This window comes from Streptomyces sp. NPDC036764 (assembly GCF_055609385.1).
Genome location: NZ_JBVJPT010000001.1, coordinates 286181 through 343851 on the forward strand (window position 1 = coordinate 286181; position 57671 = coordinate 343851).

Here is a 57671-nt window from a genome sequence, read left to right on the forward strand (position 1 = left end):
GGTCGGCGTACGACCAGATCGGGAAGATCATCGCCAGCAGCGTCGCCATCAGGCCCGTGATGATGATCCCGGTGCCGCTGAAGATGCCCCGGCCGTTGACCGGGGGTCGCTGTCGCTGTCGCGATCGCATGGTGCCTCCTGTTGCGGCACCGCACGTTAGTGCGCTTCGGGGGTGAGGTTGGCATATTACTTCGGCGTCCACCCCAACTGCCGTACAGGAGCGAATGGTTGCAAGCTGGTCGGTTACGGGCGAAAAGGTAGCGGTGGCGAGGGGCCTACGGTGCCAAACGCGGACCAAGCGGGCGGGTGAGGGGTCGCGCGGGCCGGGGTGTTAACCCCGGCACACTCGCGGGCCGCGGCCGCGTCCACCGGCGAGCGGGATTCGGCGTGGTCCGCTCCGGTTCACCGGCGCAGCAGCACTCGGCGCGTGGCCCGGGCCAGCCGAACTCCCGGCCGCCTCGACCGCGGCGCGGGCCCCGACCGCTCCAGCCACCACTCCCGCAACTCCGCCCGCACCCGCGCGTCCTCGCAGCGGCCGTCGGCCAGCAGATACCCGGCGAAGTCCAGCGCGTCGCGCCGGTAGCCGCCGGTCATCGGGTGCCCGTGCGTGTACCCGAGGAAGGCCCGCCGGTACCGGTCGCCGAGGATCACCGGCAACTCGGGCGCGACCTTCGCCACGACGTCCGCCCGCTTCCCGGCGAGCGCCCGCGCCTGCACACCGAGCCGCACCCGGTCGAACCCCTCCGGCACGGGCGTCCCCGCGACCAGGGCGGAGAGCAGGGCGGCCTGCGCGAGCCCAAGCCGCTGCCGGGCAGGCTCGACGACCTCCTGGGCCGACGGCGTCTCCTGGGCGGGCCTCGACTCCTGGGCCGACGCCGCCTCCCGAGCGGACGTAGTCCCCTGAGCGGACGCCGTCTCCTGGGTGGACGTCGTCTCCTGAGCGGACGCCGTCTCCCGAGCGGACGTAGTCCCCTGAGCCGACGTCGCCTTCTCGGCCCGCACCGCCACCCGTGCGGTCTCCTTCGCCGGTGTCCCGCTCGCTGCGGTCCGCTCGGCGGCGCCCTTCTCCAAAGCCCCCCGGATCGCCCCCAACTCCCGCTCCAGCTCAGCCGGTTCGGGGAAGTTCTCGTCGCGCTCCAGCAGCACCCCCGGTGGGGACACACGAGCGGCGAGGTCGGTCAGGACGTCGAGGACCGGCTGGGGGACGGGGTGGGCGTGGCTGTCGTGCCACACGCCGTCGCGTTCAAAACCGCCCGCGACATGGACGTACGCGATGGCCTCCAGCGGCAGCTCGGCGAGCGCCTTGGCCGGGTCCTCGCCCCGGTTGACGTGGTTGGTGTGCAGGTTGGCCACGTCGATGAGCAGCCGTACGCCGGTCCGGTCGGCGAGTTCGTACAGGAACTGCCCTTCGGTCATCTCCTCGCCCGGCCAGGAGATCAGCGCGGCGATGTTCTCGACGGCGAGCGGAACCGGCAGCGCGTCCTGCGCGATGCGGACGTTCTCGCAGAGCACGTCGAGGGCGTCCCGGGTGCGCGGCACCGGCAACAGGTGCCCGGCCTCCAGGACCGGCGAGGCGGTCAGCGCACCGCCCGCCCGTACGAACGCGATGTGTTCGGTGACCAGCGGCGCCCCCAGCGCCTCCACCCGCTCGGCGAGCGCGGTCAGCCGCCCGGCGTCGGGCCGCTCGGCGCCGCCGAGGCCCAGCGAGACGCCGTGCGGGACCACGGTGACGCCGCGCTCCCGCAGTCGTACCAGGGACTCCGGCAGATGCCCGGGGCAGACGTTCTCGGCGACGGCCTCGACCCAGTCGATGCCCGGCATGCGCTCCACGGCGTCCGCGATCTCCGGACGCCATCCGATTCCCGTGCCCAGTCGCTCCATCGTCCCCTCCTCGGCCTGCTCCGTGTCGGATGTGACGGGGGTATGGCCCCTGAGCAGGGAGCCGAACCCCTCGGGGGCCACCTTCAGAGCAACATTTGAGGTTGGGACCGCGCCCCGCCACAGGCTCGTACGGGCGGGACGCCCGGGATGTTCAACCGCGGGGCGTCTCCCGCAGCGCCGGATGGTCGGCGACGACCGTGCACGAGCCGGGCGCGATCTCCGTGAACCCCGCGTCCCGCACCAGCGGCAGCGCGCCGCTCGTCAGCTCACCCCAGCGCGCCGGGTCCGCGGTCCGTACGGCCAGGGGGAACCCCGCGTCACGCCAGGCTGCCCGCTCCTCGTCCGACAGCTCCCACCAGGCGAGCTGGGCCGCGTGCCCGGTCTGCGCCATCGTCTTGCCGGCCGACATGTCGAGCTCGGGGTTCAGCCAGAGCACCGGCGCCGAGGGGTCGGCGTCCACCGGCGGCTCCGGATCGTCGAGGTCGGTTCCGGACACCTGGAGCTTCGCCAGCTCCTTGGGCCAGCCGTCCAGCGGCACGGGCGGGAAGACACGCACCTCGGCCGACTTGCCGGTGACGGTGATCCCGGGCAGGCCTTCCGCCCGCCGCCACTCGGCCCCGCGGGCCCGTCGCACGACCTTGCGGATGCGGGCGTCCTGCCAGCCGCGCATGGCCTCGGCCCATTCGCCCTCGCCGAGCGAGCGCTCGTCGCTCAGGATCGTCAGCACGGCACGGGCGGAGGTCTCCAGCGCGTCGGTGCGGGCCGGGGGATCGGTCCGCTCGATACGGACGACGAGCGGGAGCACGAACTGCGGCGCCGCGTCGCGTGCGTGGGGCTCGGTCCGAAAGGGACTGTCGCCGCTGGACCTCGAATCATGGCTCACGACAGCACCTTAAGGGGCGCGGGGATCTGCGCGACCAGCCCCCACTGACCCGCAGCCGCCGTACGACAAGATGTCCCCCATGCAACGCGATCTTCGTCTGGACAACGTGGGCCGCCGCTACGGCCTGCGCGGCCCATGGGTCTTACGCGGCATCGATCTCACCGTGCGGCCCGGCACCCTCATCCGCATAGAAGGGCCCAACGGCACCGGCAAATCGACCCTCCTGCGCCTCCTGGCCCGCATAGACGCCCCCTCCGAAGGCCGCGTCACCGGCCGCCCCCGTACCGCGTACGTCCCCGAACGCTTCCCCACCGCGCTCCCCTTCACCGCCCTCGGCTATCTGACCCACCTCGGCACGGTCCACGGCCTGTCCCGGGCGGCGGCCACCCGCGCCGCCCTGGAGTGGCTGGACCGCTTCGGCGCCGCCCCCTACGCCCGTACCCCCATGGCCCAGTTGTCGAAGGGCAGCAGCCAGAAGGTCGCCGTCGTGCAGGCCTTGCTCGCCGAACCGGAGCTGCTCGTACTGGACGAGGCATGGACCGGCCTCGACACCGACGCCCGCGCGGAGCTGGAGCGGGCCGTCGCCGAACGGACCGCGGGCGGCACCGCCGTGGTGTTCGTGGACCACGACCCGCGCCGCCTGTCGGGGGCGCCCGACGCCACGTACACCGTGCGCGAGGCGGGACTGGAGCTTCGCGGTGAGCGACCACCCGCGGAGTCGGACGGTCCGCGCGTGACCGTCGTCGTCCAGGGCCCGAAGGGCGGGCAGCTCCCTGCCGAAGCGGCCCGCACGGGCGTCTCGGCCGAGGAAGCCACGCCCGGCACCCACCGTCTCACCGTGCCCGCGTCCCACTCGGACATCCTCCTGCGCGCCCTGCTCACCGCCCGGCCGCCCTGGCACGTGGTGAGCGTGAGCCCGCAGCCGACCCCTGATCACGAGAGCCACCGATGACCGCCCTGCTCAGATACCAGGCCGCCCTGCTCGCCCGCTCACAGCGCTGGCTGCCGCCGTTCATCCTGTACGTCGCGTTCCTCGGCATCGGCGTGCAGAGCGGCCAGCCGATCCTCGACTCGCTCGGCTACGCGGCCGCGGCCCTGCTGCCCGTCGCCGCCTGGCTGGTGCGGATCTGCGTCACCAACGAACCGCCCGCCGCCCGCAGTTGCGTCTCCGCGGCGGTCGGTCCCGGGCGGGCGCACCTCGCCGCGCTTCTGGTGGCACTGGCCACCGCCGTCGCCCTGGGAGCGGTCGCGGTCGTCGCCGTGACCCTGATCAGCGCCCCGGCGAGCGCGGATCACCAGATGCGCGTGCCCCGGCTTCCGGCGGGCGCGGCCGGGCTGCTCGCCGCGCTGGCCTGCGCCCTGCTCGGCACGGGCGTCGGCGCCCTCACCACCTGGCCGGTGCTGCGCTCGACCGGCCGCGCGGTGCCGACGATGCTGCTCGCGGCCCTGCTGTCCGTGGTGGTGACGGGTTCCCCGGCACAGGCGGCGGTCAGCGGCCTGGTCACGGGCTCGCGCTCGGGCACGGTCCCGATGCCGGTACTGCCCCTGGCGGCCGCGGCGCTGCTCACCGCGGCGGCGACCGCGGCGGCCTGCGCGCTCACGTCCCGCAGGTCACCCTGAGCAGGCCGTGCGCTGCGCCTCCTGCCATTCGCAGACCGGGCACAGCGTGATCCCCTTGTACGACTCCGGGTACTCCGTCGGCTCCCGGCACAACACGCAGTCCGCATACGGCGGCCCCTCCGCCTTCGGCGGCTTCGCCGCGTCGGCGATCGTGCAGTAGTCCTCGCTCATGACTCCAGCGTAGGACGCTCAGCCCCGCCCGCTCGCGGCCCCGATCAGCTCGGACACCTTCACCAGCCGGAAACCCCGCGCGCGCAGCTCCGGGACGACGCTGCGGACCACCCGCTCGGTCGTCGGGGCGGCACTGCGCGTGCAGTGCAGGACGACCACGGACCCGGGCCGTACCCCGCGCCGCACCTCCCGGGCGACCGCGGCGGCGTCCGTCGCGAACGCGTCCCCGCTCACCACGTCCCACTGCACGGCCGTGACACCGAGGGGGGTCAGCGCTTTGAGGACCCGCCGGTCGTAGCACCCGCCCGGAAACCGGAAGTACGGCATCGCATCGCGGATCCCCACCTTCCGGAACACCGAGTACGCCCGCTCCACGTCCGCGCGCATCCGCTCCTCGCCGATGGTCGGCAGCCCGTAGCAGTGATCGGTGAAGGCGTAGTGGCTGTAGGAGTGGTTGGCGACCTCGAAGAGGGGGTCCCGGCCGATGGACCGGGCCTGCCGCGGGTACTCCTGCGCCCACCGCCCCGTCATGAACACGGTCGCCGGCACCTTCAACTCCCGCAGCGCCGCGATCAGTCCGGGATTGTCGAACCGCTCGCCCTGCGCCGCCCGCGGCCCCTGGTCGGCGGTCATGTCGGCGTCGAAGGTGAGCGCGACCCTCCGGCCCCCGTCGCGTGGTCCGTGCTCGAAGACGGGGGTCGTGCCGGCCGGGCCGGGCGCGAGCGTCGGCGGCTTGACCACGGGGGAGGCGGCGGTGGCGCTGGGTGCCGGGAGGGGAGCACGGGTCGTCTCGTGCGCCCCGCACGCGGCGAGCGTGCTGAGGGCCGCGACCAGGGCGCAGACCGCGGTGACGCGTCGTACAGGAGTGATCACCGAATGAAGATATGGTGATCAAATGGCCATTTCGCCATACCGGCAGGTGTGCCGGGCCCGTGTCACCCGCCCGGCGGGCCGGCCCTCCCGGCCCTTTCAGTCCTTGCGGGTGCAGGTGCCCGTCGGTGCGGAGGCCGGTGGGCGGCACTGGAGGCCGAACTCCGCCGGGTTCTTGCTCAGGTAGCGGCCGATGCAGGTGTTCACCGTGGTGCGGTCATGCTCGGCGCAGAAGCTCAGGGCCGCACGGCCGTCGGGAAAGGGGCCCGGGGCGTAGAACACCCAGAAGCCGCCGCGCAGGGAGGCGTAGTCGTCGCTGCGCAGGACCTTGGCCTGGGGGACGGAGCGACGGATCGTGGCGAGCCTGCTGTCGCGGTTGGCGATGCCCGCGGAGACGGGTTCGGAGTGGAGCTGGGCGATCCAGCGGCCGGACGGGTTGCCGACGGGTGTGCGAGTGGGGGTCTTGCGGATGGGCGACGGCGACGGGGACGGCTGCTGGTTCGGCCGGCCGGGTGTGGATGCCGCGGTCGACGGCTTCGTGTTGGCGCCCGCCTTGTCGCCGCCGGTGCCGCCGTCGGTGTCGCCGGTGCGCAGCGTGAGGACCAGTGCCGTGGCCGTGGCGAGCGCCAGCGCCACGGCCGCGGCCGCCACGAGGGGCGTGCGGCGCCGGGTGCCGCCCGCTCGCTGCGGGACCGTGGGGCGCGGGGTGTCCAACTGGGTGGGGGTGGGCGCCGGCATCGGGTGCGGCGCGGTCGCGGTCATCGTCGGCTGGGCGGTCCAGTACGGCGTCGCCCCCGACTCCACCTGCGCCAGCATCGCGTCCAGTTGCGCGGCGTCCGGGCGGGCCGCCGGATCCCGGACCAGCAGCGCTTCGAGCACCGGCGTCAGCGGGCCCGAGCGGGACGGCGGAGGCAGCGGGTCGTCGAGCACGGCGGCCAGGGTGGCGAGGGTGGTCGGGCGGCGCAGCGGGCTGATGCCTTCGGCGCAGACGTACAGCACGACGCCCAGCGACCAGAGGTCGGCGGCGGGGTCGTCGCCATGGCCCCGGATCCGCTCCGGTGCCATGTACTCGGGCGAGCCGACGAGTTCACCGGTGGCCGTGAGGCCCGTCGTGCCCTGGAGGACGGCGATGCCGAAGTCGGTGAGGACGGCGCTGCCGTCGGGCCGCAGCAGGATGTTGGCGGGCTTGACGTCCCGGTGGTGGATGCCCGCGGCGTGCGCGGCCCGCAGGGCGGCGAGTACCTGCCGGCCGAGCCTGGCCGCCCCGGCGGGCGTCAACGGACCCTCGTCCAGCCGCTGTTGCAGCGAGACGCCCGGCACCAGCTCCATGACGATCCACGGATGCGGTTCCGCGGCGACGATCTGATGGACCGTCACCACGTTGGGGTGGCTGAGCCGGGCAAGCGCCCGCGCCTCCCGCATCACGCGCTCGCGCACCACGCCGACCGTGTCCGCGTCGGACCGCACCGCCTTGAGCGCGACCTCGCGGTCGAGCACCGTGTCGCGAGCCCGCCACACGGTGCCCATGCCTCCACTGCCGAGCCGTTCCACCAGCTCGAAGCGGCCGTCGACGACATCCCCCGGTGCGTTCATGCCGCACAGGTTAGAGGACGCCGCGGAGGGGAGGCTTCCGCGGGGAGTCCCGTGATCCGGCCGTCACTTGCGCCAGGGTCCGGTCACCGCGAACGTCGTGCCCGGTGTGTAGCAGTTGACGTACATCGTCCGGCCGTCCGGCGAGAACGTGACCCCGGCGAACTCGCCCCACTCCGGCTCCTCGGGGGTGCCGAGGTTCTGGGCGTTGCGTGCCATCGCGTACACCTCGCCGTGCCGTGTCACGCCGAAGACGTGCTGGGCGCCGTTGCCGTCCTCGCAGACCATGAGGCCGCCGCTGGGAGCGAGACAGATGTTGTCCGGGGACTCGCCGGGCAGCCGCACGTCCGTGTCGGGGCCGAAGACGATCACCAGGGTGAGCCGGCGGGCGGTGGGGTCGTAGCGCCAGATCTGGCCGTAGTGGTCGGCCGCCGAGCCCTCGGCGCTGTGGGCGAAGGAGGAGACGAAGTAGACGCTGCGACCGCCCCAGTAACAACCCTCCAGCTTCTGCGCGTGCGTGATGCCCTTCGGGCCGAAGTCCTGGAGGCGGATGGGGGTCCGGGTGGCCAGCGGGTCCGGTACGTCGACCCACTCGATGTTCTCGAAGCTCGCGCCCGGCTCCTGGATCGACGACAGGTCGGGCACACCCGGCACCCGCATCGCCTGGAGCCGGCCGCCCGCACGCAGGGTGCCCAGGCCGCCGTGCGGCTGGTGCGGCAGGAAGCGGTAGAAGAGGCCGAAGGGCTTGAGGAAGGCGTCCTCGGTCTCGTAGACGACGCCACGCCCCGGGTCCACCGCGATCGCCTCGTGCTGGAAGCGGCCCATCGCGGTCAGCGGGACCGCGCCTGAGGCGTACGGGTTCGCCGGGTCGACCTCGAAGATGAAGCCGTGGTCCTTGGTGTAGCCGTTGGTGCCGGCCCGGTCCTCGGTCTCCTCGCAGGTCAGCCAGGTGCCCCAAGGGGTGGGCCCGCCCGCGCAGTTGACGGCCGTACCGGCGATGGCGACCCGCTCCGACAGGACGTTGCCGTGCCGGTCGAGCGTCAGGGCCGTACAGCCGCCCTTGCCGGCCGGGTCGTACGTGAGGCCCGCGACCGTGGGGACGGGGACCCTGCCGTCGGCGCGGTTCTCGTGGTTGCGGACCAGATGGACGCGACCGCCCCTGCCGGGCAGGGCCGTCATGCCGTCGTGGTTGGACGGGACCGGGCCCTCGCCCGAGCGGAGCCGGTCGCCCTCGCGGGAGAGGACCCGGTAGCGGAAACCTTCCGGCAGATCGAGCAGACCGTCGGGGTCGGGGACGAGCGGGCCGTAACCGGTGTGGCCCAGGTTCTGTGCGGCGGCGGTGCCCGCGAAGAGTTCGGAGACATTTCCCGCGAAGGCGATCGAGACGCCCAACGCTCCGGTGCGGGCGAGAAGCTGACGACGTGTCGTGGAGTCGGACGCGGCTACGGGCGCGTTTTCGGACATGGGGCAGCCTTCCTGCTGGCGGACAGGAACTGTGACCCCGCTGTGTCTATCATCTGCCTCGGGCCTCTGGAACCACGCGCGTAGCACGTGTCACTTGTCGGAGGCGTCCTCGATGATGTCGTCGATCGTCCGCTCGACCTCCCGCTCGGGCGGAGGCTCGATCGCCGGCTCGGCCGGGGGCTCGACGGCCAACTGGTCGCCGTTGTCGGCGGAGCTCTCCACGGCGGGAGCGGCATAGCGCCGCGGGGTCGGCTTGTCTTCGTGCTCCTCGCCGCCCCTCTCCAGGAAGCGCAGCAGCTCCACCGGGATGGGCAGGACCAGCGTGGAGTTCTTCTCCGCGGCCACCGCCATCACCGTCTGCAGGAGGCGCAACTGGAGCGCGGAGGGGGTGTCCTCCATCTGATGGGCGGCCTCGGCCAGCTTCCTGGACGCCTGCAGTTCGGCGTCCGCGTTGATGATGCGGGCCCGCCGCTCACGGTCGGCCTCGGCCTGCCTCGCCATGGAGCGCTTCATCGACTCCGGCAGTGACACGTCCTTGATCTCGACGCGGTCCACCTGCACGCCCCAGCCGATGGCCGGGCTGTCGATCATCAGCTCCAGGCCCTGGTTGAGCTTCTCGCGGTTGGAGAGCAGGTCGTCCAGGTCGCTCTTGCCGATGATCGAGCGCAGGGACGTCTGCGCCATCTGCGAGACCGCGTACTTGTAGTCCTCGACCTTGATCAGCGCGCTCGCGGGCTCGATCACCTTGAAGTACACGACCGCGTCCACGCGCACGGTCACGTTGTCGCGGGTGATGCCCTCCTGGGCCGGCACCGGCATCGTGACGATCTGCATGTTGACCTTGTGCAGCCGGTCCACGATCGGAACGATCAACGTGAACCCGGGAGCCCGTACCTCTCCCGCGAGCCGCCCGAGCCGCAGGACCACCCCGCGCTCGTACTGTTTGACGACCCGCGCCGCGGCCGCCACGTACACGGCTCCCGCGGCAGCCACTCCCGCGACGATGCCCAGTACTTCCTCGACCATGACGACCTCCTCATCGAGAGGTCCGTTCCGTACGCTCCTGTAACGGTATGCCCTGTAAAGATAAGCCCGCTGTCTGGTCCGGGGCCACGGTCGGCCCCGGACCAGGGGTCATGCCTCACCGGGGGTCATGCCTCGCGGTGGGGGTACGCCGGTCAGGGCGCCGTGACCCGCACCGGTTCCGTGCCCGCCGCACTGTGCCGCTCGGCCCAGTTCTCCAGGGCCGTACGGCAGGCGTGGTCGAGGTGGTGCAGCCCGGAGAGGTTCAGCTCCACCGGGCGGTCCTGCGGCAGGGCCTCCAGGCTGTCGAGGATCTTCGGCAGCCTGAGGAAGGTCGCGTTGCCCGACAGGTACGCCTGGATGGGTCCCGCGCCCTTGTCGATGACCTCCAGCTTCACGTGCGAGGCCTCCCAGGCGGTCTTGGCGACCGACAGGGCCAGACCGATCAGCACGCCCTCGAACATGTTCACCGCGACGATCGACAGGGCGGTGACGACGAGGATCAGCGCCTCGCCCCGGTGGCCCCGCCACAGGGAGACGATCCCGCGGAAGGGGATCAGCTTGAAGCCGGCGTGGACCAGGATGCCGGCCAGCGCGGGGATCGGGATCAGGGCCAGCGTGGCGGGCAGCAGCGCCGCGAACAGCAGCAGCCACACGCCGTGCATGACCCGGGACGCCTTGGTCCTCGCGCCCGCCTGGACGTTGGCGGAGCTGCGCACGATGACCGCGGTCATCGGCAGCGCGCCGAGCGCACCGCAGACCGTGTTGCCGGCGCCCTGCGCCATCAGCTCCTTGTCGTACTCGGTGCGCGGCCCGTCGTGCAGCCGGTCCACGGCCGCCGCGCTGAACAGCGACTCGGCGGACGCGATGAGGGTGAAGGCGACGATCGTGGCGAGCACGCCGACGTTCGCGAGCTCGCCGAACGCGCTCAGGGACGGCGGCTGGACGGAGCCCAGCAGGCCCTTGACCTCGACGGTGGCGACCGGCAGCGCGAACACCGCGGTGACCAGTGTGGCCAGACCCACGGCCGCCAGCGGGCCGGGAACGGCGCGCACCGGGCGCGGCAGGCGCTTCCACAGCACCAGTACGGCTATGGTGCCGGCGCCCAGTGCGATGGAGGCCAGCGCCTCGGTGTCCCCGGCTGCCCGGGCGAGCGCGCCGGGCAGCCCGGCTATCTTCTCCAGACCCGAGGCGGGCGCCTTGGTGTCCGCGACGGCGTAGAGCTGGCCGGCGATGAGCACCAGGCCGATACCGGCCAGCATGCCCTCGACCACGGAGACCGAGATGGCCCGGAACCAGCGCCCCAGCTTCAGGGCGCCCATGAGGAGCTGGAGCAGGCCCGTGGCGAGCACCAGCACACCGAGGACCGGCAGCCCGAACTCCTGGACGGCCTCGTAGACCAGCACCGTCAGACCTGCGGCGGGCCCGGAGACCTGGAGGCTGCTGCCGCGCATCAGCCCGGTGACGATGCCGCCGACTATGCCGGTGACGAGCCCGAGCTCGGCCGGGACTCCGGAGGCGACGGCCACGCCGACGCACAGCGGCAGCGCGACCAGGAAGACGACCAGCGAGGCGGCGAAGTCCTGCCGTATGTGAGGGAACTTGGTCAGCATGGCCATCACAGCGCCTCGAACGCGTCGGTCTCGGCGCTGTGGGCGCGCACGGCGCCCTTGTGCACCTCGTAGTACCAGGCGTGCAGGGCCAGTTGACGCTCCTTCAGCTTCTTCTCGATGAACGGGTACGAGCGCAGCCGCAGCAACTGCGTCAGCACATGGGCCTGGACGCCCTCGGCGACCTCCGGGTCCTCGGCGGCACCGGTGGGGCGCGGGGTGGCGTTCGCGAGCCAGTCGCGCACGGCCGGCACGGCGTCCAGGTCGTCGCCGCGCACCAGCGCGCCGACGGCCCCGCAGTGGGAGTGGCCGCAGACCACGATGTCGCGCACGCCGAGGACCTCCACGGCGTACTCGATGGTGGCCGCCTCGCTGGTCGGGTGCTCGGAGGCGTACGGCGGGACGATGTTGCCCGCGGTGCGCAGCTCGAAGAGCTCGCCGGGGCGGGCGCCCGTGATCAGGGCCGGGACGACCCGGGAATCGGAGCAGGTGATGAACAGGACCTGCGGAGACTGCCCTTCGGCGAGCCTGGCGAACTCCTCAGGGCGCTGTCCGAACATGCGGGCGTTGTCGATGAGGGGCTGCATGTGTGGTGACTCCTCCTGGCGCGCCGCTGTTGGCGCGTCGGGGTTTGCATGACAGAGGTGGGGGGACTGCTCTGCTTCTCAGCAGCGGAAGACCTGAAGCGCGGCCGGGGTGTGCGACGTCGACGATCTCGACGTGCGGTCATGCGCCGAGCCGGGTATGGCGGGCGCGTACGCGGCGGCGGGGTCCCGGCTGAGCAGGGGCCGGTCGGGCGTCGTGGGCCCGCAGTCGGCGAGGCGTGAACGGTCCCGGGTGCGCAGTGGACCGGTCGGGTCCCCATCACCCGACGGTGTGCACTCGCGGGACATGAGGGTTTCGTCGCGCAGCGCCTTCCCGGAGGGTTTGATTCCGGGAAGGGCCTTGGCCTCGGCCTGACTGACCGTATGCGCGTGTGCGAAGGAAGCGGTGGGTGCGAAGAACTGGAGGGCGATCAGGACAGCGGCGAGGATCGAAACCACGGTCCGGGCCGTCGTACCTCGGAACATACGCCTCCCTCCAGACGCTCCACACCTCATATGCATGCCAACGCTTGGTCAACCGTTGGTCAAGAAACACATTAGCCCGGCAAAGTTGTTTGCAGGGTTAACTTAACGTTTCAACCTGAAGAGAGCCTGAAATGGCAGGGTGGCATGGCTTGAACTCCCCCTTGACCAGGGGGAGTTCAGGGATGGCGGGGCGTCAGGCGGCGACGAGGCCCTTGGCGTCGCGCGCCAGGGCGGTGAGTCGCGAGATGGCGCGGAAGTACTTCTTGCGGTAGCCGCCCTTCAGCATCTCCTCGCTGAAGAGCCGATCGAAGGGCAACCCCGAGGCCAGGACCGGGACTTCACGGTCGTAGAGCCGGTCGGCGAGCACGACGAGCCGCAGCGCGGTGGACTGGTCCGGAATCGGCTGCACGTCGGTGAGGCACACGGCCTTCAGGCCATCGGTCAACGCACCGTAACGACTGGGGTGGACGCGGGCGAGGTGCTCCAGCAGATGCGGGAAGTCGTCGAGCGAGGCGCCTTCGGTGGCGTACGCCGCCTTCGTCACCTGTTCGTCGGAGTACGGCGCCGGCGCCTCGGGCAGACCGCGGTGGCGGTAGTCCTCGCCGTCGATGCGCAGGGCGCGGAAGTGGGCCGCGAGGCCCTGGATCTCACGCAGGAAGTCGGCCGACGCGAAGCGGCCCTCGCCGAGCTTGCCGGGCAGCGTGTTGGAGGTGGCGGCCAGCGCCACGCCCGCGTCGACGAGCTTGCCGAGCAGGGTGGAGACGAGGACGGTGTCGCCCGGGTCGTCGAGCTCGAACTCGTCGATGCACAGCAGCCGGTGACCGGAGAGGGTCTGCACCGTCTGCTGGAAACCGAGGGCGCCCACGAGGTTGGTCAGCTCGACGAACGTGCCGAACGCCTTCAGGGCCGGCTCGGCCGGGGTGGCGTGCCAGAGGGAGGCGAGCAGGTGGGTCTTGCCGACGCCGTAGCCGCCGTCGAGGTAGACGCCGCGAGGCCCGGCCGGGGTCTTGGGGGCCTTGGACCGGCCGAATCCGAGGAAGCCGCGCTTGGCCTTGCCCGCGCCGCTCGCGTGCGCCCCGCCGAGCCCGCCCGCGAAGGACTCCAGGACCCCGACCGCCTCGGTCTGGCTGGGCTGGTTCGGGTCCGGGATGTAGGTGCTGAAGCGGACCGAGTCGAAGCGGGGCGGCGGCACCATCTCGGCGACCAGGCGGTCCGCCGGCACGTGCGGCTCACGGGCGCACAGGGACAGCGGGCTCGCTTCGGCTATCGCGCTCGGCTTGGACGCGGCTGTGGAGGACGACACGGGTCACCATGGTAAGCGCCGTGCCACACTCCTTGACATGCGACGCCTGTTCCCTGTGACCGATGAAACAGCAGCGAGGGCCTCCGGCGGTTCGGCCGGGGAAGGCGGGGGTGGAGCGGCCGGAGGTGGGCCTGCGGCCGGTGGTCCCGGAGGGGCGCCCGGCGGCGGGTCGGGCGGCATGACCGGTGGCGGTGCCCGTGCGGGTGCGGGGTCCGGTGGCGGGTCTGCCGGGTCCGGTGGCGCGGCGGGTGCCGGCGCCCAGGAGGCCGGCGTTCCCCGGGGCGGGGCTCGTGGCGGTGCCGTCGGCCTTCCCGGTGGCGACCTCGTCGACCGTGAGTGGAGCCTCGCCGAGCTCGCTGTCGCCTACGCCTATCCGGAGCCCGGCCCCGGCGATCCGCAGCCCTGGCTGCGGGCCAACATGGTGTCCACGCTGGACGGGGCCGCTCAGCACGACGGCCGGTCGCAGCCCATCTCCACCGCGGCCGACATGCGGATCTTCGGCACGCTGCGGGCGCTGGCGGACGTCGTGATCGTCGGTGCCGAAACGGTACGGCAGGAGGGGTACCGCCCCGCACGCGCGCGTGCGGAGTTCGCCGAGGCGCGTGAAGCGGCCGGGCAGGGGCCGGCGCCCGCCATCGCGGTGATCAGCGCGAGCCTCGACCTGGACTTCGGCCTGCCGCTGTTCACCTCGCCCTCGGTACCCACGCTGATCCTGACCGGCGCCGCCGCGGCCCCCGACCGGATGGCGGCGGCGGAGAAATCGGGCGCCCGGGTGGTGATCGCCGGTGACGGCGTCGGCGTGGACCCCGTCCGTGCCGTCCGGGCCCTGGCCGAACTCGGGTACACCCGTCTGCTGACCGAGGGAGGGCCGCGGCTGCTCGGCCAGCTCGTGGCGTCGGGCGTGCTCGACGAGCTCTGTCTGACGATCTCCCCGATGCTCACCGCGGGCGACGCCCAGCGCATCGCCGGCGGGCCATCGGTGGCGGTCCCGAAACGGTTCGAGCTGGTGTCCCTGCTGGAGGAGGAGGGTTTCCTGTTCAGCCGGTACCGGCGGAGTTGAGGTTAGGCCGACCCGGAAATGGGTTCTATGGATGCGATGCCGTGATCCTGAAAACGGCGGAATTGGCCGTTCCGTTTAGCTTCCGCCGGGCACACTAAAACTCGCAGTCCCCGTGCGAGCGCGGGGCAGGATGGTTTCCGCAGAAGGGGCGCCCCGGTGTTCACAAGCGTTTTGATGATCGAGAAGGCCCTGACGTCCGCCGACGTGGAGTTCGTCACCACTTTGCACGGTGACGAGGAGGTCGCCTTTCATCTGCTGCTCCAGCCGCGCGGCGAGCAGGCCGACAGATTGCTGCGCGCCATCGACGACATCGCCCTCGGCGAGCTGGACGAGGCGGTCCGGGAGGGAGAGACCCCCGAGGGGAAAGAAGCGCTGAGCATGGGGGAGCGGGCGCTGGAGGTGTCGCTCACGGCGCTGCGCACGGCCGGGGCACAGGCGGACGGGCGACTCCTCGAGGACCATCCGCTGGACGCGCTCAGGGCCGTGGTGGACGAGGTCGGCGCGGACGAGGTGATCGTGCTGACCGATCCCCACTACGTGGAGGAGTTCTTCCACCGGGACTGGGCGTCGAGGGCCCGGCACAAGGTGGGGGTGCCGGTGCTGAAGCTGTTCTCGCACAGCGAGGCGTAGCGGCTCGCCGGGAGCGCCGTGCGGGACCGGGGGAATTGCCGGGTGCCGGTTGTCGGTGGCTGGTCGCGCGGTTCCCCGCGCCGCTTGGGTGGGCACCGGTCCCGGTGTCCCATGCGCGGGGAGAGCCTCCTCACCCAATAGGCTGGGGCCTCACCGTCGTATCGCAATCCTGGGAGAACACGCATGGCACCCGGCATTCCCACCGCCATGGACCGACCGCACTTCATCGGCATCGGCGGGGCCGGGATGTCCGGGATCGCGAAGATCCTCGCGCAGCGCGGGGCCGCGGTGGCCGGCAGCGACGCCAGGGAGTCGGCGACCGCCGAGGCGCTGCGGGCGCTCGGCGCGACCGTGCACATCGGGCACGCGGCGGAGCACCTCGCCGACGACGCCAGTTGTGTCGTGGTGTCGTCGGCGATCCGGCAGGACAACCCGGAGCTGGCCCGCGCCGCCGAGCTGGGCATCCCGGTGGTGCACCGCTCCGATGCGCTCGCCGCGCTGATGGGCGGCCTGCGCCCGATCGCCGTCGCCGGCACGCACGGCAAGACGACCACCACGTCGATGCTGGCGGTCTCCCTGACCGAGCTGGGCCTGAAGCCGTCGTACGCCATCGGCGGCGACCTGGACGCCCCCGGCTCGAACGCCCTGCACGGCGACGGCGACATCTTCGTCGCCGAGGCGGACGAGTCGGACCGCAGCTTCCACAAGTACGCGCCCGAGGTCGCGATCGTGCTGAACGTGGAGCTCGACCACCACGCCAACTACGCGTCGATGGACGAGATCTACGAGTCCTTCGTGACGTTCGCCGACCGCATCGTCGAGGGTGGGACGCTGGTGATCTCGGCGGACCAGGACGGGGCGCGCGAGCTGGCCCGGCGGGTGTCCGGGACCGTGCGGACGGTGACGTACGGCGAGGCCGAGGACGCCGACGTACGAGTGCTGTCCATCGTGGCGCAGGGGCTGAAGAGCCAGGTCACCGTCCTGCTGGACGGCCAGGAACTCACCTTCGCGGTCTCCGTCCCGGGCCGCCACTACGCCCTGAACGCGGTCGCCGCCCTCGCGGCGGGCGCGGCGCTGGGCGTCCCGGCCGCCGAGCTGGCCCCGGCGATCGCGGCCTACACCGGTGTGAAGCGGCGCCTCCAGCTCAAGGGCGAGGCCGCGGGCGTCCAGGTCATCGACTCCTACGCCCACCACCCGACCGAGATGACCGCCGACCTGGAGGCGATGCGGGCCGCCGCAGGGGACGCCCGGATCGTGGTCGTCTACCAGCCCCACCTGTTCTCCCGCACCCAGGAGCTCGGCAAGGAGATGGGCGACGCCCTCGCCCTGGCCGACGCCTCGCTGGTCCTGGACATCTACCCGGCCCGCGAGGACCCGATCCCCGGCATCACCAGCGAGCTGATCATCGAGGCGGCCCGGGCGGCGGGCGCCGAGGTGACGGCCGTGTCCGACAAGAGCGAGGTGCCCTCGCTCGTCGCGGGAATGGCGAAGCCCGGTGATCTCGTTCTCACCATGGGCGCGGGCGATGTCACCGACCTCGGCCCGCTCATCCTGGACCGCATGTCGAAGTGAGGGGCACACACCCATGTCGTACGACGTCGAGAAGCCGGACGAGCAGTGGCGCACGGAGCTGACCCCGGCCGAGTACGCCGTCCTGCGCGAGGCCGCCACGGAGCCCGCCTTCACCGGTGAGTACACCAACACCAAGGCCAAGGGCGTCTACTCCTGTCGCGCCTGCGGCGCCGAACTCTTCACGTCCACCACCAAGTTCGAGTCGCACTGCGGCTGGCCGTCCTTCTACGACCCGAAGGACACCGACGCGGTCGAGCTCATCGAGGACCGCTCGCACGGGATGGTGCGGACCGAGGTGCGGTGCGCCCGCTGCGGGTCCCACCTCGGGCACGTCTTCGAGGGCGAGGGGTACGCGACGCCGACCGACCAGCGCTACTGCATCAACAGCATCTCGCTGCGGCTGACAGCGGACGAGGACTGACCGCCGACGAGGACTGACCGCCGGTCCGCGGCCGGTGGCACGTCCGGGTGCGCTGGCACGGGTGATGCGGGTGTTCCTAGACTCGTAATCCGGAAGGCGGGTCGGAGGTCCGGCCCGGCGTCGCGATCCGTGCGGGAAGGCGGTGGCGGCTCGTGCCGTACGTCGCTGTGAGTGCGATCAGCCATCCGGGACTGCTGCGCGAGCGGAACGAGGACAGCCTCGTCGTCGGGCCGTGGACCCTGTGCGGCACTGTGACCGAGAATCCGCAGACCCTGGTCTTCCCGCTCGGGACTCCCCTCGTCGTGGCCGTCGCCGACGGGCTCGGGGGGCATCCCGGCGGGGATGTGGCCAGTTCCCTGGTCGCCCGGCAGCTCTCGGCGCTGGGGCCGGCCCTGAGCAGCGAGGTCGCCGTCCGCGAGGCCGTGAACGCCTGCAATCGCGCCGTCTACCAGGCGGCCGGCGGCGACCAGGAGACCGAGCTCACCGCCATGGGTACGACGGTCGCCGGTGTCGTCGTGCAGTCCGACTCGGTGCTGGTGTTCAACGTGGGCGACAGCCAGGTCTTCGCGGCCGGGGGCGACGGGCTGCGCCAGGTCAGCGTCGACGACAATCCGCCGCACCCGCCCGGCCGGACCGTCTCCCTGGTCACCCAGTGCCTGGGCGGCTCGCCCGCCTACCGTGCCGTCCAGCCCCACGTCACGTCCGAGACCCCGGCACCGGACGAGCGCTATCTCATCTGCTCGGACGGCCTCACGGACCCGGTGACCACGGACGTCGTGGAGGAGATCCTGGGCGAGCACGACGACGGCCGTGCGGCCTTCGAGCTGTGGAAGGCCGCGATCGAGGCCGGCGGGCCCGACAACATCACGGTGGCCGTGGTGCGGATCGGGCGGGAGTAGCGGCGCGTCCTTGGTCCCTTCCCGGTCAGAGGATCTTGCGCTGGACCATGATCGAGAGCACCAGCGCACCGGGCAGCAGCGGGACCCAGACCGTCAGGACGCGGAAGCCGATGACGGTCGCCGCGGCCAGGCCCATCGGGGCGCCGAAGGTGACCATCGTGAACACCAGGGCCGCGTCCACGGGGCCGATTCCGCCGGGTGCGGGTACGGCTCCGACGGCCGTGCTCGCCAGGAGGAGGGCCAGGGTCACCTGCGTCCAGGACAGCGGCAGACCGAGCGCGAAGCCGACCGAGGCGATCACGCTCGCCTGCAGCAGCGGGGTGGCCGCCGCGCCGCCCCAGAGCGCGAGGACGCGGCTGGGCCGGGTGTGCAGGATGCGGGCGTCGGTCAGGGCGGTGCGTACGAAGCCGAGGAGGGGGCGGCGCAGCGCTCGTACCGTCGTCATGAGTACGGCCGTCGTGACGAGGGCCGCCACCACGCCCGCGGCCACCAGGGCCAGGGTCCGCCGGTCCGGGATGAGCTCGCCCAGGTGCAGCAGCTCGGGGAAGGCTATGAGGAAGCCGAGCAGCACGACCGTCTTCGCGACCGGCTTGGCCAGCGAGTACAGGGCGAGTGACGCGGTTCCCCGGGCCAGGGGTATGCCCTGGCTCTGGAGGAAACGCAGGGTGACGGCGTGGGCGCCGATGGACGCCGGCAGGACGTGGTTGGCGGCGCCGGCCGCGAACTGCGACGCCAGCAGCAGGCCCGGCGGCAGCCGGTCCGGTATCGCCCCTTGGCGCACCAGCGCGGCGACCACCCACCCCATGCAGGTGAAGAAGAGGCCGGCCAGCAGCCACCAGGGGTCGGCGGAGGCGAGCCGGGCGACGCCGTCACGAACGGTGCGCCAGTCGGCCGCCGCCCACGCCCCGATCAACAGGAGCGGAAGCAGCGTCAGCACGTGGCGGGCGAGGCGCGCGGGGGTGAGGAGGGAGCGGGCGGGGGCTGCGGGGGCGGTGGGGAGGGCCGGGGCCGCGGAGACGGTCGGGAGAGTTGGGGCCGCGGAGACGGTGGGGAGGGCTGGGGCGGAGGGTACGGCGGCAGCGGGGACTGCGGGGAGGGCCGGGGCCGCGGGGACGGCGGGGAGAGCTGGGGCCGCGAGTACGGCCGGGAAAGTCGGGACCGTGGGGACGGTCGGGAAAGTCGGGGCCGCGGAGATGGCGGGGGCGGGGCAGGCGGGCAGCGGTCCGGGGAGATCGCTGAGCGGGAGCGAGGAGGACACGGCGCGGTCGTCCTTCCGCGTCGCACCCGCGCGGACGCGAGCGGACGGCTAGAGGGCGAGGGCAGGAGGGCTAGAGGGCAAGGGCAGGAGGGGACGACGGCAACGTGCCCGCCCGGCGTGAAGTGACGGTGTCCGGGAACCGACGGGGCGTCGGCGGATGAGCGACGACGCGCTGCGGAGCGGAGTGCCGGCGCACGAGCGGGTCGGAGAGGCGGCCGGGGTGTGCGGCTCCGGGGCGCCGGGTTTACACGCGCGCGTGCCGGGGCGAAGTCGTGCCAGGAGTGAACCAGCCGTGGCGGGGTGTGTGGTTGACGCCGAAGCGGAGGGAATGGATGGGATCCTCCTCGGGCCGGGCCCGCCCGCGGTCCGGGGCTTTGCTCCTGTGCGGGGCTTGGCCTTGTTCGTCCGTTCGTCCGTTCGTCGTGAACGTACTCGAATGTAACAACCACCATGGGCGTCAATGAATAGTGATTTGGACCAGAGCTCGCCAGACCGGGCACCGGCCTACGTCGTCGGCCTGGACGCCGGCGGCACCCGCACGCGCGCCGTCCTGGCGCCCGCGGGCGACGGTGATCCCGAAGGCGAGGGCGTCTCCGGGCCCGGCAACGCCCTGACCGTTCCCGGGCACCAGCTCACCGAGCACCTCGCCGAGGCCATCGGCCTAGCCGTGCCCAGGGAGCTGCGCGGCCAAGTGGTGGCCGTGGCGGGCGGGTTCGCCGGCGCCTCGCGCACCGCGCCGGACGAGGCGGGACGGGTCCGGGCGTACGCCGCGCTCACCGTGGCGCTGAGCCATCTGGGCATCGGCGCCGGCGTGGTCGAGATCCACAGTGACATGGAGGCCGTGTTCGCCTCGGCGCCCGGCCATCCCGCCGACGGACTCGCACTGGTGGCCGGCACCGGCGCGGTGGCGGTGCGCATCGACGGGCGCGCCTGCATCGAGACCGCCGGCGGCGACGGCTGGCTGCTCGGCGACGACGGTGGCGGCTTCTGGATCGGGCGCGAGGCGGTACGAGTGGCGCTGCGCATGGCGGACGGGCGGGGCGGGCCCACTGCGCTCGGCGCGTCCGTCGGGCGGGCGTTGGGCGTCCCGGAGGACGTCCTGCCGCCGGACGCCCCGGGCCCGTACGACGTGGCGTCCTGGACCCGGGCCCGGCGCGAGGCCTACCGCGAGCACGTGCTCCCCACCGTCATGGACCGCCCGCCGATGCGACTGGCCGAACTCGCACCGCTGGCAGCCGAAGCGGCCCGGCACCAGGACACGGTCGCCGACGGGATCCTCGCCACGGCCGCCGACCACCTCACCGACACCGTCCGCGCACTCGCCCCGCGCCCCGGCGAACGGATCGTCGTGACCGGCGGCCTCCTCGGCCCGGACGGCCCACTGACCGCCCCCCTCACGGCCCGGCTCCGGCCCCTGGGGCTCACGCTCGACCGGGTGACGGACGGCTGCCGGGGCGCGGTGGCTCTCGCCCGGCTCGCCATCTGAACGCACTGCCGCGCACGGGGAACGCGCACGCGCCACCGACAGGACAGGAGTCACGGCGTCCGAGTTGCTCGTCAGAGGGGGCCGACCGCACGGGGCAGCGCGCACGCGCCGCCCGTCGGAAGGGTGCGCTCAGCGCGTGCGCCGGGACTTCACCGAGTGCTGCGAGGCGATGTGGTCCGTCAGCGCCAGCGAGGCGCTCGCGCGCTGGTAGGAGAGCTGGGCGACCCGGACATAGAAACAGTCGATCAGCACCAGGACAGAGTGCCGGCCGCCGGTGCCGGTGAGGAAGTTGGTCTCCGAGGCGGTCGAGATCAGCCGGATGTCGGCGGCCCTGGCGAGCGCCGAGCGTGGGTCCGAGGTGATCGCCACGGTCGTGGCGCCGCGCTCCTTGGCCAGCTCCAGCGGCTCGACGGTCTCCCGGGTGGCCCCGGAGTGCGAGATACCGACGGCCACGTCCGCCGGGGTGAGCAGGGCGGCCGAGGTGGCGGCCGCGTGCACCTCGGTCCAGCCGCGCACCGCGCAGCCGATCCGGAACAGGCGGGTCTCGGTCTCCTGCGCCACGGGCCCGCTGCCGCCGACCCCGTACACATCGATCCGGCGGGCCCGCGCCGCCGCCAGCGCGGCCCGCTCGATCGCGTCGAGGTCGATGCGGTCGATGGTCTGCTGCACCGCACGCAGATCCGTGCCGACAGGCGCACACTGGAAAGGTGCTGTCGGTGCTCAAGGGGGTGTCGGCATGGCTGTGTCGGAGTGCACGAAGGTGCGGCTGTGGCGGTGGCGGCGCAATCCGCTGCGGCGGCGAAGCGACGTCATCGAGGCCTGGGTCGTTCTGTGCGGATGGCTGCTCGCGCTGGTCGGCGCCGTCTTCGGGGGCCTGGCGGCGGCGGACGCGGTCGTGCGCTCGGCGGAGCACCAGCGGGCCCAGAGCCACAAGGTGACGGCAGTCCTGGTGAAGGACGCGGAGGATCCGGGGCCGGCGCGGGTGACGAGCGACCATCTGGTGTGGGCCCCCGTCCGCTGGACCGACCCGAACGGCTCGACGCGCACGGACGAGGCGCGGGTGCCGCCGCACACGAAGGCGGGCGGCAAGGTCGACGTATGGACGGACCGCAGCGGGGTCCTGCCCAAGGAGCCGCTGTCGCAGACCGAGATGCTGCTGCACGCGGTCGCCGGAGGTTTCCTGGCCGGGGCGGGCACCGCGGGCCTCGTGCTGGGGTCCGCCTGGGTGGTTCGGCTCGGGATCGAGCGGCGCCGCCTGGACCAGTGGGCCGCCGAGTGGGAGCGGCTGGACACGCCGTGGGGGTGGAAGACGGGTTGAAGCGGACGCGATGAGCTGCGTTCAGGGCCCCGGAGCGACTCCGGGGCCCTGCTCAGTCCACCGTCACCCGACGGTCACTTGACATCCGCGCTCGGCAGCGCCGACGGGGACGCGGTGTTCAGGTCTTCCAGGCCCTTGGGGATGGCGAGCGTGAGGACCGGCGCGCCCGGCTGGGGCGCGGGCGGGGTCATCTGGTCCTTGGGGAGCTTCGGCGGGGTGGTCTGCTGGAAGTTGTTCGCGTCGAAGTTCACCATGCCCGTCTTCTCCAGGATGGTCATGTGGTCGAGCACGGTGTCGTTCGCCAGGTCCGCAAGCTGACGGACCATCGAGTTCTGCGTGGTGCCCCGGATCTTCGCGATCACCGGGAAGATCTGCCCGTGCGTCACCCGCATGATCGCGACACCCGTGGCGTCGAACTCCTTGCCCGTCTTGGAGTCCACCGTCGCCACGAACTGCTGCTGCTGCGGGCTGGCCTGGTTGGGCAGCGTGATGTTCAGCTCGGATGCGAGCTTGCGGCAGGCGAGATCGAGCCGGGCATGTCCGACGACCAGGTGCTGGCCCGCCTCCTTCATCTCCGGGGTGGTCCCGCGCTGCATCGCCATCATGCCCAGCGGGTGCTCCCACAGCCCGGCGGCGCGGACCTTGACGACGAAGTCCCGGTCGGCCTCGGTCAGCGGCCCGTACTGCGTGTTGGCGATGACGCGGTCCTGGCTGGCGGAGGTGGTCTCCACGCCCAGCATGGCCGGGTAGGCGAGCGCGGAGAGGGTGAGGACGAGCGCGCCTCCCACGAAGACGGTTCCTACCATGCGGCGCGAGATGGGCATCGTGCCTCCTGACGTGAGCGGCTTGGTCTCCAGGAGGTACGGATGGAACGCGCGAAACAATCACCGCCGCGGGAAAAAATTCGGCGCCCGCTGTGCGTCGTCCGTCACAGTCGCCCGCGAACAGCGCGCAGGGCCCCTGCCGTTCGGCCGTCACGGAGCCCGGCGGCCCAGGGCGACCAGGGCGCCCACCTGACGTGCGTACTCGGTCGGATGGGTGACGTGCGGGATATGGCCGGCGCCTTCGAAGGTGTACGTCGCCGCCCGCGGGAGCGCGCCGGAGAGCCGGCCGACGATCGTGGCGAACCACGGCGGGCTCTCGCTGCCCTTCGTCAGCAGGGCCGGCCCGGTGTAGCCGGAGAGGCCGCCGAGGTCGAGGTCGGCCCACTCCGGGTCGCCCTGCTCGTCCGCGAACGTGGGCGCGTTGACGCGGAAGGTCTCCCGCACCCGGTCCGGCATCCGCTCCCACTCCCCGGGGCCGAACGCGACCTCCTCCACGAACTGCCGCGCTCCCGCGAGCGTTTCGCCCGCCCGCAGTCGGTCGACGACGGATGCCATGTGCCGCTCGGCCTCGGCCAGCAACGGCCCCGACTCGGGATCGTCGGTCACGACGCCCAGCAGCGGCGGCTCGTGCGCGAGGACGCCCCTGAAGAGCTCGGGGCACCGGCCGGCCAGCCCCAACGCGGTCGACGCGCCGAAGGAGTTGCCCGCGACGAAGGCGGGGGCGAAGCCGAGGGTCTCCATCAGCGCGGCCAGATCGTTCTCGTCCTCACGCCGTGACCCCTGCCCCGGCGGGCACTGGCTCCGGCTGTGTCCGCGACGGTCGTAGATCAGCACCCGGTGGTCCCGGGTGAGGTCCTTCAGCACCGGCACCCAGTTGTAGTGGTCGCCCCAGGACCCGTGGACCAGGACCAGCGGATCGCCCTCGCCGGCGATCTCGTAGTAGAGCTCGACGCCGTTCACCGCGGCATGTGGCATGTCCGTTCTCTCCCCGTTCTCCTGTGGTCGATCAGCGCAGGTGCCGGTCGAAGAAGTTCATCGTGACGTCCATCGACTCCGCCCACCGCGGCCCGAAGGTGTGCCCCTCGCCCCGGTACGTCCGCAGCTCCACATCCTTGCCCGCTCCCTCGAACGCGGCGACCGTCGCCCTCGTCCAGGCCAGGGGGCAGGTGTCGTCGGCGGTGCCGTGGTGGATCAGCAGGGGCTCGGTGACCCGGTCGGCATAGGTGACCGGCGAGACCTGCCGCCAGAACTCGGGGTTCTCCTCGGGCGTGCCGTGCGCGGACTCGATCTCCTCGACCAGCGGGTCGCCCTCGGGCCGCTGGAACCGGTCGATGTTCTCCTCCGGGTGGGAGCTGACCGGCGCGTATACGACGGCGGCGTCGACCAGCCCGGGTGCCACGACCAGCGTGTTGTACACGACCCCGCCGCCCATCGACCGCCCGAGCAGCCCGATCCGCCGGTCGTCGACGCTCGGCCGGGCGGCGGAGCGCAGTGCGTGTACGGCGTTGATGACGTCCTCGGTGTAGCCGAGCCGCAGGCTGACGTCGTTGTCGGGGTCGTCGTCGGAGCCCGCGTGGTTGCGGTAGTCGGTGTGCAGGACGACGTAGCCGTTGCGGGCGAGGACGTCCTGCTCCCGGGGCATGCCGCGGCCGGTGGTGTAGACGGCCGGGTCGATGTAGCCGTGCGCCAGGACCAGGGCCGGGAACGGACCCTCGCCCCGGGGGACGTTCATGACGCCCGAGATCGTCAGACCGTTGGACCGGTAGGTGACGGCGTACTGCGTGTAGGCGTCGGTACGGACCCGCACCGCACCGAGGCGCAGGTCCGAGCCGTGGTGCTCGCGCCGCATCAGCGCCGGGAGGGAGACCGGGTCGGCGGGGGCGGGGGCGGGGGCGGGGGAGGCGGGGGCCGTCGCGGTGGAGGGTTCGCTTCCGGCCCGGGCCGACGTCGAGGGGGCGCGGGTGGGTGCGGTGCCCCCGCCGTCGCTCCCGGTGCAGCCGACGGCGACCACCAGCGTCAGCCCGGCGGCGAGGCCGATGAGGCCCCGTAGTGACCGCATGGGGTCGAGTATGGCGCGGATCGGTGGGGTCGGCTTTGCGGAGGCGGGGCGTTCGCAGCCGGTGGGGATCCCGGCTTCAGGCCGGCGTCTCCTTGGCGACCGCAGGCCCGTACGGTCCCTCGGCCGCCTTGAGCCGCTGCATGGTGGTCAGCCGGATGGCGAAGTACATGGCGGCAGCGGCGGCGACGATGTGCAGCACGTCGGCCGTCATGTACTGCACCACCGCGTCCCGGGTCTCCGCCAGCGTCCCGGCGTTCTTGTACTTCGTCCCGGCGAACCGGTTGAACAGGACGCTGAGGACGAACAGGCCCCACCACACGTTCACCGGCCAGATCCGGGCCCGGAACCGCTCGCCCTCGGCCGGCAGCGGAGTGGCGGCTCCCCACATCTCGACGGCGACGCGGTACGGCATCCAGAGGTTCACCAGCGGAATGAGCCAGGCACCGATGGCCCAGCCGGGCCCGTTGCGGAACCGGTCCGGCGCCATGAGCCCCGTGTTGCGGCGCATCCGGAAGAACCAGACGACGAAGACGATCGCGGCCGGCAGGTACACGATGACCTGGTATCTCCCGGCCGTCTCGTACAGCGAGGCAGCGGCTTCCAGGTCCTGCTGCGGAGCCGAGAGGAAGCCGCCGTCCGCGTCGGTCACCCCCCGGAGCCGAAAGCCGGCGACAAGGCTGAACACATCACAGAGGGCGACCAGAGCGAGTCCCGCCACGGTTGTGACCAGGAGGCCGAGGGACGATCCCGGTCTGCCCGAGGGCAACTGCGGACGCGGACGCAGGTCATTGGAAGCGGACATGCTGATGAGCCCCCCACGGGCGAGAAGAGAAGAGACACAGGCCGCGAAACCACGTGCGGCCGAGGCACGATATGCCGATCTCGACCATCCCGTCCATGACAATCTCGCAGGTCGGCGCCCGCATGCCCCGCCCGCCGGCGATCAGTCGAGAAAGTCGGCGACGAGGAGCGCGAACTCGTCCGGTGTGGCGAGCCGGATGCCGAGGTCCTCGGCCTTGGCGCGCTTGGATCCGGCGGCTTCTCCGGCGACCACGAGGCTGGTCTTCCTGGACACGCTGGAGGAGGAGCGGCCGCCGGCCCGTTCGATGAGTTCGTTCACCTGATTGCGGCTGAGCTTCTCCAGCGGGCCGGTCATGGCGCCGGTGACCACCACGGTCATCCCGGACAGGGGGCCGCCGGCCGGGACGTCGGTCGTGGCGGGATCGCCGGCGGTGTCGGTGGTGTCCACGGGCGCGAATGTGGCGCCCGGCTCGGTCATGTTCACCCCGGCGGCGGCGAGTTTGTCGATCAGCCCGGCGAGTTCGGCGAGTTCAGCGACGATGGAAGGTGCCTTCTCGGCTCCGATGCCCTCGACCTGCTGCAACTGCTCGGCGTCGGCGGCTCGGATGTTGTCCATGGTGGCGAAGTGCCGGGCGATACGGCGGGACATGGAGCGGCCCGTGCCGCGGACCCCGAGGGCGCACAGCACCCGTGACAGCGGGCGGGTCCTGGCCGTGGCGAGGGCGGTCAGCAGGTTGTCGGTGCTGGTCTCGCCCATCCGTTCCAGCCCGAGGAGCTGGTCGCGGGTCAGGGTGAACAGGTCGGCGAGATCGGCGACCAGGCCGGCCTCGACGAGCTGCACGACCCGGGTGGCGCCCAGGCCCTCGATGTCGAGCTGGTCGCGGCCGGCGGCGTAGGAGAGGGAGGCGACCAGGTGGCAGTTGCGTCCCTGCTCGCACCGCCAGCGTTCCTGGCCGGTGTCGATGGCCGAGCCGCAGCGCGGGCACGCTTCGGGGAAGACGATCGGCTGCTCGTCGCCGGTACGCAGGTGGGCGACCGGGGCTTCGATGCGCGGGATGACATCGCCGGCGCGGTGGACCATCACCTGGTCGCCCAGCCGCAGGTCGCGCCGGGTGATGTCGGACGGGTTGTGGAGCGTGGCGTAGGTGATGGTGGAGCCGTCGATCTCGACCGGCTCCAGGACGCCGCGAGGGGCGATGATGCCGGTGCGCCCCACATTCCACTCCACGTCCACGAGCCGGGTGATCTTCTCCACGGCCGGCAGCTTGTAGGCGATCGCCCAGCGCGGGGCCCGCGAACCGGATCCGGCGGCCCGCTGGTCTGCGGCGAGGTCGGCCTTGATGACGATTCCGTCGATCCCGAACGGCAGCTCGGCGCGCAGCGCGGCGATGTCCTGCACCCGGGCCAGGACCTCGTCCGTGGTGGCGGCGGTGACGCCGGGCACCTTCGTGGGGGCGGTGGTGTGCACGCCCAGTTGCCCGGCCAGGGCCATGAGCTCGCTGTGTGCGAGGCCGTCCAGCCGTGCGGCCAGAGCCTCGTCGGTGTCGGGCAGAGCGAGCAGGCCGTACCCGAAGAACGTCATCGGGACCGTGTAGGCGCGGTCCTTGGCCCGCAGGGTGCCCGCGGCGGCGTTGCGGGGGTTGGCGAACGGCTGCCCGCCGTGCGCGGTGCGCACCTCGTTGGCGTGCTCGAACTGCGCAGCCGTCATGAGGACTTCGCCGCGCACCTCCACCGTGACCGGCTCGGCGAGGGTCTCGGGCAGGCCCTCTATGGTGCTCATCGCGTGCGAGACGTCCTCCCCGGCCGTCCCGTCGCCGCGGGTGATCAGCCGCGTCAGCCGCCCCTGTGTGTAGCGGGCCGCTATCGCGAGCCCGTCGAGCTTCGCCTCGACGCTGTATCTCTGCGCCTCGTGCCCGATCCGGCGGGCCAGCGAGGCCGTCCATGCCGTGAACTGCTCGGCCGAGAACACGTTGTCCAGGCTCAGCATCGCGACCGTGTGCGGCACGTCGCCCTCGACGGCGCCGCCGGCGACCTTCCCGCTCGGCGAGTCGGGCAGCACCTGATCGGGATGATCGGCCTCCCACGCGGCGATCCCGCGCATCAGCCGGTCGTAGGCGTCGTCGTCCAGCGGCGACGTGCCGTCCGTGTAGTAGGCGGCCGCGGCCTTCACGACGTCCTCCACGGCCCGCGCGTAGCCGGCGGCGTCCACGATCTGCGCAACTGGTGTTGTCATGCCCGTCATCCTGCCTGCCACCACTGACAACGCCCTCCGCCCGCCCGTCGCCGCCTTCGAGACCCGGGCGAGCAATTGTGATGCCCGTCACGGAAGGATTAGGGTGATAGCGCTTGGCGAAGCCCCCGGGTCGCGAGTCGAGCAGAGATGCGCGGCCGGGCCGGCTTCGGGTGAGGAAGTGGTCCCGTTGTCCGTCTCCTGGGACGACATCGGCGGTCTCGTCGATGCCCACGAACGATTCCTCGCCGGCTCACTGGTCGAGTCGGACGTGCGGGACTCGGTGCTCGACTCCTGGAAGCGCTGCCGCTCCGTCGGTCTCGAGCCGCACCGGCTGCTGGTCCGCTACACCGAGGACGTCGCACTGGACGACCGGTTCCGGCACGCCGCCGACCCGGTGCTGGCCGATCTGACCAGCTCTTTCGCCGATGTGAGCATGACGATCGCGCTGTGCGACGGACAGGGCCGCATGGTCGAGCGGCTCGGCGGTGACCGGCAACTGCGCGATCGCCTCGACGCGGTGCGGTTCGCCCCCGGGTTCGACGCCTCAGAGTCAATCGTCGGCACCAACGGCGTCGGCACGGCGATCGCCGAGCGCGGCCCCGTCTACGTCGCCGGCCGGGAGCACTTCGCCGACTGCCTCCAGCCTTTCGCCTGTGCGGGCGCCCCCGTCCGGGACCCGCTCAGCGGACGCATCGAGGCCGTCCTCGACATCACGTGTCTGCGTGACCAGGGCGACCCGGCCATGGTGCGGATGGTCCGCGAGGCCGCCCGGAGCATCGAGGCCCGGCTGCTGGAACAGGCCGGCCGCCGCGAGCGCGCGCTCCTCGCCGCGTACCGGCGGGCCGACGGCCATGTGCGGGGCTGGCCCAAGCAGCCCGATGAGCTGCGGCCGGGCCTGGACGGCGGGGCGCTCGGCCGGATCGACATGGCCGTGCTGCGCGCCAAGGCCGAGGAACTCCTCGCCTCGCCGCACCGCACCCTCGACGAGGTCACCCTGCCCAGCGGCCGCACCGCGACGCTGCTGCGCCGCCAGGTCACGGGCGCGGCGGGGGAGGCCGGCGTCGCCGTCGAGGCCCGCGTCCTCGGCGGCCCACGCCTGAGCCATCTCGACATGGCCCCGCGGGAGGCGGGCACTGCGACAGCCGCGACAGCGCGGGGTCCGGTCGGTTCGGCGGTGCAGCGGCCTGTCGGATCTCCCGCGCAGGGTCCGGTCGGTTCGGCGGTGGAGAGGCCGGTCGGGTCGCCCGTGCGGGGTCCGGTCGGTTCGGCGGTGCAGCGGCCGGTCGGGTCGCCCGCGCGGGGTTCGGTTGGATCGGCGGAGCGGCCGGTCGGTTCGGCGGTGCAGCCGCCGGCCGGGGCGCCCGCGCAGGGTCCCGTCGGATCAGCGGTGGCGGGTCCGGTCGGCACGGCCCCGCAGCGCACGGTCCCGTCGCCCCCGCTCACGGCGCCCGCGTCGCCGTCGGCACCAGCCCGGCCGCCCCGGCCGGCCAGCACCCACTCGGTGTCGTCCGCCGCCTCCGCCCCTTCCTCGCCAGCCCCACAAGTCCCCTCAGCCCCACCCACCACGCGCACCCCACCCACCACCACCCCGGACGGTGAAGCTGCGGGCGCCGACGGCTGGTTGCTCCTCGTCGGGGAGCCCGGGGTCGGGCGGCTGGCCGTCCTCGCGCGGCGGCGGCTGGAGCTGCTGCACGACGCGAGCGTGCGGATCGGCACCACCTTGGACGTCACCCGCACCGCGGAGGAACTCGCCGAGGTGACCGTCCCCCGGTTCGCCGACTTCGTCGCGGTCGACCTGCCCGACTCGGTGCTGCGCGGCGAGGAACCGGAGGCCCTCGGCGGCCGTACCGCGCTGCGCCGGGTGGCCATCAGTGCCGTACGCAAGCAGCCGCACAACCTGTACGACGTGGGGGACACCGTGGAGTACGTCCCGTCCACGCCGCAGGCCCGCTCCCTGGAGACCAGGCAGTCCGTCGTCGAACCGGTCCTGACGGAGGCGGACGGGTGGATCGCGCAGGACCCGGAGCGGCTGGTACCGGTGCTCGAGGCGGGCATCCACTCCCTGATCACCGTGCCGCTGCGGGCCCGCGGCACGACCCTCGGCGTGGTCAGCTTCTACCGTTCGCTGCAACCTGCCTCCTTCGAGGACGACGACCTGTCGCTCGCCCAGGAGCTGGTCGGCCGCGCGGCGATCTGCATCGACAACGCCCGCCGCTACACCCGCGAGCACGACACCGCCCTCGCCCTCCAGCGCAGCCTGCTGCCAAGAGGCCGTTCCGAGCAGAGCGCGGTCGAGGTCGCCTACCGCTATCTGCCCGCGCAGGCCGGCGTAGGCGGCGACTGGTTCGACGTCATCCCGCTGTCCGGAGCCCGCGTCGCGCTCGTCGTCGGCGACGTGGTCGGGCACGGTCTGCACGCCGCCGCCACGATGGGCCGGCTGCGCACGGCCGTCCACAACTTCTGCTCCCTGGACCTGTCGCCCGACGACCTCCTCACCCACCTCGACGACCTGGTCGGCCGGCTCGACCGGGGCGAGGGCTGGGCGGCGGAGAACAGTCCCGACTCCGGCATCGTCGGAGCCACCTGTCTGTACGCCGTCTACGATCCGGTGTCCCGGCGCTGCACCCTCACCCGCGCCGGGCACCCCTTGCCCGCGGTCGTCGCCCCCGACGGCAGCGTCGAGTTCGTCGACCTTCCCGCCTGCCCGCCCCTAGGCCTTGGCGGCGAGCCCTTCGAGACGGTCGAACTGGAGCTGGCCGAGGGCAGCCGGCTGGTGCTCTACACCGACGGCCTGGTCGAGGACCGGCACCGTGACATCGACGCGGGCCTCGACAGACTCCGCGCCGTGCTGGCCGGTGCCGACCGCTCGCCCGAGGAGACCTGCGAGGCCGTCCTCGACGCCCTGCTCCCGGCCCGTCCCGGCGACGACGTGGCGCTGCTCGTCGCCCGCACGCACACGCTGGGCGCCGACCGCGTGGCCCAGTGGGACCTGCCCAGCGACCCGGCGGTCGTCTCCCGCTCCCGCGCGGCGGTCACCGCCCAGCTCGCCGAGTGGGGCCTCGACGAACTGACCTTCACCACCGAGCTGATCGCCAGCGAACTGGTCACCAACGCCATCCGGCACGCCACCGGACCGGTCCAGCTCCGTCTGCTCCGCGACCGCGCCCTGATCTGCGAGGTCTCCGACGGCAGCGGCACCTCACCCCGGCTGCGCCGCGCCCAGAGCACCGACGAGGGCGGCCGCGGCCTGTTCCTCGTCGCCCAGCTCACCGAGCGCTGGGGCACGCGCTACACAACCGACGGCAAGGTCATCTGGACGGAGCAGCCACTGCCGTGACGCTGCCGCTGAGGGGCGCCGCGACTTCCGGGCTCCGGCGAGTGTGCGTGGCGGGCGCCTCTGGGGGCCTGCGGCCCCCAGACCCCCGCTTCGGCCCTGAACGGGCCTCGTCCTCAAGCGCCAGACGGGCTGAAGGAGTCACCGTGCCCCCGGCAGCCCCGGCCCGCCGCATCGCACGTCGGCTGCCGGCACCACCCCGTCGACGAGATAAGCCGCCACCGTCCCGTCCACGCACCCATTCCCCCGGCTGGCGAACACGCCGTGCGAGTAGTCGTTCTCCAGGGTGACCAGACGCGAGCCCGGCAGCAGTTCCCGCAGTTCACGCGCGCCCCGGATCGGGGTCACCGGGTCGTGCGCGGAGGCCACCAGCACGGCCGGCGGGGCGGCCCAACTGCCCAGCGGCGTACGGCGGTCGGGGCGGTGCTGCCAGTACGCGCAGGTCGTGGCCTCCAGGCCGGTCAGCACCGGCTGCGGGTCGAGACGCCTAAGGCGCCGGATGTCAGCCACGATCTCGCGCGGGGTGGGCCCCGGACCGTCCGCGCACTTCACGATCCGGTTGGCCGCCTCGTAGTTGCGTGACTCCGGGCCGTCGAAGGCGGCGGCCGGGCGCAGGCCGTCCACGGTGCCGTCCGTCAGACGGGCGCGCAACGCGTCGGCCAGTCCGGTCCAGCGTTCGGTGCGGCCGAGGGCGCGGTAGACGGCCCGGTCGAACTCCGCCGGGCCGAAGCCGCTCACCGGGCGGGCGGCGAGTCCTTGGCGTACGCGCAGGTACGAGTGCCGTACGGCGGCCGTGTCGTCGCCCAGGCCGAAGCGGTCCGCATGTGCGGCGGTCCAGCCGAAGAACGTGTCGCGGGCGCGCAGCAGCGCCCGGCTCTGGATCACGTCGAAGTCGTGCCAGTCCCAGGGCCCGACCACGCTGTCCAGCACCATGCGGTCCACCCGGTGCGGGAAGTGCGCGGCGTAGGCCGCGCCCAGGTAACTGCCGTACGAGACACCGAGGAAGCTCGTGCGCGGCTCGCCCAGCGCGGCGCGGATCGCGTCCATGTCGTACGCGGTCTGCTCGGTCGACAGATACGGCAGCGCCTGTGTGCCCGCGCCCGTCGCGCAGTCGTCGGCCATGCGCCGCTGCGACGCGAGGTGGGCTCGCTCGGCGCGTGGGCCCACCGGCACCGGGTCCGCGCCGGGTGCGGCGAACAGGCCGCCCATCGCGCCGCAGTCGACGGGCGCGCTGCCGCCGACGCCGCGCGGGTCGAAGCCGATGACGTCGTACGAACGCCGCACGCTCGCGGGGAGCTTGGCGCGCTTGGTCACCGCGTAGGGCAGGCCTGATCCGCCCGGGCCGCCCGGGTTCACCAGCAGGATGCCGCGCCGCTCGGCAGGGGTGCCGGAGGCGGGGACGCGGGAGACGGCGATCTCGATGCGAGGGCCGGACGGGCGCCGGCGGTCGAGCGGGACGGTGAGGCGCCCGCACTCCACGCGGTCGGGGGCGGGCGGCTTCGGTACGGAGCCGGGGCAGGCGCCGAAGGCTAGGGCGGTCGCTGCGCGGGCGGGGGTGGCCGCGGGCAGCAGGGCGGCCGCGGCCACGAGGGCACCCAGCACGGCGGTGGGGCGGGGCAGGACGGACAAGGTCGCTCCGAGTCTCGGGGGCGGGTAAGAACGGGGTGGCAAATGAAAATGATTATCGATAACGTGTGCGCGTCAAGTCCGGCCCCCTCCCGCCGAGGGCCGCCCCGGGCTGCCCCGACATCTGAACTCATGGCACGAAAAGGGGAGTTGTGGCTCATCTGCTGGTGGTCGAGAGCTGGGTCGGATCGATGAGCAGGCTGCTGCCACGCGCCATCCGCGAGGGCGGGCACGAGTTCACCTTCCTCACCCGTGACCTGCACCACTACCTGCGCTCGGCGCCCGAGGGGGCCGCGCATCCGCTGCTCGGCGCCCGCAACGTGCTCACCGCCGACACCAACGACACCGACGCCCTGCTGCCCGAGGTGGCGCGGCTGCACTCGGTGCTGGGCTTCGACGGGGTGATCACCTCCTGCGACTACTACCTGCCGACGGTGGCCCGCATCGCCGGGCACCTCGGCCTGCCCGGTCCCGCGCCCGAGGCTGTGGAGAACGCCTGCCGCAAGGACGCCACCCGCCGCGTCCTCGCCGACGCGGGCCTTCCCGGACCGCGCTTCGCCGTGCACGAGGAGTGGGCCGACCTCGCGCGCGCCGCCGGCGAGATCGGCTACCCGCTCGTCGCCAAGCCGGTCGACCTGTGCGCGGGCATGTACGTCCGGCGCATCGAGCACGAGGCCGAACTCGCCGAACTCCACCGCACGTTGGCCGACTTCCCGGTCAACGCCCGAGGGCAGCGGCGCACCCCGGCCGTCCTCCTCGAAGAGCTCCTCGACGGCCCCGAGGTCAGCGTCGAGACCGTGTCGTACGCGGGCGCGGTGCACATGGTCGGCGTCACCGACAAGAGCGTCGGCGGCGCGCCCGCCTTCATCGAGACCGGCCACATGTTCCCCGCCGCCCTGCCGCCCGGCGACATCGAGGCCGCGGAGCAGACCACGCTCGGCGCGCTCAAGGCGCTCGGCCTGACGGACGCCGTCGTCGCGCACACGGAGATCAAGCTGACCTCCGCCGGACCGCGTGTCGTCGAGGTCAACCCCCGGCCCGCCGGCAACCGCATCACCGAGCTCGTCCGCCATGTCACCGGCATCGACCTCGCCGCCGCCTGCGTCGACGTCGCCCTCGGCCGCAGGCCCGACCTCAGGCGCACCGGCACCGGGCTGCGCAGCGCCGCCATCGGCTTCCTCGTCCCGGACCGCCCCGGCACCCTCGTAGCCCTCGACGCCCGTCGGCTCGCCGACGAACCGGACGTGCTGGAGGTGTCGCTCGCCGAACCCGGCACGGCCGTGAAGGCGGCCGGCAGCAACAACGAGTACCTCGGCCACGTCATGGTGGGCGACCCCGACGGCCCCGGCGCCCGCGACCGTGTCGAGCGGCTGCTGGCGGCTCTGCGCGCCGGGCTGGTGATCCGATGACCCCCGTCAGCGCCCGGCCGACGACGGCCTCCCGGACGTACGACGATCTCGTCGACGACGTCCGTGCGGGCGCCCTCGGGCCCGATCCGCGCACGCTGCGCATCGCCGTCGCCTTCACCACCCGGCAGGCCGTACGGCACGACGGGCGCGGCACCGGCTACCGCAACGAGGTGCTCAGCCTGCGGCTCGCCGAGGCCGTCGGCTCGTGCGCGGTCGAACCCGGCGTACTGCCCGACAGCACCCTCGACGACTGTGCGGGCGCCGATGTGGCACGGCTTCTCGGCCATCCGCTGCCCGCGGTGCGGGTGGCCGCCCTCGACGCCTACCTGATGCACATCGCCCCGCACACCCCGCAGCACGGGGCAGACCCCGTCCCCCTGCCCGCCGGCTCGTCGCTGGAGAAGTCCCGGGCGCGGGCGCGAGCCGTGGTGGAGCTGCTGGACCTGCCGGGCGGCGCCACGGTGCTGGTCGTCGGAGTCGTCAACTCCTTGCTGGAGGCACTGCGTTCGCGCGGCCTCGGCTATGTGCCGTGCGACCTCAAGGGCGGGGTAACGGAATGGGGCGAGCCGGTAGTCGCCGACGCACTCGCCGCCGCCGGGCGCTGCGACGCGCTGCTGGTCTCCGGGATGACCCTGGGCAACGGCACCTTCGAACCGCTGCGCGCGCACGTCCTGCGGCACGGCAAGCAAATGGTGCTGTTCGCGCAGACCGGCAGCGCCGTGCTGCCCCGCTTCCTGGGGCACGGGGTCACCGCGGTGTGCGCGGAGCCGTACCCCTTCTTCTGGCTCGACGGCGGCCCCGGCGTCGTCCACCGCTACCGCTGTTCCGGGGGTGAGCGATGACCGCGACGGCTCTGCGTCCCACCGCGCAGCGGGAGTTGCTCGCCCTGCTCGGCCGTACCCCGGTCGTACGCGTCACGGCCGGACTGCCGCACGCCCACCCCGGGTTCTGGGCCAAGCTCGAAGGGCTCGCGGCCGGCGGCATGAAGGCGCGGGCCGCCGTGTCGATGCTGCTCGGCGCGCGCGAACGCGGCGAACTGCGCCCCGGCGCCCCGGTGGTGGAGTCCACCTCCGGCACGCTCGGCATCGGGCTCGCCTTCGCCGGACAGGCGCTCGGCCACCCCGTGGTCCTGGTCGGCGACAGCGAACTGGAGCCGTCCATGCGCCAGTTGCTGCGCGCGCACGGCGTCCGCCTGGAGCTCGTCGACCGTCCCGCACCGCAGGGCGGCTGGCAGGCGGCCCGGCTCGGAAAGCTGCGTGAACTGCTCGCGGAACTCCCCGGCGCCTACTGGCCCGACCAGTACAACAACCCCGACAACACCGCCGGTTACGCCTCCCTCGCCGCCGAGCTCTGCGCCCAGCTCGACCACCTGGACATCCTCGTGTGCAGCGTCGGCACCGGCGGCCACAGCGCCGGTGTCATCGGACCGCTGCGCCGGCACTGGCCCGCGCTGCGGCTCATCGGCGTCGACGCGACCGGCTCGACGATCTTCGGCCAGCCCGCCCGCCCCCGCCTGATGCGCGGCCTCGGCAGCAGCATCCACCCGCGCAACGTCGCCTACGACGCCTTCGACGAGGTCCACTGGATCGGCCCCGCCGAGGCCGTGGACGGCTGCCGACGGCTGGCCCGGGGCTGCTTCGTCAGCGGCGGCTGGAGCACCGGCGCGGTCGCCAGGGTCGCCGCCTGGGCGGCCCGTGTGCACCCCGGCGCGGTCGTCGCGACCGTGTTCCCCGACGGGCCGCACCGCTACCTCGGCACCGTCTACGACGACGACTTCATCGCCGCCCACGGCCTCGACCTGGCCGGCGCCGCCACCCGGCCCGTGGAGATTGCGCACCCCCGCGCCGCCGAGGCGAGCGGGTGGGCGCGGTGCGCGCGGGTCGCCGATCCACTCACCCCCGAAAGGACACGATGAAGGCCCGCCTGCGCACCGTACGTCTCGAACTCGCCGAGCCGCTGCGCATCTCCCGCTCCGTGATGACCGCCCGCGACGCCGTCTGGCTGAGCGTCGAACACGACGGCGTCACCGGACACGGCGAGGCCGTCAGCAGCGTGTACTACGGGCTGGACGCCGACACGCTCGTACGGCTGATCTCGGCCGTCGACCTGGAACGGTTCGCCGATCCCGAGAGCGCCCTGGAGGCCCTGCCCACCGGTGGCGCACCGCCGGCCGTGACCGCCGCCGTGGAGTCCGCGCTGCTGGACCTCGTCGGCAAGCGGGCCGGTGTGCCCGTCCACCGGCTCCTCGGGACCGCGGCGACGTCCGGCGTCGCCACCGCACGCACCATCGGCATCACCTCGCTCGCGCACGCGGCCGCCGAGGCCCGGCGCCTGACCGCGAGCGGATTCGAGGTCCTCAAGGTGAAGGCGGGCTCACCCGACCCCGAGGACGACGTGGAGCGCGTACGGGTCATCCGGGACGCCGCTCCACGAGCACGGCTGCTGCTCGACCCGAACGGGGCCTGGAGCGTGGCGCAGGCCGAGCGTCTGCTGCCCCGGTACGCCGCGCTCGGCGTCGAGGCCGTCGAACAGCCCCTGCCGGCCGGCGACCCGGACGCGCTGGGCGCCCTCGCCGAGAGGTCGCCGCTGCCCGTCATCGCCGACGAGGACGCGGTGAGCGCAGATGACGTACGGCGGCTCGCCGGGCGCGTCCACGGCGTCAACGTCAAGCTCGCCAAGTGCGGAGGAGTCCGAGCCGCGCTGCGCATCGCCCAGTTGCTCGACGGCAGCGGGACGGAACTGATGCTCGGCTGCCTCACCGCCAGCACCCTCGGCCTGGCACCCGCCGTCCACCTGGCCGACCGGGCCCGCTGGACCGACCTGGACGGGCATCTGCTGCTCGCCCGCGACCCGTGGCGCGGCATCGGCGGCGCCGACGGCTTCATAGCCCCAAGTGGCCTGCCCGGCCTGGGAGTCGAGGAGGTGGCCGCACATGAGTACCTGGCGTGAGATACGCGGCTTCCCGCTCGCCGTCCGGTTGCTGCTGGTCAACCAGTTCGGCGTCAACACCGGCTTCTACCTCCTCATCCCCTACCTCGCCACCCACCTCGGCGAGAACCTGGGCATGTCGGCGGCGGTCGTCGGGATCGTCCTCGGCGTGCGCAACCTCAGCCAGCAGGGCCTGTTCATCATCGGCGGCTCGGCAGCCGACCGGCTCGGGGCGCGGGGCGTCATCATCGCCGGGTGCGCGCTGCGGACCGTCGGGTTCGCGCTGTTCGCGCTGGGCGACGGGCTGCCGGTGCTGCTCGCCGCGTCCGTGCTCAGCGGGCTCGCGGGGGCGCTGTTCAACCCGGCCGTGCGGGCGTATCTGGCGCAGGAGGCGGGGGAGCGCAAGGCGGAGGCGTTCGCGCTGTTCAACGTGTTCGCCACCACCGGAGCGCTGGTCGGGCCGCTGCTGGGCAGCGCCCTGCTCCTCGTCGACTTCCGAACCTCCGCGCTGACGGCCGCCGGCATCTTCGCGGTGCTCACCGTGGCCCAGGCGCTTGTCCTGCCCGCGCACAAGGTCGAGCCGAGCGGAAGCGGAGTGCTCGGAGACTGGCGCGAGGTGCTCGGCAACCGGGCCTTCCTGGCGTTCGCGCTCGCCATGGTCGGCATGTTCACCCTGGAGAACCAGCTCTATCTGCTGCTACCGGACGGCGCGCGCGAGGCCACCGGCTGGGACGGGGCGGCCGGACTGGTCTTCCTGATCGGTACGGTGGCCAACCTCGCCCTCCAGTTGCGCATCACGCGTGCCCTCAAGTCCCGTGGTCCCAGACCGGTCTGGATCGCCGGCGGGCTCGCGGTGATGGGGCTGGCCTTCCTGCCGCCCCTGCTCGGCGGACCGCTCGTCCTGCTCAGCGCCCTCCTGCTCAATCTCGGCATCATGATCTGCTCCCCGTTCGTGATGGAGCTGATCCCGGGCTTCGGCCGCTCCGACCTGACCGGCACGTACTTCGGGATCTTCTACGTCGTCTCCGGCATCGCCGCCGCCGTCGGCAACACGGTCGTCGGCTGGGCCATGGACACCGGGGAGAGCCTGCCCTGGATCTGCTGCGCGGTCGTGGGACTGGCGTCGGCGGGCGGTGTGGGGTGGCTGCACCGGCGCGGGGCGCTGCCCCGGGTCGCCGAGCGGAGCCACGCATGACCGACGGCAACCTCCTGACCGACAACCCCGCCCTCTACGAGGCCCGCTTCCCCGACCCCGACCGGCTCGCCGGACGCTGGGCCGAGGACTGCCTGCGCCGCCACGGCGCCGGCCCGCGCGTCCTCGACATGGGCTGCGGCACCGGCCGCGACGCCGCCCGACTGCACCGCGCCGGCCGTACGGTCACCGGCGCCGACCTGTCCGAGGCGATGCTCGCCCACGCCCGCGCGCACCACCCGGGCCCCGAGTACGTCCGGGCCGACCTGCGCGGCTTCGACCTGCGGGACCTGGGCGGGGCCGCCTTCGACGCGGTCGTCTGCCTGGACAGCTCCCTGCTGTACTGCCACACCAACGATCAGCTCGACGGCTTCCTAGCCTCCTGCCGCCGGGCCCTCGACCCGGGCGGACTGCTGGTCGCGGAGATGCGCAACGGAGCGTACTTCCTGGGCCGTACCGCCCTCCTGGACGGCCCGTCCGTCGACACCTTCACCTGGCAGGGCACCGGCTACCGGTCCACCACCACCCTGACCGTCGACCGCACCGCCCAACTCCTGCGCCGCACCCGCGTCTGGACCACCGACGACGGTACGCCGCCCGTCGTACAGCACTCCGCCTGGCGGCTGCTGTTCCCGCACGAGCTGCGGCACTTCCTCGCCGCGCACGGCTTCGAGGTCCTCGAACTGCACGACGGACCCGGCCCACGCACCGAACCGCCTTGGCAGCAAGGCCGGTTGCCCGGCGTCGCCACGGACGCGGACCGGCTGCACCTCGTCGCGCGCCCGCACACCCCCTGACACAAAGGACCAGTCATGAACGACGAACGTTTCCCCGGCCTGCGCCGACGCGGCTTCCTCGCCGCCACCACGGGCGCCGCCGCCGCACTCGCCCTCACCGGATGCGGTGGTTCCGGCGAGCCGGCGGCCTCCGACGGCACCCCGAAGCGTGGTGGCAGGCTGCGCGCGGCCTTCGCCGGCGGCGGCGCCAGTGAGACCCTCGACCCGCACCTGGCCAACCTCTTCGCCGACGTCGCCCGCGCCAAGGCCCTCTTCGACAAGCTCGCCGACTACGGCGCCGACCTCTCCGCGCGGCCCCGGCTCGCGGAGCGGTGGGAGTCGAACAGGACCATGGACCGCTGGCAGGTGACGCTGCGTCAGGCCGTCTTCCACGACGGCAGCCCGGTCACCGCCGAGGACGTCCTGTACAGCTACCGCCGGATAGCCGACCCGAAGCAGGCGTTTCGCGCGAAGGCGTCCCTTGAGCCCATCGATCTCGACGCCAGCCGGGCCACCGGGGAGCGCGGCATCGAGTTCGTGCTCAAGCGGCCCACCGCCGAATTCGCCAACGTGCTGGCCGCGTTCGGCGCCTACATCGTCCCCGAGGCCGCCGCCGACTTCGACGACCGGCCCATCGGTTCCGGCCCCTTCCGGTTCGTGTCCTTCGCGCCCGGCCGTTCCGCCGTCTTCCGCCGCTTCGAAGACCACTGGGACGGCGCCCCGCTCCTGGACGAGATCGAGTTCGTCGTCGCCAACGAGGAGTCCGCGCGCGTCAACGCCCTCCTCGGCGGCCAGGTCGAGTACGCGCACGAGCTCAACCCGACCACCGCCCGCGCCCACGAGGGCGGGGGACAGATCGAGATCGTGCGGCTGCGCAACAGCGCCATGCAGGCGTTCTGCATGAAGACCGACCGGGCGCCCTTCGACGACAAGCGCGTGCGCGAGGCGTTCTTCCTCATCGCCGACCGGCAGGAACTCGTCGACGGCGCGCTGTCCGGCGCGGGCGAGATCGGCAACGACCTGTTCGGCAAGGGCTACGAGTACTACGCCGCCGACCTGCCGCAGCGCGCCCAGGACCTCGACCGGGCCCGCGCCCTGCTCAAGCGGGCCGGTGCCGAGAAGCTCAAGGTCACCCTGGACACCTCGGCCGTCGCCGCCGGGTTCACCGAGGCCGCAGGCATCTTCCGGGACCAGGCCGCGAAGGCGGGCGTCACCATCGACGTCAAGATGGGCAGCAAGGACTCCTACTGGAGCGACATCCTCGACGGCGGCACCCTGTGCTGCTACCGCTCCGGCGCCATGCCCGTCGAGGCCCACATCTCCCAGCGCCTGCTCACCGACTCCACCACCAACGCCACCCAATGGCGGCACAAGGACTTCGACGCCCTCTACCAGCAGGCCCAGTCCACCCGCGACAAGACCGAACGGGCCGCCGTCTACGAGCGCATGCAGCGCCGCCTGTACGCCGAGGGCGGCTTCCTCGTCTGGGGCTTCGCCGACTGGATCATCGCAACGGCCCGCACGGTGAAGGGAGTTGAGACGAAGGCCCCCGCCAATACCCTGGACTGGGCCCGTTTCGACAGGGTGTGGCTGGCGTGACGACCCAGTGGAGCGACAACGCCCTGAGGGGGCGCGGGGCTGTTTCGACATGCGGCTCCGCCGCGGGGCGCGACAAGCCACGACGGACCCGCAGTCGACAGACGGCCTACCGCGGCACATCCTTCGTCGCCCGGCGCCTTGTCCTCGGCGCAGCCCAAACCGTCGCCGTCGTACTCCTGGTCTTCGCCCTCACCGAGGCGCTCCCCGGCGACGCGGCCGTCGCCCTCGCCGGCGACCAGCCGGACCCGGCGCGCATCGCGGCGATCCGCGAGGCGATGGACCTGGACCGGCCCGCGTACGAACGCCTCACGGACTGGGCGACGGGCCTGCTGCACGGCGACTTCGGCACCTCCCTGACCTCGGGGCGCCCGGTCACCCGGTACATCGCCGACGGCTTCGGACCGACCCTCACCCTCGCCGCCCTCACCCTGGCGCTGCTGATCCCGCTCGGCTTCGGCCTCGGTGTGCTCGCCGCCCGCCAGGAGGGGGGCCTCGTGGACCGGCTGGTCAGCTCGGTGACGCTGGCCGTGTACGCGGTCCCCGAGTTCGCCCTCGGGGTGCTGCTGGTCACGGTCCTCGCCCTGCAACTGGCCTGGCTGCCGCCGACGGCGGTCGGTCACGGCACCGACCTGCTCGCTCATCCGGCGGTGCTGGTGCTGCCCGTGCTGGTCCTGCTGTCCCGCCCCGTGTGCTCCCTGTCCCGTCTGGTGCGGGCCGGCATGGTCGACGCCCTCGCCTCCCCGTACGCCGCCCACGCCCGCCGCTGCGGCGTCGGCGGCACCCGCGTCCGCTATGCCCACGCGCTGCCGAACGCCCTCGCCCCGGCCGTCCAGCAACTCGCGCGTACCGTCGACTGGTTGCTGTGCGGGGTGATCGTCGTGGAGGCCCTGTTCGTGATCCCGGGCCTGGGGACGGTTCTGCTCAACGCCGTCGCCGAACGCGACGTACCGGTGGTGCAGGGACTGGCCGTGGTGTTCGGCGTGCTGACGGTGCTGCTCAACCTCGGTGCCGACCTGGTGGCCCACCGGCTCACGCCCCGCGCGGGGGTGGCCGCGTGACGCACCGCCGTTTCGCCTTCGGCCTCGCCGTCGTGGCCGTCCCGTTCGCGGCCGCCCTCCTCGGACCGTTCCTCGCGGGCGACCCGGGTCCGCGTGCCACGTCCTTCGCCCTCGGCGACGGCCACCTGCTCGGCACCGACTTCGTGGGCCGCGACGTCCTGCGGCAGGTCCTGCTGGGCGGCCGCACCGTCGTGATCACGGCCCTTGCCGCGACCGCGCTCGCCTATCTGGTCGCCGTCCCCCTCGCGCTGGTGAGCGCGCTCACCCGGCTGCGGTGGCTGGAGGACCTGCTGATGCGTCCGCTGGACGTGCTGCTCGCAGTGCCGTCGCTGCTGCTGATCCTGCTCGTGGCCTCCGTGCTCACACCGGGCGCCGTGGGCCTCGCGTTGCTGGTGGCGCTGGTCAACGTGCCCGACGCCGCCCGGATCGTGCGGGCCGCGGCCGGGGAGGTGGCCGCACGCCCGGCCGTCGAGGCACTGCGCATGCAGGGCGAGACCTGGTGGCGGATCGCCGTCGGCTACGTCGGGCGCTCGACGCTGCGCACCCTCGCCGCCGATGCCGGCATCCGGCTGACCGGCGTGCTGTACCTGGTGTCGACGGCCGCGTTCCTCGGGGTCGGCGTCGCGCCGGACGCATCCGACTGGGCGGTGATGGTCGACCGCAACCGCACCGGTCTGCTGGTGCAGCCCTGGGCGGTGGTGGTGCCCGCGCTGCTGATCGTGGCGCTGACCATGGGCACGAACCTGCTTTTCGACGCGGCCCTGGAGAAGAAGGGGCGCCGGCACAGGAGGGGACTCGGGTGAGCCGGGTGACGGATGCAGCGGTCGCCGAGATCCGCGACCTGCGCGTCGAGATCGACGGCCGGGCGATCGTCGACGGAGTGCATGTGAAGGTGCTGCCGGGCAAAGTGACGGCCCTCGTCGGAGCCTCAGGCAGCGGAAAGACCAGCACCGGACTCGCCCTGCTCGGCGAGTACCCGCCAGGCGCCCGCGTCACGGGTGAGATACGGCGGACCGGAGACGGCCCGGTGGGCTACGTTCCCCAGCACCCCGCCGCCGTCCTCAATCCGGCCCGCCGCGTCGGCGCCCTGCTCCACGACATCGCCCGCCCGCAGGTCCGCCACCTGCCGCGGGCGCAGCGTCGTGAGGCGGCCCGCGCGCTGGTCCTGCGCGCCTTGTCGGACGCCCAGCTCCCGGCCGCCGAAGCACTGTTGCGCCGCCATCCGCACCAGCTCTCCGGCGGCCAGCAGCAGCGCGTCGTCCTCGCCCAGGCCCTGCTGCTGGGTGCTCGCGTGATCGTCGCCGACGAACCCACCACCGGCCAGGACGCGTTGACCAAGAGCCGGATCGTCGAGCAACTGGCGGCGGTCGCGGCACGCGGCATCGCCGTCGTCCTGCTCAGTCACGACCTCGACGTCGTGCGCGCCCTCGCCGACGAGGTCCTCGTGCTGCGCGCGGGCCGGGTCGTGGAGTCGGGGCCGGCGGAGCGGTTGTGGGCGGCGCCGCGGCACGAATGGACTCGTCGACTGCTCGACGACCCGCCCGCCGCCCCGCCGGACGCGACGGATCCGGACCGCGGCCGACCGGTCCTGCAGACACGTCACCTGACCGCCGTACACGATCGCCGGTCCGTCGTGCTGCGCGCCCCGCACCTGGTCCTCCACCCCGGTGAGTGCCTCGCCGTGGTCGGCCGTTCCGGCAGCGGCAAGACCACGCTCGCCCGCTGTCTCGCGGGCCTGCACCGCGAGTCCTCCGGCGAGATCCTGCTGGACGGCACACCGCTCCCGCGCAGCCTGCGCCGGCGCAGCCGTGCCCAACTGGCCGCCGTGCAGTACGTCTTCCAGGACGCCCGCGCCGCCTTCGACGAGCACAGGCCGGTGCTGGAGCAGGTGGCCCGCACGGCGGTACGGCTGCGCGGAGCCGGCAGACGGACGGCCGCGGAAGAGGCATCGGCCGTCCTGGACCGCCTCGGCCTGTCCCCGGACCTGGCACGTCGCCGTCCCGGCGAGCTCTCCGGCGGTGAACTCCAGCGTGCCGCCCTGGCCCGCGCCCTGCTCGCCCGCCCCCGCGTGCTGATCTGCGACGAGGTCACCTCCGGCCTGGACACGGTCACCCGGCGCGCCATCCTCGACGTCCTCGCGGGACTGGTCCGCGAAGAGGACGGCTTGTCCCTCGTCCTCGTCACCCACGACCTGGACACGGCACGTCTGGCCCACCGCATCGCCGTACTGGACGCGGGGGAGATCGTCGAACAAGGGCTGGCGCAACGTGTCCTGACGGAGCCCCGGCACCCGTTCACGATCTCTCTCCTGGAGACGACGCGGCGACTGGAGGCGGGCAGCCGTGGCTGAGGGCCGGCCTCCGGGCTCGTTCGCGGAGGAGACGGGAAGGCCTCCGCGAGTGGCCCGGAGGCCGGCGGCTGTGGGTGCTCCCGACGCCTACGACCTGGTCGGCAGATGCCGGCGGCGCGGGCGGGCGGTGGCGCGGGCGAGCAGGACGTGGATCTGCCGGACCGCCTCTCCCGGGTGGGTGGCCGCGGTGGCGAAGGGCAGGCGGGTGTCGTGATGGGAGTCCGGTGCCTGTGAGCGGAGCACCAGGCCGTGCCGGTCCAGCCGCAACGGCCGTACCTCGCACGCGCCGAGCTGCTGCTTCGCCGGGAGCAGCCGGGCGAGCGGGGCCACGGTGTCGGCGTGCGCCGCGTCCAGTTGGGCCAGCATCTCCGCCTCGTGGGTGGCCAGCGGGTCGGGCGAGGCGACGGCCAGTTCGTCGACGCCGATGACGGCAGTGCGGCCGTCCTCGGTCAGCACGGCCCGGGCCGGGTGGAACACCAGCGCCTTCGGGCCGAGGACGGTCAGCCCGCCGCCCAGCGTCAGTTGGGCGCGCACTCGTTCGCGTACGGCGACGGGGGCGACGTCGGTGAATTCCACCAGGGCGGTCAGGCCGCCGCGGGGTGCCACCGCCAACTCGGCGGGCAGGTCCCCCTCCGGCGGGTTGTTGAGGAGCAGGCGTGCGGCCGCGTCGACGGTGTGCAGGCCGATCAGCTCGACGCGATGGCCGTTGGTGGTGACGGTCAGCGAGCCGGCCGCCGAGAGCAACGAGCGGGCGCGCTCGGCGGGCGTAGGCTCAGAGCAGGTGGCAGCAGGCATGGGCACCTTCCCACACGGTCCGGGTGGACTTAGGTAAGCCTAACCTTATCTTTCTTCGGTATGCTCACCAACCCGTCAGCAGCAGGTGATTGACGAGCAGCGCGAGCACCGCCTGTGCCGCGAGCCAGGCACGCGGTCTCGGCACGAACGCGCAGGCGGACAGCAGCCACAGGGCGAACGGCAGCCAGATCCGCTCCGTCTCCGCCTTGCTCATCCCGGACAGATCGGCGACCAGCATCGCGACCAGGGCCGCCAGCACCAGAACACCGAGCCGGAACGTGGCCGTACGGTCCCGGCGCAGCAGTACGGCCCCGGTCCGCCGCAGCCCCGCCACCGTCGCCAGGCCCACCACCAGCACCTGGCAGGCGAGGTTGGCCCACACCCAGTAGGCCTGCGGGCGGGTGCCGCCGGCACCCTGGTCGTAGCGGGTGACCAGCAGGTCGTACGCCTCCCACCAGTAGAAGCCCAACGCCGTGAACACGACCGGTACGACCGCGAAACCCGCCAGCGCGAAAGGAAGGGGCCGCGCGCGCCGGGAGCCCAGTACGACGACGGCCGCGGCGATCACGACGTACAGCGTCAGGCCGTACGACAGATAGACGGTGAGCCCGAACAGCAGCCCTGAGGCGAGGCCCGTCCGGCGCGGCCGGTGACCCGTCACCGCGAGCGCGAGCAGCGCCACCGCCCAGGCCGCGACCGCCGCGAAGTAGCCGTCGGCCGAGGTGCCCAGCCACACCGCGGCCGGCGCCAGGACCAGGAACGGCGCGGCTCGGCGGGCGAGTTCCTCGTCGGCGAGGGTGCGGATCGTGACGAGGATGCCCAGCGCGGCGGTCGCCCCGACGGTGATGCACCAGACCCCCGCCCAGGCGCCGCCGCCCAGGCCGATGCGGTCCAGGTAGACGAAGGTGAGCGTGGCCGCCGGGGGGTGTCCGGCGATGTGCGCGGGCCAGTGCTCCGGCGAGGCGCCGACCACGATGTGCGAGGTGAAGTCCCGCAGTGTCGCGGGGATGTCCTGGAAACGGTCGATGACCTGGAGGTACTCGTACCGTGTCGTCAGCCGGCGGGCGATCCCGCGCTGCCAGCCGTCGACGAGTGCGAGCGAGAAGGTCCAGGCCGTGCCCGCTCCCCAGACGGCGAGCAGCAGCAGGCCCCACGGCAGGCGGGCGGCCAGCGGCGGGCCGTACGCCACGACGGCGACCGCGACGGTGATCGCGGCCGGAGTGCCCGGCCCGATGTGCGGTGCCCAATAGGCCAGCAGCGGCGGCCAGTTGACGAAGAGCGTGCCGTCCCGGTGCTCGATCACGGTGCCGACGACGGCCGCCGCGGCGAAGAGCAGGACGGCCGCCGCGGCGGCGTACAGATCGCGGCGCAGGTCCCGGCGAGCGGTGGTGCTGGTGTCGGCGGGGGCCTCGGGCAGAAGATCGCTGGTCACGTCTTCGACGCTAGGACGCGTGAGGTCCGCCGGACGCGTGACAGGCTCGGACGTCAGAGATTCGTCATGGTTCACAGCGGCTTTCGAGGCCCCCGCCCGGCCTACGGTCGGCGCATGGCACGGTCTCCCTTCTCACCCTCCTTCTGGCGCAGCCCGCTGCGCGGTCCCTGGCTCACCTCGGTGCTCGGTGTCGTCCTGCTCGTCGGGATCACGGTGCTGTTCGTGACGGGGCTGGTGTCCTACGCCGCCTACAACCCGAACCTGTCGCCGGTGAACGACAAGACCCCGGACAAGGGGATCCTCGGCTTCTACCTGTTCTCCTGGCCGACCGACCCGCACTGGCTGTACCGGCTCAACCAGGGCGTCCACGTCACCCTCGGCATCACCCTGATCCCGGTGCTGCTGGCCAAGCTGTGGTCGGTCGTGCCGAGGCTGTTCACGCTGCCCCCGGCGCGCTCGCTCGCGCACGCGCTGGAGCGGATCTCGCTGCTGCTCCTGGTCGGGGGCGCGCTGTTCGAGTTCGTGACAGGCGTGCTCAACGTCCAGCTCGACTACATCTTCCCCGGCTCCTTCTACACCCTGCACTTCTACGGGGCGTGGGTCTTCATCGCCGCGTTCGTCGCGCACGCGGTGCTGAAGACGCCCATGGCCCTGCGCAACCTTCGCCAACTGCGCGAGGAGAAGAACGACCTGGTCGCGCCGAGCCCCGCCGAGCCGACCGTCTCGCGGCGCGGCGCCCTGTGGTTCGTCGGCGGCGGCTCACTGCTGCTGTTCACCACCACCGTCGGCCAGAACTTCGACGGCCCCCTGCGCCGCACCGCCCTCCTCGCCCCGCACGGCGGCGCCGAACCGGGCAGCGGGCCGGGCGGTTTCCAGATCAACAAGACGGCCGCGTACGCCGGGATCCGCGCCGCCGACACCGGCGAGGAGGCGTGGCGGCTGGCGGTCGTCGGCCGGGACGGGCACACCGTCCGCCTGGGCCGCGCCGACCTCGTCGCCATGCCGTTGCACAGCGCGGCCCTGCCCATCGCGTGCGTGGAGGGCTGGTCGACGTCCGATCAGTGGTGGCGCGGCGTACGGCTACGGGACCTGGCGAAACTGGTCGGCTACGACGGCGACCCGCCGGACGTGTTCGTCGAGTCGCTCCAGCAGAGCGGCGCCTTCCGGAAGGCCGCGCTGCGCTCCAACCAGGTCGCCGACCCCCGCTCCCTCCTGGCGCTGTCCGTCAACGGCGAGGACCTGACCCCCGACCACGGCTACCCGGCGCGGATCATCGTGCCCGCCGCACCCGGCGTCCTCAACACCAAGTGGGTGGCACGGCTGACCTTCGGAGACCTGTGATGCGACGACCTAGGCTCATCCCGGTCGGCAGTCCCCTTCAACTCCTCCTTCTCCTGTGCTCGTTCGCGCTCGCCGCGTACGCGGGGGTACGGCTGCTGGAGGACGACTGGTTCGAGGTCGCGCTGTGGTTCGCAGGGGCGGCGGTCGTCCATGACCTCCTCCTGGTGCCGCTGTACGGCGCGGTGGATCAGGCGCTGCTACGAGGTTCCGAGGCGGTCGACCGTCGGCGCTGGGTGCCGTACGTCCGCGTTCCCGCCGCGCTGTCCCTGCTGCTCCTGCTGGTGTGGTTCCCCCTGATCACCGGCCAGGTGGCGGACCGCTACGCCCGCGGCACGGGCATGTCCACGGACGTCTTCCTGCCCCGCTGGCTGCTGATCACGGCGGTGCTCTTCGGCGGCTCGGCGGTACTGCTCGCGGTCAGCCGATGGCGATCCGGGGGTGGGCCGCGGGCGACATCCAGCTCATGATGCGGTCCATGGTGGCCCGGGGTACGGAGACGCAGCCGGCGGTGGCGATCAGAACCTGCCGGTAAAGGGGTTGCACGGGGAACTCCTTGCTGGGCCGTAAGGCGGGTGGGGTCAGCTCGCGGTCGCGGGTCCGGCGGGCAGGGCACCGGTGCAGGTGGCTCGTCCGAACGTGCCGGTGGCGGTGGCGCTTTGGACGTGCCGCCCGCGGATCGCGAGGGTGCAGCGGGCCTGCCCGCCCTTCTCGGTGAGCACGATGCTGACGATCGGGTCCCGGCCGACGGGGACGTCGACGGTCTTGCGCCAGGGCAGGGCGGCGGCTTTGACGACGGTGGCCGTTCCGGCCTCGCTGCGGGCCTGGAAGGTGATGTCGGCGGAGCCCTCGCCGGTCACCTCGTAGGTCACGGAGGCGGTCGGGACGCTGCGCTCGGACCTCTTGTCGCCGCCCTCGCCGGAGCCGAGGACGCCGTACCCGACGAGGCCCGCGCAGGCGGCCAGTGCCGCGCCCGCCACGACGATGCCGGAACGGTCCGCGCGCCGGAAAAGTGATGGCGTTGTGGGTTCCTGTGTGTCGCCGGCCATGAAAGTCCCCCTCGAAATGCGAGTGATCGGATCGAACCGGCCGGGTTATAGCCGAGGTTCTCCGTCGATGTCCAGCGAGGGGAAAAATCGGGCAACCCGCAACTGCGCAAGGTAAAAAGTCCGTGTTGTCCTGGCACTTGACAGTGCGTCAGCGAAATGAATAGAAACCCGGCGCCGCTGCCTATGGGCTCGTTTTCCCGTAGGGGGCGAATTTCGCAGGCATGTTTGTGCCACGACGCATGAGGAAAGGTTTGGCGTGAAACCCAGACTGGGCAGGCTGATAGCGTGCCTGGTGGTAGCCGCGGTGACGAGCACCGCGTTGCCCCAGGTAGCGTATGCGGCGCCCGCTGACGACGGTGACGAGAAGGGGATTTTCGACACCGTCAAGGGCTGGTTCGCGGATGACGACGACAGCGGAGAGCTGGACGAGCCGCCGTCCCATGATGAATTGGGGATAGCGGACCGGGAGAAAGTCACCTGGGCCAAGAGTGACCCGAAGGCCAAGCGCGTCAGGGAGCTTGCGGGTAAACGAACGGCAAACGCGCGCTTCTGGCAGTTGTCGGACGGACGTGTCGAAGCGGAATTGTCGGCAGTGCCGACGTCATACCGTTCGGGGGCCGGCAAGAAGGCATCCTGGAAGCCGGTCGACACGACGGTCCGCGAGTCCGAGGCGAAGGGTTTCGAGTTCGCCAACACGACGAACGAGGGCCGTAGCTGGTTCGGTGCGGAGGCGGACCGGCTGGTGCGCTTCCAGTCCCCGGACGGCCGTTCGGTCACCCTGGGTCTCGACGGCGTGGACAAGGGCCTGAAGCCGAAGGCCAAGGGTTCCACGGTCGTCTACCAGGACGCGGTCGCGGGCGCGGATCTGGAGTACGTGGTCGGTCCGGGCCGGGTGAAGGAGAACATCACCCTCGCCGAACGCCCCGACGGCCCGGTGAAGTTCACCTTCACGCTGGACACCGACGGGCTGATACCGAAGGCCCGCAAGGACGGCTCCATCGCGTTGTACGGCGAGCTGCCGAACACGCCGGTCATGGTGATCCCCGCGCCGTACATGACGGACGCGAAGAAGGCGGACGCCTCCGTCTTCGGCCGGACCTACAGCACGAAGGTCACGCAGAAGCTGGCCCGGGACGGCAAGTCCTGGAAGCTGACGGTCACGCCGGACGCGAAGTGGCTGGCGTCGAAGGCCCGCCAGTACCCGGTCGTCATCGACCCGACGATCACGATCGCGCCCTCGCCCTCGCAGTCCCAGGACACCATGGTCCTGTCGGACCAGCCGTCGACCAACTTCAACACCACCTGGAAGCTGTCGGCCGGCCGCACCTCCACCACGGCGAACTCACGCTCGCTGATCAAGTTCCCGCTGGACGAGATCCCGTCGGGCACGAAGATCGACTCGGCGCGGCTGGAGATGTACTACGACCAGGCGCACACCACCGCCACCACCAGTACCCAGATCGGCGTGTACCGGGCCACCGGGGCCTGGGACGAGTCGACGGCGACCTGGTCCAACACCAGCTCGCTGGTGGGTGAGCAGTCCGCCACGACGGTCCAGGTCGACGACGAGGACGCGGGCACGGCGGCGGTCGGCACCTGGCAGACCTCGGCGGCGACGACGAACGCGGTCGGGGACACCTTCCGCTCCAACCTCGACTCGATCACCGGCGACAGGTTCACCTGGCCCGTGCGGGTGCCGGAGACGGCCTCCTACCGGGTCGACGCGCACTACGTGCAGGGCACCAACCGGGCCACGAACGCCCCCTACACGGTGACCGCGGCCGGCGGTGCGACCAGCACCTACACCGTCAACCAGACCACCGGCACGGGCGGCGTGTGGACGCCGCTGGGCGGCGACACCAACGAGCTGACCTTCAACAAGGGCGGCGCCTACAAGGTCGAGCTCAAGGACACCTCGGTGGCGACCAGCCAGGCGCTGGTCGCGGACGCGGTGCGGCTGGTCGACCCGGCGAGGATCACCAAGTCGGCGGGCCAGTACAACCGCTGGCACAGCTTCCCGGTCGGCGACACGGTGCAGAAGTGGGTGGACGGCACCGCCGTCAACCACGGCTTCGTGCTGAAGGCGACCGACGAGGCGAACAACCCCCTCGGCGGCCCCCGCTACGAGTCCGGTGACGGCGACTACGGCGGCGAGACCGCCACGATCCCGCGGCTGACGGTGACCTACGGCAAGGTCGGCACCGAGCTGAACTCGCCCACCGTCATCCACTCCACGGGCCCGGAGCTGAGCTGGAAGGCGTACTCCAACACCACCGGCGACGCCGACCTGAACATCGCCGAGTACCAGTTGCACCGCTCCACGCAGCAGGCGTTCACGCCGTCCGCGGCCACCCTGGTGGCCCCGATCGACAAGGGCGCGACGACCTACACGGACACCACCGCGACCCCGACGCCGGACTCCTCCAGCGCGGAGATCGGGCGGTCGTACTACTACCAGATCGCCGTGAAGACGGCCGACGGCCAGTTGCTCGGCTCGCCCACCCGGATCGTCGGCGTGCCCAAGGCGGGCCGCACCATGCGGCTGATCCAGGGCACCGCGTCCGGCACCGCGGACACCACACTCTCGTCCACGGCTGCGACCACCAACCTCGACACCATCGACTCGGCGGGCGCCGGCCAGAACTGGCTGACGGTGGGCAACAACTCGCCCACGTACGGCAAGACCCGTACGGCGTTGAAGTTCCCCACCGGCGCCCTGCCCACCACCGCCACGGTGCTGGAGTCGCGGCTGTTCATGTGGGGCGCGGAGACCACCACCGACACCGACGGCGCGATCTACGAACTCCACGGCCTGAACCGGGACTTCAACGAGACGCAGGCCACCTGGAACAGCGCCGCCACCGGCACGGCGTGGACGACTGCAGGCGGCGACTTCTCCGCGACCGTGTCCGACACCGTCGCCCAGGTCTCCGAGGTGGGCCGGCACTGGTGGGACGCCACGTCGCTGACCCAGGGCTGGGTGAAGACCCCGTCGTCCAACAAGGGCGCCCTGATCAAGCTGAAGGACGAGACGGCCACCGGCCCGCAGGAGCGGACGGTGTTCCTGGCTTCGGAGACCTCCGACCAGCAGCTCGGCCCGCTCCTGCGCGTGATCTACGTCGACTCGACGACCGAGGACACGTACTACGCGCCGCAGACCCCGGCCCGTATGACCCCCAACTCCACGTACACGGTGGACTTCACGGTCACCAACACCACGAGCTCCGCGTGGGCGAGCGGTGAGCGGCAACTGTCGTACACCTGGAAGCTCCCCGACGGCACGGATGTGACGACCGGCGGCAACCAGCTCTCCACGGCGGTCCCGGCCCTGAGCCCCGGCCAGTCCGCGACCGTCCAGGCGCAGGTCAAGACGCCGATCAACTCGGACTCCGGCAGCAAGCGCACCGAGTACGTGCTCGGCTGGGACATCAAGAAGGTCTCCGACGGCAGTTGGCTGTCCGCCGGCACCGGCGGGATCCCGTCGCTGAAGCAGAACGTGGCGGTGGAGGACCCCACGTCCAACGCCCTCGGCCTGGAGAAGTTCTACTCCTACACCGGCAAGAACACCGGCGCCGGGTCGACGGTGATGAACAACCTGTCCTCGGGCAACAGCGTGTGGTCCTACAACGCGTTCACCAACCCGGGGCGCGGCCTGACCACCTTCGCCAGGTTCGCCTACAACTCTCTCGACACCTCCGACACCGTCTCGGGTGCGGGCTGGTCGGCACAGCTCGCCGGGCCCGTCCGCCTGGGCGCGCCGCTGGACTTCCACCCCAACCCCAACCCGACCGAGATCCGCCTGCCGGACGGTGACGGCACCACGCACGTCTTCACCAAGCAGGCCGACGGCACCTGGAAGGCCCCGGCGGGCGTCCACTACCGCATCACCATGAAGGCGGGCCTGGACTGCACTCCGAACAAGGACCCGGTGCCGGACGCCTGGACGCTGATGCGCCCGGACGGCACGCGGTTCCTCTTCGGCTGCGACGGCTACCTGACGTCCGTCGTGGACAAGAACGGCAACACGCAGACGTACACGTACGAGGAACGCAAGTCCAACAACAAGCCGACCAAGTTCCTCACCTACATCACCGACCCGGCGGGCCGGCAGTCCCTGCGGGTCGAGTACTACAAGAAGGGCGACGCGTCGTACGACTACATCGACGACACGGGCGCCAAGGTCACGGGCTCGAACCTGACGAACTCGAAGATCTACGACCACGTCAAGTCGGTCACGGACATCTCCGGGTCCGTCTCCGGCCTGCCGATCCGGAAGATCTCCTTCTTCTACACGACGAAGGGCCTGCTCGGTCAGTTCACCGACGGTGACGGATCCAGCCAGCCGAAGGTCTTCAAGTTCACCTACGACGCCACCCAGGGCAACAAGAACGTCAAGCTGGTCAAGGCCACCGATCCGCGGGGCAACGGCACCCAGCTCGCGTACCACGCCCCGCAGGCGGGTGACGACCCGAAGTACCACTGGTGGACCAAGACCATCACCGACCGGCTGCAGGGCAACACCGGCTTCGCGTACGCGGCGAACACCGCGAACACGAAGTTCACCGACACGACCGTCACCGACGCCGAGACGCACGCCACGAAGTACGTCACCGACGACTTCGGCCGCCCGGTGCAGACGACGAACGCCAAGTCCCAGACCTCGAAGATGAGCTGGGACGCGGACAACAACGTCACCTACCTGGAGGCGGACAACGGCTCCAGGACCGCGTACTGCTACGACCAGAAGACGGGCTACCCGCTCTGGCAGCGCGACGCGGAGAACAACAAGGCGGGCGTGCCGGACCAGACGACCACCTGTGTGTCGGACACGTCCAAGTGGCCGGCCAACGCCGCGAAGTACGAGTATCAGACGCGTGCCGACGGTTTCTCGGCCGACCTGTTCCGCAAGACCTCTCCGGAGGGCCGCGCCTGGCAGTTCGGCTACGACAACTTCGGCAATCTGAAGTCGGTCACCGACCCCAAGGGCGTCGCGACGACATCGGTGCCGGACGACTACAGGACGGACTACGAGTACGACTCGTACGGGCAGTTGACCAAGGCCATCGACGCCAACGGCAACCCGACCACGAACAGCGGCTTCGGGCCGACCGGTTACCCGGCGAAGATCACCGACGCGCTCAACAAGTCCACGTCGTACGTGTACGACGATCGCGGCCAGGTCACCGAGGTCACCGACGCGCGGGGCAAGACGACCACGCAGGCCTATGACGCCTTCGGGCGTCCGCTGGTCTCGACCGCGCCGAAGGACCAGGGTCAAGGCACGCTGATCAGCACCCCGGCGCCGGAGTTCGACGCCAACGACAACGCCACCACGGTCACCGCGCCCAACGGCGCCGTGTCCAAAGCGGTGTACGACGCGGCGGACCAGATCACCTCCGCGATGGCGCCGAAGGACTCGCCGACGGCTCCCGAACGCACCACGGCCTACACCTACGACAAGGTCGGCAACGTCAAGACGGTCACCGAGCCCAAGGGCACTGCGACCACCTCCGTGCCGGGCGACTACCTCACCACCAACAACTACAACGAGATCAACCAACTGACCTCGGTGGTCAACGCCGCCGGGGACAAGGTCGCCTACCAGTACAACAACGTCGGTGACGTTGTCACGGTCATCGACCCCAAGAAGAACGCGACCGCCGACGCCACCGACTACTCCACCAAGAGCGACTACGACCTCAACCACCGTGTCGTGCGGGTCACTGACGCCGCGGGCAAGTTCACGTCGACCAAGTACGACAAGGACGGCCTGGCGGTCGAGACCACCGACCAGGAGGGCAACACGACGTTCGTCACCTACGACGAGCGCGGCAAGCAGACCGAGGTGAAGGTGCCTCACGAGGGCACCACCTACCGGGTCTCCAGGACCGAGTACGACGAGGTCGGCAACGTCACGAAGTCGATCAGCCCGCGCGGCACCGAGACCGCGACGGCCGGCGACTTCGAGAGCCGTACGGAGTACGACGCCCTCAACCGGCCGACCAAGCAGTACCAGCCGTACGCCCCCGGCGACGCTCGCTACAACGACCCGAACGTCTACACCCAGACGGTCTACGACGAGGTCGGCCGGGTGGCGAAGACCTCGCTGCCGCCGTCCGAGGGCCAGAGCGTCCGCAATGACACCACCTACGAGTACTTCGACAACGGATGGCTGAGGTCGTCCACGGACCCCTGGGACATCACCACCGCCTACGACTACAACGACGTCGGCCAGCAGACCGCACGGACCCTGACCTCGGCCGGAGGCTCCTTCAACCGCACCATGGGCTGGAGCTACTTCCCGAACGGCCGCCTCAAGTCCAAGACGGACGACGGCGTCCCGGTCGGCACAGCGGTCCCGCTCGTCGACAACTCCGACACCCAGAACACCGGCTCCACCGGCACCTGGGCCAAGGCCAGTGCCGCCGGCCAGCAGGGCCACGACCATCAGTTCCACGCCGCCGGAACCGGGACCGACGCTTTCACGTGGACGCTGAACATCCCCAGGGACGGCACCTACACCGTCTACGTCAAGTACCCGCAGATGTCAGGGGCGGCCACATCCGCCAAATACACGATCACCCACGCCTCGGGCAGCACCGACAAGACGATCAGCCAGGCGACGGGAGCCGGGACGTGGGTCCCGCTGGGCTCCCACAACTTCACGCAGGGCAACTCCGCCAAGCTGCAACTGTTCCAGAACAGCGGCGGTGCGGTGGTCGCCGACGGTGTGAAGCTGGTGCGCGACAACTCGGGCGACACCGACAACGAGAAGCACACCTTCACCTACGCCTACGACCTCAACGGCAACCTGGCGTCGATCGATGACACCTCGTCCGGCGCCACGATCGACGCGTACACCCTGACCTACACCGGCCTCAACCAGATCCAGAAGGTCACGGAGGCGCTGGCCGGACAGGAGAAGAAGGCCACAACCTACACGTACGACATCAACGGCCAGCCGGAGTCGATCAGCCACCCCGACCAGCACTCCAAGTTCACGTACGACCTGCGTGAGCTGGTCAAGACGGTGTCCATCGGCGACTCCGCCACGGACCCGTCCCCGAACGTCTCCTCGTACACGTACACCGACCGCGGACTGCCGCTGCAGGAGACGAAGCCGAACGGCAACACCGTCGACCACACCTACAACCGGGACGGCACGGCCAAGACGCAGACGGAGAAGAAGCCCAACGGCACGCTGGTCTCCTCGCACACCTTCGCCTACGACGCCAACGGCAACCTGGCGCAGGACGTGGCGAAGAAGATGAACGCCGACAACCACGCGGCATACATCTCCTCGACGACCGACCTCACCTACGATCCGGCGGACCGGCTGGCGCGGGCGGTGAAGACCGGCACCGGAGCCGGCACCGAGAGCTACGTCCACGACGACAACGCCAACGTCGTCAGCCAGACGGTCAAGAACGAGTCCACGGACTTCACCTACGACCGCAACCGGCTGCAGACCTCCACCACGAACGGAGTGACGTCCAACTTCACCTACGACCCCTTCGGACGGCAGGAGTCCGTCACCGCCGACGGGAAGATCCAGTCCCGCAACGTGTACGACGGCTTCGACCACGTCGTCGAGTCCCAGCAACGGGGCGCCGACAACACCATGAAGTCGACGACCTACAAGTTCGACCCGCTCGACCGCACCACGTCCAAGACCGCGGATGGCAAGACCACCGACTACCAGTACCTCGGTCTGTCCGACGAGGTTCTGAACGAGGAGGTCACCGGCGCGCTGACGAAGTCCTACGAGTACAGCCCGTGGGGCCAGCGGCTCTCCATGGTCAAGCACAACAGCGACGGGACGAGCGAGGACGCGCACTACGGCTACAACAACCAGAGCGACGTGGAGACCCTCACCACCGACGCCGGTGACACCAAGGCGACCTACGGCTACACCGCCTACGGCGCCGACGACACGGACGAGTTCACCGGCATCGACAAGCCGGACGCGGCAGACCCGACGAAGGAGGCGTACAACCCCTACCGCTACAACGCCAAGCGGTGGGATGCCCAGTCCGGCACCTACGACATGGGCTTCCGCGACTACGACCCGGGCCTGAACCGCTTCACCACCCGGGACATGTACAACGGCGCCCTGGCGGACATGGGCCTGGGCACCGACCCGTTCACCGGCAACCGGTACGCCTTCACCGGTGGCAACCCCACCAGCAACGTCGAACTGGACGGGCACTGGTTCGCCCTGGCCTTGCCGGCGCTCTCACTGGGCCCGGTGGGCGTCGCGGTGGTGGCAGCGGTGGTCGTCGTCGCCGCCGTCGCCTATGTCGCCACCGAAGTGGCGAGCGACACCTCTGACGACGCGTCCGACGAGTCCAGTGAGGAGGAGGCGCCCAAGCCGGATCCCAAGCCGACACCGCGAGGACCGGCGCCGAAGGACGACACCCGGACCGGGGGCGACTGCAGCAGCGGCTCGGGCGGCTGGGTCAAGCACGGTGACCTGGACGCGAAGAACGGCAACCGATCCACCGGCGTCACCGCCTGCCTGACCGAGTCGTACCTGGACACCCACGAGGGCACCGACACGAACGTCAAGGTGGTCGCACCGCCCGGGTACCAGTGGGCCCGTCGCACCGCCTTCCACTTCGGCCTCCCGGCCAAGACGAACATCAACGCCTGCCACCTTCTCGGTCAGCAGCTCAGCGGTTCGGGCACCCAGCTCGAGAACCTCGCCACCTGCGCCCGCGGAGCCAACGACTGGCAGAC

General features: G+C 71.9%; 45 protein-coding genes and 1 pseudogene (2 of these 46 running past the window's edge). 23 read left to right on the plus strand and 23 right to left on the minus strand.

Features of this window, described 5'->3' with window-relative positions; genetic code table 11:
• From ACZ69Q_RS01210 to ACZ69Q_RS01220, 3 genes are all read right to left on the minus strand, one after another.
• Positions 1–130: the beginning of a DUF4142 domain-containing protein gene (locus ACZ69Q_RS01210; RefSeq protein WP_471034217.1), read on the minus strand. The gene continues 674 nt to the left of window position 1, outside the view; only the first 130 of its 804 coding nucleotides appear in the window; it begins with the start codon at positions 128–130; the stop codon falls past the left edge of the window.
• 272 nt (positions 131–402) lie between these two features.
• Entirely contained in the window at positions 403–1881 is a 1479-nt protein-coding gene (locus ACZ69Q_RS01215; RefSeq protein ID WP_471034220.1) for an MbnB/TglH/ChrH family RiPP precursor modification enzyme, read from the minus strand.
• Positions 1882–2032: 151 nt separating this feature from the next.
• Complete coding sequence (locus ACZ69Q_RS01220) at positions 2033–2764, minus strand: peptidyl-tRNA hydrolase (protein ID WP_471034222.1); 732 nt, start codon at positions 2762–2764, stop codon at positions 2033–2035.
• 79 nt (positions 2765–2843) lie between these two features.
• Between ACZ69Q_RS01220 and ACZ69Q_RS01225 the strand changes: the two genes are divergently transcribed.
• Positions 2844–3716 (plus strand): ABC transporter ATP-binding protein, encoded by an 873-nt coding sequence (locus ACZ69Q_RS01225; protein WP_471034224.1) that lies wholly within the window; start codon positions 2844–2846, stop codon positions 3714–3716.
• Positions 3713–4384, plus strand: a complete 672-nt coding sequence (locus tag ACZ69Q_RS01230; RefSeq protein WP_471034226.1) for an ABC transporter — start codon at positions 3713–3715, stop codon at positions 4382–4384. Before ACZ69Q_RS01225 ends, ACZ69Q_RS01230 begins: the two co-directional genes overlap by 4 nt.
• Here ACZ69Q_RS01230 and ACZ69Q_RS01235 read toward each other — a convergent pair.
• From ACZ69Q_RS01235 to zapE, 9 genes are all read right to left on the minus strand, one after another.
• Positions 4376–4555: a hypothetical protein gene (locus tag ACZ69Q_RS01235; protein WP_471034228.1), complete on the minus strand. Its 180-nt coding sequence runs from the start codon at positions 4553–4555 to the stop codon at positions 4376–4378. The two genes, ACZ69Q_RS01230 and ACZ69Q_RS01235, sit on opposite strands and share 9 nt — an antisense overlap.
• An 18-nt stretch (positions 4556–4573) precedes the next feature.
• Positions 4574–5428 (minus strand): polysaccharide deacetylase family protein, encoded by an 855-nt coding sequence (locus ACZ69Q_RS01240; RefSeq protein ID WP_471034230.1) that lies wholly within the window; start codon positions 5426–5428, stop codon positions 4574–4576.
• Between the two features lie 96 nt (positions 5429–5524).
• On the minus strand, positions 5525–7018 hold the full coding sequence (locus tag ACZ69Q_RS01245) for a serine/threonine-protein kinase (RefSeq protein WP_471034232.1): 1494 nt from the start codon (positions 7016–7018) through the stop codon (positions 5525–5527).
• A 63-nt stretch (positions 7019–7081) separates the two neighbouring features.
• Positions 7082–8479, minus strand: coding sequence for a PhoX family protein (locus tag ACZ69Q_RS01250; RefSeq protein WP_471034234.1), 1398 nt, complete (start codon positions 8477–8479; stop codon positions 7082–7084).
• Positions 8480–8569: 90 nt separating this feature from the next.
• Positions 8570–9505, minus strand: a complete 936-nt coding sequence (locus tag ACZ69Q_RS01255) for a slipin family protein (protein ID WP_471034237.1) — start codon at positions 9503–9505, stop codon at positions 8570–8572.
• A 152-nt stretch (positions 9506–9657) separates the two neighbouring features.
• Positions 9658–11115 carry a SulP family inorganic anion transporter gene (locus ACZ69Q_RS01260; RefSeq protein ID WP_471034240.1) on the minus strand — a complete coding sequence of 486 codons (1458 nt, stop codon included), beginning with the start codon at positions 11113–11115 and terminating at the stop codon, positions 9658–9660.
• Positions 11116–11120: 5 nt separating this feature from the next.
• Positions 11121–11699 carry a carbonic anhydrase gene (locus ACZ69Q_RS01265; RefSeq protein ID WP_471034243.1) on the minus strand — a complete coding sequence of 193 codons (579 nt, stop codon included), beginning with the start codon at positions 11697–11699 and terminating at the stop codon, positions 11121–11123.
• A 78-nt stretch (positions 11700–11777) separates the two neighbouring features.
• Positions 11778–12182: a hypothetical protein gene (locus ACZ69Q_RS01270; protein WP_471034245.1), complete on the minus strand. Its 405-nt coding sequence runs from the start codon at positions 12180–12182 to the stop codon at positions 11778–11780.
• A 193-nt stretch (positions 12183–12375) separates the two neighbouring features.
• Positions 12376–13485, minus strand: a complete 1110-nt coding sequence (gene zapE, locus ACZ69Q_RS01275; RefSeq protein ID WP_471034247.1) for a cell division protein ZapE — start codon at positions 13483–13485, stop codon at positions 12376–12378.
• A gap of 178 nt (positions 13486–13663) precedes the next feature.
• Between zapE and ACZ69Q_RS01280 the strand changes: the two genes are divergently transcribed.
• The 5 genes from ACZ69Q_RS01280 (at position 13664) to ACZ69Q_RS01300 (ending at position 18067) form a co-directional block, all read left to right on the plus strand.
• Positions 13664–14545 (plus strand): pyrimidine reductase family protein, encoded by an 882-nt coding sequence (locus tag ACZ69Q_RS01280; RefSeq protein WP_471034248.1) that lies wholly within the window; start codon positions 13664–13666, stop codon positions 14543–14545.
• Positions 14546–14701: 156 nt separating this feature from the next.
• Entirely contained in the window at positions 14702–15175 is a 474-nt protein-coding gene (locus ACZ69Q_RS01285; protein ID WP_471034251.1) for an indole-3-glycerol phosphate synthase, read from the plus strand.
• A 183-nt stretch (positions 15176–15358) separates the two neighbouring features.
• A complete protein-coding gene (gene murC, locus ACZ69Q_RS01290; protein ID WP_471034253.1) occupies positions 15359–16747 on the plus strand; it encodes a UDP-N-acetylmuramate--L-alanine ligase in 1389 nt (462 codons plus the stop codon).
• Between the two features lie 13 nt (positions 16748–16760).
• On the plus strand, positions 16761–17168 hold the full coding sequence (gene msrB, locus ACZ69Q_RS01295) for a peptide-methionine (R)-S-oxide reductase MsrB (RefSeq protein WP_471034255.1): 408 nt from the start codon (positions 16761–16763) through the stop codon (positions 17166–17168).
• 152 nt (positions 17169–17320) lie between these two features.
• Positions 17321–18067 (plus strand): PP2C family protein-serine/threonine phosphatase, encoded by a 747-nt coding sequence (locus ACZ69Q_RS01300; protein ID WP_471034258.1) that lies wholly within the window; start codon positions 17321–17323, stop codon positions 18065–18067.
• Between the two features lie 25 nt (positions 18068–18092).
• Here ACZ69Q_RS01300 and ACZ69Q_RS01305 read toward each other — a convergent pair whose 3' ends face one another.
• Positions 18093–19325, minus strand: a complete 1233-nt coding sequence (locus tag ACZ69Q_RS01305; protein WP_471034261.1) for a lysylphosphatidylglycerol synthase transmembrane domain-containing protein — start codon at positions 19323–19325, stop codon at positions 18093–18095.
• Positions 19326–19785: 460 nt separating this feature from the next.
• On the opposite strand from ACZ69Q_RS01305, the gene ACZ69Q_RS01310 reads away from it, so the two are divergent.
• Positions 19786–20811: a BadF/BadG/BcrA/BcrD ATPase family protein gene (locus ACZ69Q_RS01310; protein ID WP_471034263.1), complete on the plus strand. Its 1026-nt coding sequence runs from the start codon at positions 19786–19788 to the stop codon at positions 20809–20811.
• Between the two features lie 129 nt (positions 20812–20940).
• Here the strand turns inward: ACZ69Q_RS01310 and ACZ69Q_RS01315 are convergent.
• Positions 20941–21492 (minus strand): annotated as a pseudogene (locus ACZ69Q_RS01315) (MurR/RpiR family transcriptional regulator); the annotation flags it as partial.
• 55 nt (positions 21493–21547) lie between these two features.
• On the opposite strand from ACZ69Q_RS01315, the gene ACZ69Q_RS01320 reads away from it, so the two are divergent.
• Positions 21548–22129, plus strand: a complete 582-nt coding sequence (locus ACZ69Q_RS01320; RefSeq protein ID WP_471034266.1) for an Rv1733c family protein — start codon at positions 21548–21550, stop codon at positions 22127–22129.
• A 74-nt stretch (positions 22130–22203) separates the two neighbouring features.
• Here ACZ69Q_RS01320 and ACZ69Q_RS01325 read toward each other — a convergent pair whose 3' ends face one another.
• From ACZ69Q_RS01325 to ligA, 5 genes are all read right to left on the minus strand, one after another.
• On the minus strand, positions 22204–22953 hold the full coding sequence (locus ACZ69Q_RS01325) for a DUF4142 domain-containing protein (protein WP_471034269.1): 750 nt from the start codon (positions 22951–22953) through the stop codon (positions 22204–22206).
• A 150-nt stretch (positions 22954–23103) separates the two neighbouring features.
• Positions 23104–23928: an alpha/beta fold hydrolase gene (locus tag ACZ69Q_RS01330; protein ID WP_471034272.1), complete on the minus strand. Its 825-nt coding sequence runs from the start codon at positions 23926–23928 to the stop codon at positions 23104–23106.
• A gap of 31 nt (positions 23929–23959) precedes the next feature.
• Entirely contained in the window at positions 23960–25012 is a 1053-nt protein-coding gene (locus ACZ69Q_RS01335; protein ID WP_471034276.1) for an alpha/beta hydrolase family protein, read from the minus strand.
• A gap of 76 nt (positions 25013–25088) precedes the next feature.
• Positions 25089–25661 (minus strand): DUF4328 domain-containing protein, encoded by a 573-nt coding sequence (locus tag ACZ69Q_RS01340; protein WP_471034279.1) that lies wholly within the window; start codon positions 25659–25661, stop codon positions 25089–25091.
• A gap of 294 nt (positions 25662–25955) precedes the next feature.
• A complete protein-coding gene (ligA, locus tag ACZ69Q_RS01345; protein ID WP_471034282.1) occupies positions 25956–28046 on the minus strand; it encodes an NAD-dependent DNA ligase LigA in 2091 nt (696 codons plus the stop codon).
• A gap of 178 nt (positions 28047–28224) precedes the next feature.
• Here ligA and ACZ69Q_RS01350 point away from each other — a divergent pair, with 178 nt between their 5' ends.
• Positions 28225–31383, plus strand: a complete 3159-nt coding sequence (locus tag ACZ69Q_RS01350) for a SpoIIE family protein phosphatase (protein ID WP_471034285.1) — start codon at positions 28225–28227, stop codon at positions 31381–31383.
• Between the two features lie 138 nt (positions 31384–31521).
• Here the strand turns inward: ACZ69Q_RS01350 and ACZ69Q_RS01355 are convergent, their stop codons facing one another.
• Entirely contained in the window at positions 31522–33009 is a 1488-nt protein-coding gene (locus ACZ69Q_RS01355) for an alpha/beta hydrolase (RefSeq protein WP_471034288.1), read from the minus strand.
• Positions 33010–33158: 149 nt separating this feature from the next.
• Between ACZ69Q_RS01355 and ACZ69Q_RS01360 the strand changes: the two genes are divergently transcribed.
• Genes ACZ69Q_RS01360 through ACZ69Q_RS01405 form a run of 10 tightly spaced genes read left to right on the plus strand, consistent with a single transcriptional unit; the run spans position 33159 to position 44318 of the window.
• Complete coding sequence (locus ACZ69Q_RS01360; RefSeq protein ID WP_471034292.1) at positions 33159–34415, plus strand: ATP-grasp domain-containing protein; 1257 nt, start codon at positions 33159–33161, stop codon at positions 34413–34415.
• Positions 34412–35257: a Rossmann-like domain-containing protein gene (locus ACZ69Q_RS01365; protein WP_471034295.1), complete on the plus strand. Its 846-nt coding sequence runs from the start codon at positions 34412–34414 to the stop codon at positions 35255–35257. The genes ACZ69Q_RS01360 and ACZ69Q_RS01365 overlap by 4 nt, the downstream gene beginning before the upstream one ends.
• On the plus strand, positions 35254–36330 hold the full coding sequence (locus ACZ69Q_RS01370; RefSeq protein ID WP_471034297.1) for a PLP-dependent cysteine synthase family protein: 1077 nt from the start codon (positions 35254–35256) through the stop codon (positions 36328–36330). The genes ACZ69Q_RS01365 and ACZ69Q_RS01370 overlap by 4 nt, the downstream gene beginning before the upstream one ends.
• Positions 36327–37364, plus strand: a complete 1038-nt coding sequence (locus ACZ69Q_RS01375; RefSeq protein ID WP_471034301.1) for a dipeptide epimerase — start codon at positions 36327–36329, stop codon at positions 37362–37364. Before ACZ69Q_RS01370 ends, ACZ69Q_RS01375 begins: the two co-directional genes overlap by 4 nt.
• On the plus strand, positions 37348–38538 hold the full coding sequence (locus ACZ69Q_RS01380; RefSeq protein ID WP_471034304.1) for an MFS transporter: 1191 nt from the start codon (positions 37348–37350) through the stop codon (positions 38536–38538). The genes ACZ69Q_RS01375 and ACZ69Q_RS01380 overlap by 17 nt, the downstream gene beginning before the upstream one ends.
• The gene (locus ACZ69Q_RS01385; protein WP_471034307.1) at positions 38535–39332 is read left to right on the plus strand and encodes a class I SAM-dependent DNA methyltransferase; all 798 of its coding nucleotides are present in this window, start codon (positions 38535–38537) and stop codon (positions 39330–39332) included. Before ACZ69Q_RS01380 ends, ACZ69Q_RS01385 begins: the two co-directional genes overlap by 4 nt.
• A 15-nt stretch (positions 39333–39347) precedes the next feature.
• Positions 39348–40910, plus strand: coding sequence for an ABC transporter substrate-binding protein (locus ACZ69Q_RS01390; RefSeq protein ID WP_471034309.1), 1563 nt, complete (start codon positions 39348–39350; stop codon positions 40908–40910).
• The gene (locus tag ACZ69Q_RS01395; protein ID WP_471034311.1) at positions 40907–41968 is read left to right on the plus strand and encodes an ABC transporter permease; all 1062 of its coding nucleotides are present in this window, start codon (positions 40907–40909) and stop codon (positions 41966–41968) included. The genes ACZ69Q_RS01390 and ACZ69Q_RS01395 overlap by 4 nt, the downstream gene beginning before the upstream one ends.
• A complete protein-coding gene (locus tag ACZ69Q_RS01400; protein WP_471034314.1) occupies positions 41965–42771 on the plus strand; it encodes an ABC transporter permease in 807 nt (268 codons plus the stop codon). Before ACZ69Q_RS01395 ends, ACZ69Q_RS01400 begins: the two co-directional genes overlap by 4 nt.
• On the plus strand, positions 42768–44318 hold the full coding sequence (locus tag ACZ69Q_RS01405; RefSeq protein WP_471034316.1) for an ABC transporter ATP-binding protein: 1551 nt from the start codon (positions 42768–42770) through the stop codon (positions 44316–44318). Before ACZ69Q_RS01400 ends, ACZ69Q_RS01405 begins: the two co-directional genes overlap by 4 nt.
• Before the next feature lie 87 nt (positions 44319–44405).
• Here the strand turns inward: ACZ69Q_RS01405 and ACZ69Q_RS01410 are convergent, their stop codons facing one another.
• A complete protein-coding gene (locus ACZ69Q_RS01410; protein WP_471034318.1) occupies positions 44406–45113 on the minus strand; it encodes a DUF2470 domain-containing protein in 708 nt (235 codons plus the stop codon).
• 64 nt (positions 45114–45177) lie between these two features.
• Complete coding sequence (locus ACZ69Q_RS01415) at positions 45178–46545, minus strand: hypothetical protein (protein WP_471034322.1); 1368 nt, start codon at positions 46543–46545, stop codon at positions 45178–45180.
• Between the two features lie 114 nt (positions 46546–46659).
• Between ACZ69Q_RS01415 and ACZ69Q_RS01420 the strand changes: the two genes are divergently transcribed.
• Positions 46660–47886, plus strand: a complete 1227-nt coding sequence (locus ACZ69Q_RS01420) for a molybdopterin-dependent oxidoreductase (RefSeq protein WP_471034325.1) — start codon at positions 46660–46662, stop codon at positions 47884–47886.
• Entirely contained in the window at positions 47886–48353 is a 468-nt protein-coding gene (locus tag ACZ69Q_RS01425; protein ID WP_471034328.1) for a hypothetical protein, read from the plus strand. The genes ACZ69Q_RS01420 and ACZ69Q_RS01425 overlap by 1 nt, the downstream gene beginning before the upstream one ends.
• Before the next feature lie 111 nt (positions 48354–48464).
• On the opposite strand, the gene ACZ69Q_RS01430 is transcribed toward ACZ69Q_RS01425, so the two are convergent.
• Positions 48465–48932: a hypothetical protein gene (locus ACZ69Q_RS01430; RefSeq protein ID WP_471034330.1), complete on the minus strand. Its 468-nt coding sequence runs from the start codon at positions 48930–48932 to the stop codon at positions 48465–48467.
• A gap of 1261 nt (positions 48933–50193) precedes the next feature.
• Between ACZ69Q_RS01430 and ACZ69Q_RS01435 the strand changes: the two genes are divergently transcribed.
• Positions 50194–57671 carry the 5' portion of a golvesin C-terminal-like domain-containing protein gene (locus ACZ69Q_RS01435; RefSeq protein WP_471039980.1) on the plus strand. 283 nt of this gene lie beyond the right edge of the window, so 7478 of the gene's 7761 nt are visible here — the first part of the coding sequence; its start codon is at positions 50194–50196; its stop codon lies beyond the right edge, outside the window.

Excerpts from the sequence above, each read along its gene's own strand:
- ACZ69Q_RS01370 (WP_471034297.1), top strand. The coding sequence starts at position 35,254 with ATGACCGCGACGGCTCTGCGTCCCACCGCGCAGCGGGAGTTGCTCGCC.
- ACZ69Q_RS01420 (WP_471034325.1), top strand. The coding sequence starts at position 46,660 with ATGGCACGGTCTCCCTTCTCACCCTCCTTCTGGCGCAGCCCGCTGCGC.
- ACZ69Q_RS01365 (WP_471034295.1), top strand. The coding sequence starts at position 34,412 with ATGACCCCCGTCAGCGCCCGGCCGACGACGGCCTCCCGGACGTACGAC.
- ACZ69Q_RS01430 (WP_471034330.1), bottom strand. The coding sequence starts at position 48,932 with ATGGCCGGCGACACACAGGAACCCACAACGCCATCACTTTTCCGGCGC.
- ACZ69Q_RS01320 (WP_471034266.1), top strand. The coding sequence starts at position 21,548 with ATGGCTGTGTCGGAGTGCACGAAGGTGCGGCTGTGGCGGTGGCGGCGC.
- ACZ69Q_RS01265 (WP_471034243.1), bottom strand. The coding sequence starts at position 11,699 with ATGCAGCCCCTCATCGACAACGCCCGCATGTTCGGACAGCGCCCTGAG.
- ACZ69Q_RS01390 (WP_471034309.1), top strand. The coding sequence starts at position 39,348 with ATGAACGACGAACGTTTCCCCGGCCTGCGCCGACGCGGCTTCCTCGCC.
- ACZ69Q_RS01245 (WP_471034232.1), bottom strand. The coding sequence starts at position 7,018 with ATGAACGCACCGGGGGATGTCGTCGACGGCCGCTTCGAGCTGGTGGAA.
- ACZ69Q_RS01270 (WP_471034245.1), bottom strand. The coding sequence starts at position 12,182 with ATGTTCCGAGGTACGACGGCCCGGACCGTGGTTTCGATCCTCGCCGCT.
- ACZ69Q_RS01310 (WP_471034263.1), top strand. The coding sequence starts at position 19,786 with ATGAATAGTGATTTGGACCAGAGCTCGCCAGACCGGGCACCGGCCTAC.
- ACZ69Q_RS01280 (WP_471034248.1), top strand. The coding sequence starts at position 13,664 with ATGACCGGTGGCGGTGCCCGTGCGGGTGCGGGGTCCGGTGGCGGGTCT.
- murC (WP_471034253.1), top strand. The coding sequence starts at position 15,359 with ATGGCACCCGGCATTCCCACCGCCATGGACCGACCGCACTTCATCGGC.
- ACZ69Q_RS01215 (WP_471034220.1), bottom strand. The coding sequence starts at position 1,881 with ATGGAGCGACTGGGCACGGGAATCGGATGGCGTCCGGAGATCGCGGAC.
- ACZ69Q_RS01335 (WP_471034276.1), bottom strand. The coding sequence starts at position 25,012 with ATGCGGTCACTACGGGGCCTCATCGGCCTCGCCGCCGGGCTGACGCTG.
- ACZ69Q_RS01410 (WP_471034318.1), bottom strand. The coding sequence starts at position 45,113 with ATGCCTGCTGCCACCTGCTCTGAGCCTACGCCCGCCGAGCGCGCCCGC.
- ACZ69Q_RS01380 (WP_471034304.1), top strand. The coding sequence starts at position 37,348 with ATGAGTACCTGGCGTGAGATACGCGGCTTCCCGCTCGCCGTCCGGTTG.
- msrB (WP_471034255.1), top strand. The coding sequence starts at position 16,761 with ATGTCGTACGACGTCGAGAAGCCGGACGAGCAGTGGCGCACGGAGCTG.
- ACZ69Q_RS01255 (WP_471034237.1), bottom strand. The coding sequence starts at position 9,505 with ATGGTCGAGGAAGTACTGGGCATCGTCGCGGGAGTGGCTGCCGCGGGA.
- ACZ69Q_RS01425 (WP_471034328.1), top strand. The coding sequence starts at position 47,886 with ATGCGACGACCTAGGCTCATCCCGGTCGGCAGTCCCCTTCAACTCCTC.
- ACZ69Q_RS01375 (WP_471034301.1), top strand. The coding sequence starts at position 36,327 with ATGAAGGCCCGCCTGCGCACCGTACGTCTCGAACTCGCCGAGCCGCTG.
- ACZ69Q_RS01330 (WP_471034272.1), bottom strand. The coding sequence starts at position 23,928 with ATGCCACATGCCGCGGTGAACGGCGTCGAGCTCTACTACGAGATCGCC.
- ACZ69Q_RS01230 (WP_471034226.1), top strand. The coding sequence starts at position 3,713 with ATGACCGCCCTGCTCAGATACCAGGCCGCCCTGCTCGCCCGCTCACAG.
- ACZ69Q_RS01250 (WP_471034234.1), bottom strand. The coding sequence starts at position 8,479 with ATGTCCGAAAACGCGCCCGTAGCCGCGTCCGACTCCACGACACGTCGT.
- ACZ69Q_RS01235 (WP_471034228.1), bottom strand. The coding sequence starts at position 4,555 with ATGAGCGAGGACTACTGCACGATCGCCGACGCGGCGAAGCCGCCGAAG.
- ACZ69Q_RS01325 (WP_471034269.1), bottom strand. The coding sequence starts at position 22,953 with ATGCCCATCTCGCGCCGCATGGTAGGAACCGTCTTCGTGGGAGGCGCG.
- ACZ69Q_RS01385 (WP_471034307.1), top strand. The coding sequence starts at position 38,535 with ATGACCGACGGCAACCTCCTGACCGACAACCCCGCCCTCTACGAGGCC.
- ligA (WP_471034282.1), bottom strand. The coding sequence starts at position 28,046 with ATGACAACACCAGTTGCGCAGATCGTGGACGCCGCCGGCTACGCGCGG.
- ACZ69Q_RS01260 (WP_471034240.1), bottom strand. The coding sequence starts at position 11,115 with ATGCTGACCAAGTTCCCTCACATACGGCAGGACTTCGCCGCCTCGCTG.
- ACZ69Q_RS01225 (WP_471034224.1), top strand. The coding sequence starts at position 2,844 with ATGCAACGCGATCTTCGTCTGGACAACGTGGGCCGCCGCTACGGCCTG.